The following is a 56298-nucleotide window of genomic DNA, read 5'->3' on the forward strand; positions in this document are numbered from 1 at the left end:
AGGCCTTCCTGGACGCCGACCAGCGCGGTGGCGTGGGTCAGGTTGGGGAAGTAGCCGACGCGGACGGTGTCGGCGGAGAGCTTCTTGCCGGTCGCCGCGGCGTTCGCGTTGTCGCTCTTCTCCTCCTTGGCGGCGTCCGAACCGTAGCCGCAGGCGGTCAGGAGGAGGGGGAGGGAGGCGACGACGGCGAGGGAGCGCAGGGTGCTGAGCGATCTGGCGGCAGACACGGAGGTGTCCTTTCACGGGATGGCGTACGAGGTACGGGGTTCGGGATGCGGGACGAGGGATTCGGGATATGAGATGCGGGTGGCCCGTGACGGCCGGGCCGGGGGACGGGCAGGCAGCGCTGTCCGCTTGCAGCCGCGCGGGTCGGCGGTGCGGAGCGGCGGGGTGCGGGAGCCGGTCGGCCGGAGGGTGACGGGCCGGAAGGCGGAGGGCCGGGGGCCGGCCAGCTGCGGGAGGGCGCGCGGGCGGCGCGGGCACCGGGTGCGCGGCGCGGGCTGCGCGGCGTACGGCGGTGTCTGCGGGCCGGGTGCGTCCCGGTCGGTCGCCCTGCGGCGGCCGCGTCCGTCAGGCGGGCCGACAGATGGCGCTGGAGGTGCGCAGCAGGTCGATGTGCCGACGGGAGGTCAGAGGCATGGTCCGGCCTGCGTGGTTCAGGTTCTGCACGGCCATCTCCGCCTCTCATTCCTAGTTTTCCTACCGGGCTGGTAGGCATATTGGCAGAGGGGGAGGGGCGAGCCCAAGAGGCAGACCATATGTTGGACGGATCGGTCTCAGGATCCGGGAAGTCGCAGGTGGGAGGGGTGGTGAAGGGGCGCGCGAGAGCGTGCGGAGCGGCGCAGAACGGATCGGGTCAGAACTGCCCGTACCCGTACGGAACCGGACGGATCAGGGGTTGGTCCAAGCCCCCGGGGTTTCGGCCAGTGAGGTCACGTCGGCGGGCAGGCGGGCGGACGCGACGTCGGCGAGGGTGACGCGGTCGAGGATCTCGCGCACGTTGGCCCGCAGCGCCACCCACAGGGGGAGCAGCGACTCCGCGGGGCCCGTGTACGACAGGTCGGGCGGCCGGACGCCGCGCACCGAGACGAGCGGGCCGTCCACGATGCGGATCACGTCCGCGATGCTGATGGAGTCGGCCGGCTTCGCCAGCCGGTAGCCGCCGTTGCCCCCGCGCTGGCTGAGCACCAGGCCGCCCCGGCGCATGTCGTTCAGGATGCCTTCGAGGAACTTGTGCGGGATCTCCTGGGCGTCGGCGATGGCCTCCGCCTTCACCGGTACGCCGTCATGGGAGGCGGCGAGCTGCAGTGCCGCCCGCACCGCGTAGTCCGCCCTGGCTGAAATCCGCATGGGGCCATTATCCCGTACGCCCCCGGCCCGGCCTCCCGTGCCCAGCCGTAGGATTTCATCCGCTTCGTACCGGTCTGTCCTGCGCCTCAGCCGAAGGCGGCCACCGCGCGCTGCGAGCCGTACAGGTAGTGCTCGCCGATGGAGCGCAGCCGGTGCGCGACGGGGCGGTGGGCGGTGAGGGCGCGGGCGTTGCGCCAGAAGCGGTCCAGCCCGGGGGCGTCGGCGAGTTCCAGCACCCGGGTGGTGATGTGCAGGGAGGCCTTCGAGGTCACCGCCTCGGCGGTGGCGACCAGGGCGGCGACCCCCGCGGGTTCGTCGGCGTGCAGCAGCGCGCCCGGTGCGAGGGCCTGGGCGGTCACCCCGGTGGCCCGGTCGACCACGGCGGTCGCGGTCTGCACGGCGGAGGCGAGCTCCCCGTACGTCAGCAGCAGGTCCGGGTCCTCCCCGGGCAGCCGGCGCGCGCGGGCCCCCCGGCTGAGGTCGCGGACCTCCGCGAGGGCCCCCTCCGCGTTGCCGAGGGCCACATGGCACAGCGCGAGCCGCAGCGCGGGCTCGGCGAGGGCGGTGAAGGGCGCCGTCGACTCCTCGTCGTGCGGGCGGCTGCCGAGCACCTGCCGGCGCGCCACGGCGACCTGCTCGAAGACGACCTCGCCCGCTCCGGCGACCCGCTGCCCCAGCCGGTCGCGGGCCGGCTCCACGCCCACGCCCCGCGCAGCGGGCGGGATCCGGACGACCAGCACCTCGCCGGTCGCGGTACAGACGGCGTCCACGACGATCTGGTCGGCGACGTCCACGGCCGTCTCCACGGACCGGCGCCCGTCCAGGACGTAGCCGGAGCCGCGCGGGCGGAGGGTGAGCTCCGGGGCCTCCGCGGGCTCGTGGGGCCCGGGGGTGCGGACCGTCCCGGTCCACAGCCAGTGCTCGCGCACGGACTCCTCCTCCAGGGCGGCTGCGTGCTGGTGGTGCTGGTGACCCGCGTAGAAGCGGCCGCTCCAGGCGTGCACGTAGTGGCGGGCGAGGAGGTCGCCGACGGAGCTGTCGGCGGTGGACACCTCCCGGATGACGGCGCATCCGGTACGCCAGTCCGTACCGCGCCCGGGGCCGGGAGGGGTGAGTGCCGCCAGCAGCCCCGCCTCGCGCAGCCGGGCGGCCTCGTCGGTCGGCGGCCTGCCGGCCTGGTCGCGGACGATGGCGTCCGCGGCGAGGTCGTCCGCGACGTCGCGGGCGGTACGGAGCACGGCGCGCTGCTGCTCCTCGGCGGGCGGGAGGCCGCCGGCCGGAGCCTTGACCGCGCGGCTCACCGGGAGGCCCGGGTGCAGCAGTTTCGGGGCAGACCGCGGTTCACCGGATCCCCACCTTTCCCATCGGATTGATAGGAATACTTGCCCGAACTCTCCTGCCCGGCAAGGGTGCGACCAAATGACGGACAGTCGGGTCTCAGGATGAGAGACCGCTCCGAGGGCCGGGCCCGCCGCTGACGCCTCCCCGGGGCGAACCGGCCCGCCTCCTCAGGTGAACTTGCCCGCGTCCGCCAGGAGTTCCGCCACCAGCGCGCCGACCTGCCCGGTCTCCAGCAGGAAGCCGTCGTGCCCGTACGGGGAGCGGACGGTGCGGACCCCGTCCGCGGACGGGATCCCGTCCGCCAGCTCCTCCTGCTGCGCCAGCGGGTACAGCCGGTCGGAGTCCACCCCGGCCACCACCGTCCGGGCCCGCACCCGGCCCAGGGCCCCGCGCACACCGCCCCGGCCCCGCCCGACGTCGTGCCCGTTCATGGCCTCGGCCAGGGTCACGTAGCTGCCCGCGTCGAACCGCCGGACCAGCTTGGCGGCCTGGTGGTCGAGGTACGACTCGACGCCGTACCGCCCGCCGAGCCCCGGCTCCTCCCCGTCCTGGGCCCGCTGCCCGAAGCGGGCCTGCAGCTCCCCGGCCGAGCGGTAGGTGATGTGGGCGATGCGGCGGGCGATGCCCAGCCCCGCGTGCGGGCCCTGCCCGGGAGCGGCACCGTGGTAGTCGCCGCCCCGCCAGTGCGGGTCCGCGCGGATCGCGTGCACCTGCGCCGAGGCCCACGCGATCTGCTCCGCGCTCGCCGCGGCCGGACAGGCCAGCAGCAGCAGCGAGGCCACGCGCGCCGGTTCGCCCACCGCCCACTCCAGCGCCCGCATCCCGCCCATGGACCCGCCGACCACCAGCGCCCACCGGGCGATGCCCAGCGCATCGGCCAGCCCGGTCTCGGCGCGCACCTGGTCGCGCTGGGTCAGCCGCGGGAAGGCGCCGCCCCAGGGCCGGCCGCCGGGGCCCGCGGCGGCCGGGCCCGTACTCCCCTGGCAGCCGCCGAGCACGTTCGGGGCCACCACGAACCACCGGTCGGTGTCCAGCGCCCGCCCCGGCCCCACCAGCGCGTCCCACCACCCCGCCGTCGGATGGCCGGGACCCGCGGGCCCGGCGACGTGGCTGTCGCCGGTCAGCGCGTGCAGGACGAGCACCGCGTTCGAGCGGTCCGGGGCGAGCCGCCCCCAGGTCTCGAACGCCAGCCGCACCTGCGGCAGCACGGCCCCCGACTCCAGCACCAGCGGCCCCGCCCCCCGGTACCACCGGCGGCGCCCCGCCGGATCCCCCTCCCGCCACGCACCGGTGGCGGGAGGGAGCGGCGAGGCGGGAGGCGGGGTGGCCGGGGCGGAGGCCCCGGGAGCGGGGCCGGCGGGGCCGGGGCGGTCGGGTTCGGCTGCGGCGGGGCTCAGGACGCCGCCTTCGCCGCCCGGAACCCGGCCTCCAGATCGGCCCTGAGGTCGGCCGCGTCCTCGATGCCCACCGACAGCCGGACCAGCCCCGGCGAGGTCCCCGTGGCGGCTAGCTGCGCCTCGTCGAGCTGGCTGTGGGTGGTGGAGGCCGGGTGGATGACGAGGCTGCGCACGTCCCCGATGTTCGCGAGGTGGCTGAACAGCTCAAGCCCGTCCACGAACCGCCGGCCCGCCTCGACCCCGCCCCGCAGCTCGAAGGAGAGCACGGCCCCGGCCCCGCGCGGCAGGTAGCGGCGCCCGGCCTCGTACCAGCGGTTCGACGGCAGCCCGGGGTAGTGCACGGCGGCGACCTCGTCGCGCTGTTCGAGCCACTCGGCCAGCGCCTGGGCGTTCGCCGAATGCCGCTCCAGGCGCAGGCTCAGCGTCTCCACGCCCTGGAGGAGCAGGAAGGCCGAGTGCGGGGCGATGGCGGGGCCGAGGTCGCGCAGCAGCTGCACGCGCAGCTTCGCGGCGTACGCCCCCGGGCCGAGGGCGGGCCAGTAGCGCAGCCCGTGGTAGCTCGGGTCGGGCTCGGTGAACCCGGGGAACCGCTCGCCGTGCGCCCCGAAGTCGAAGGTGCCCGCGTCGACCACCACCCCGCCGAGGGTGGTGCCGTGCCCGCCGAGGAACTTGGTGGCCGAGTGGACGACGACGTCGGCCCCGTGCTCGATGGGGCGCAGGAGGTACGGCGTGGGCACGGTGTTGTCGACGATCAGCGGGAGCCCCGCCGCGTGTGCGGTGTCGGCGACCCCGCGGACGTCGAGGACGTTGCCGCGCGGATTGCCGAGGGTCTCCGCGAACAGGGCCTTGGTGTGGGGCCGTACGGCGGCCCGCCAGGCGTCGAGGTCGTCGGGGTCCTCGACGAACGACACGTCGATGCCGAACTTCGGCAGGGTGTGCCGGAAGAGGTTGTACGTGCCCCCGTACAGGGACGCGCTGGAGACGATGTGGTCGCCCGCCGAGGCCAGGTTCAGGATCGCGAGGGTCTCCGCGGCCTGCCCGGAGGCGAGGGCGACGGCGGCCGCGCCGCCCTCCAGGGAGGCGATGCGCGCCTCGAGGGCGTCCTGGGTGGGGTTGTGGATGCGCGTGTAGATGTTGCCCGGCTCGGCGAGGGAGAACAGGTCGGAGGCGTGCGCGGTGTCGCGGAACACGAAGGACGTCGTCTGGTAGATGGGCACCGCGCGGGCGCCGGTCGCCGGGTCGGGGGCGGTGCCGGCGTGCAGCTGCCGGGTCTCGAAGGACCAGGCGGGTGCGGGGGCGCCGGCGGCAGGGGCGGGCTGGCTCATGGGTCTCCTCGGAGGTGCGGGCGGGTGGGCGGGGGCGGGGCGGGGGGTTCCGTATCTCGGCTTCGGCTTCGGCCGGGCGCTCCTCCGAACTCCCTTGTCAGCGGCGGGAGATGCGGACCACGCCGGTGTCGGTGCCCTGGTAGAGGGTGCCGTCGGGGGAGGCCGTCCCGCGCATCTGGAGCGGGTTGTAGACCAGCCCGATGCCCAGGAACGTGCTCGCGGCCTGGCGTCCGGTGGCCGGGTCGATGACGGAGTGGTGGTACTGGGCGAAGGTGTTGAGGCCCGCGCTGCCGGTCGGCCCGGTCACGGACACCGTGTAGATCTTCCCGTCGGCGAGGGAGAGCCGGGGCAGCGCGGCGGACTTCACGCCGCTGTTCCAGACCAGGTCGCAGCCCGTGCCCTCGGCGTTGACGTCGACCCGGCTGAGCCCTCCGTCGAAGTTCGCCGACGCGGGCTGGCTGGCCGGTGCCCCCTCGGGCAGGGCCGGGTACGGGTACCCGTACGTGTTCGTCACGAAGACGCTGCGTCCGGAGGCGATGACGGCGTCCTCGGTGCCGCTGCGCGCGTGCTGGGTGAGCACGGGGATCCGGCAGACCGGGTCCGCGCCGCCCGCGGTCCGGTAGACGAGCAGGTTCCCGTGCGGGGCCGCGTTGTCGACGATGGTGACGTACTCGGTGCCGGTGGCCGGGCCGAAGAAGCTCGGGGTGGTGCCCGTACCCCAGCTGAGCTGGCCGGGCTTGCGGGCCGGGCCGCGGTCGTAGGGGGCCCGCCACTCCACGACGGGGGTGCCGTCGGGGGCGGCCGACAGCAGGTACAGGGCGTGGTCGGTGGCGACGGCGGTGCGGCCGGGGACGGTGGAGATGCTGTTCTGGACGCCCTCGCCCGTGCTGATGCTGCGTACCGCGCCGGTGCCGGTGTCGACCGTGCCGATCACTCCGCCGCTGGTGGCGAACCAGACCCTGCCGTCCCAGGCGGGGGTCAGGCCGACGATGTTGTCTCCTGCGGGGACGGCGTCGCCGAGGGGGGTGGACTGGTCGATGCGCAGCGCCCAGCCGGAGGCGGTGCGGTGGTGGCCGATGCGCAGGAGGCGGTTGTCCGCGTCGACGACGACGATGCGGTCCTCGTGGTCGAGGTAGGCGTAGACGCCGCCGAAGAGGCTGCCCTTGGGGAGGGCGAGCGAGGCGAGGTCGGCCCCCGTGGCGGGGTCGAGCAGGTGGACGGTCGGGGTCCTGCCGAAGATCGTGGTGCACAGGGCGAGCACGTAGCCGTCGCTGCCCACGACCACGGTCGGGCAGGCCGAAGCCAGCGCCGTGCGGGAGTAGTTGACCGCTCCTGTGCCCGGACCCGGGTACGGCGTGGTGCCGCTGGAGGCGCTGTCGCCGTGCATGGTGGCGGCTCCGTTGGCCGCGGTCACCGGGTTCTGCGGGGGCTGCGGGCCGAACGGCGGGCCGGCGTCGGCCGCGGCGGGCGTTCCGGCGAGGCCGGCGGCGCCGAGGGCCGCGGCGAGGGAGAAGGCGAGCAGGGCGAGGCGCCCGCCCGCGGGCAGGGGGATCGGCATCGGGGGTCCTTGGGAGCGCTGCGGACACGGGGTGGGGGGTACGTCGCACGCCGTGCACGTCGTACGGCGTGCACGCCTTGCGTCGTACGGGTAGCGGGCCGCGGCCGCCCGCCGGGGCGGGGCCGGACAGCACTGCCAGGCGTGGTGCGGTGCGACGGCGCGGGATGTGGCGGGGCGGGATGTGGCGGGGCGGGGTGCGCAGTGCCGGGCCTCGTGGGCCCGGCACGCTGCGGAAGCGACGGCCTGCGGCCGAGGGTGCGACCGGGCCCGGGCTCCGCGGGCGGTCGCCCCGCGGAACCGTTCGACGCCGAAACTAGCCGCCGCCACCCGGCTCCGGATCTTCTCCGCCCACCGGGCCACGCACTGTTCACGCAGTTCACGCGCCCGCAGCACGCGGGCAACACGGGCTACACCGGACTGCACGGCAGGCGACGGCAGCTCGCGGCAGCTGAGTCGAGCCGACGGCTGCCCCCGAGCGGGCCGCCGCCCGCCGGCCGCGCGCCCGGCACCCCCGGCCGACGGTGTGAGCAGCGCCTCAGACACTCCGTACAACCCTCCCGCCCCTCCCGTGATCGAACAGGTGACCACTGCACGACTGCACCACCGCACCGCTCCATTTCACGGGGGAAGGAACCACCCGCCATGGCCGACCAGGCCCGCACGCACCACCGCGCCCAGACCCGCGGCCGCCTCGCCGCGGCCGTCACGACCGTCGCACTCGTCGTATCCGGCGGCGCCCTCGCCCCGCTGTCCACCGCCACCGCGGCCCCTGTGCCCGCCCCGGCCCCGGCCGCCGCGCCCGCGGCCGGGCCCCTGGCCCCGTGGAACACCGCCCAGCCGGTGAACAGCCCGCTCGCGCGGTACGGTGCGACGGAGCTGGCCCTCGCCTCCGACGGCACCGCCGTGGCCCTCTGGAACGAGCTGGCCGCCGACGGCAGGCGCACCCTGCACGGTTCCGTGCGCGGGGCCCGCTCCGAGGTCTGGGCCCCGGACACGCAGCTGGCCGCGACCCCGACCGGCCGCGGCGACATCACCCTCGTCACCGGTACCGACGGAGCCGTCACCGCCCTGTGGACCGAGTACCCCGAGGACGTACCCGGGAAGGACGGGTCCGCGAAGGACGTACCCGGGAAGGGGGGGCTCGCAAAGGGCGGGCCCGCCACCGCCGCCCGCCTGATGACGGCCACCGTCACCGGCGGGACCTGGTCGAAGCCGCGGCCGGTCCTCGACGCCGCCGCCGGGAAGGCCGTCACCGGCGGCCGCCTCGCCGCCGGTCCCGGCGGCACCCTCACCGCCGTCTGGGCCGCCCGGCCCGCCGGCGCGGAGACCGGCTGGACGGTGGAGACCGCCTCCCGCGCCGCCGACGGCAGCTGGTCCCGGCCGGTGACGGTGGCCACCGCCCCGGCCCCGGGCGAGCGGGTCGACGGCCCCGACGCGGCCGTCGACGCCCGCGGCACCACCGTGGTCGCCTACCGGCGCACCTCCCCGCAGGGGGTCCCCTCGATCGAGACCGCGACCCGTACGGCAACCGGCCCCTGGAGCGCCCCGGCGCAGCTGGCCGCCCCGGAGGCCGACCTCGCGGCCCCCCGCATCGGTACCGGTGCGGACGGCACCACGGCCGTCACCTGGAGCAGGACCGACGGCCACTACTTCACCGAGGTGTACGCGGCGGTCCGCCGCCCGGGGGCCGGCTGGTCGGCGCCGCAGGAGATCCCCCGGTCGTCCGCCGAGGTGTCCTTCCCCTCCCCGCAGCCGTTCGTCGCCCCGGACGGGGACGTCGCGGTCGTCTGGAGCGACGCCCTCAACCTCGGCGACGACATCTCCAGCGCCGTCTACGCCGCCGTCCTGCCGGCCGGTGCCACCGAGTGGCCCGCGACCCGGGGGCTGTCCCGGGGCGGCTGGAACGCCGCCCCGCACGCCTCCATGGCGCCCGACGGCACCCTCCGCGTGATCTGGGAGACCGAGGTGGACGGGCCGGCCGACACGTGGCGCCGGGCCGCCGCCGAGAGCGTCCGCAACCCCGTGACCGACACCTGGAGCGAACAGCGCCTCCTGCCCATCGAGGACTTCGCCAAGGGCGGCAGGATCACCACGAGGATCGCGGCCGGCCCCGACGGCACGGCTACCGCCCTCTGGCACGACTCCGTCCCGCGCGCCGGGCACGCGCCCGTACCCGGCCGCCTGTGGAGTACGCGGACCAGCACCGATCCCGCCCTCGCGGTGACCGGCTCCTCGGTCCCGGCATCCGCCGCCCTGGCGGGCAGCACGGCCGCCACCAGGGCCTGGCAGCCGCAATGGAAGCTGAACCGGCCCGTCTCCTCCTGGTCCCTGACCCTGAAGGACCCCGCAGGCCGGACCCTGCGCACCCTCAGCGGCGGACTCTCCGGATACCCCCTCACGCCGGTGTGGAACGGCCGTACGGACTCCGGGGCCGTCGCCCCGAACGGCCCGCTGACCTGGACCCTCGAGGCCACCGCCGTCACCAGCCCCGACGCGGCCGTCCTGGCCTCCGGCAGGCTGACCGTCACCGGCGGCGCCGCCGTCCACCGCGACTTCGGCGGCCGCGCCCGCATCCCCGACGGCACCGCCGACTTCCTCCAGACCACCGCCGCCGGCACCCTCCGCACCGCCTACGGCAACCCCGCCACCGGCAACTTCAGCGGCAGCAGCACCAGCACCGGCTGGCCCAAGGGCTTCCGCCCGGTCCCCTTCGGCGACACGAACGGCGACCGCTGCAACGACACCCTGGTCCGCCTCGCCACCGGTGAGATGCGCCTCTACACCCCCGCCTGCGGCGAGGCCCCCAAGCCCACCACCCAGCACAAGGTCCTCGGCAAGGGCTGGAACGCGTACGACGTCCTCACCTCCCCCGGAGACGTCACGAAGGACGGCCGCCCCGACCTGATCGCCCGCGACCCCGGGACCGGCGGCCTGTACCTCTACACCACCACCGCCTCCGGCATCCTCGCCCCGCGCGTCCTGCTGAGCACGGCCTTCAAGGGCTACAAGAAGATCGTCGGCGCGGGCGACCTCACCGGCGACGGCACCGGCGACCTCCTCCTCCAGGACAAGGCCAACGGCTTCTGGCGCATGAACGGCCTCGGCAACGGCAAGTTCGCCCCCCGCGCCCTCCTCGCCAAGGACTGGGGAGACGCGTACGACACGGTCGTCGGCGCAGGCGACCTCACCGGCGACGGCCGCTCCGACCTCCTGGCCCGCGACACCACCGGCGCCGTCTGGCGCTGGTCCGGCACCGGCAAGGGCACCTTCACCACCAAGACGAAGATCGCCACCGGCTGGCAGGTCTACAACGGGGTCCACTGACCCCGGACACCGCCCCCGGCCGGCCCGGCGACCCCGGGCCGGCCGGCCGCTCCGCAGAGCAGCACCGCCCACGGCGGCCGCAGCCCCCCGTGATGCGGTGCGGCCGGGCCGCAAGCACGATGGAAGGGTCTCTGCACGTCGTGGGGGGCCGTGGGAGTGAGTGGGCCATGTCCATCGTGAAGGCCGGATCCGACGTCACCGTGCTCGCCGATCACCTCGAGGTGCCCGGGCTGGGGTTCCTCGCCGTCAACGCCTTCGTCCTGCACGCCGCCGAGCCCGTGGTCGTGGACACCGGGCTCAGCCTGCCCGACCGGGACTTCCTGGCGCGGCTGAGCGAGGTGATCGATCCGGCGGACGTCCGGTGGATCTGGCTGACCCACCCCGACCGGGACCACACCGGCGGGCTGTTCGCGCTGATGGAGGCGGCGCCGCGGGCTCGGGTGGTCACCACGTTCATCGGCGCGGGGATCATGTCCACCGAGCGGCCGCTGCCGATGGACCGGCTGTGGTTCCTCAACCCCGGACAGTCCCTCGACGCCGGCGACCGCACCCTGCACGCCTTCCGGCCGCCGCTCTTCGACAACCCGGCCACCGTCGGCTTCTACGACGACCGCTCCGACACCTGCTTCAGCTCGGACTGCTTCGGCGGCCCGATGCCCTCCGCCGAGCTGGCCGACGGGGGCGAGGCCGGGGCCGTGGACGCGGAGCAGCTGCGCGCCGCCCAGCTGCTGTGGGCCTCGGTCGACAGCCCGTGGGTGGCGACCGCCGACCCGGACAAGTACCTCGCCACCGTACGGCCGCTGCGCGAGATGGACGCCGGGCGGGTGCTCTCCACCCACCTGCCGCCGGCCACCGGGCTCACCGCCCGCATGGTCGACACCCTGAGCAGGGCCCCGGACATCGACCCCTTCGTGGGCCCCGACCAGGCCGCCCTGGAACAGATGCTCGCGGGCTTCGAACGGGCCGCGCCGGCCGCTGCGTGAACCGCGGCCCGGTCCCCGAAGGGGGGGAAGGGGGACCGGACCGCGACGGGGCCGGGCCCCGTACCCCGTACCGAGGGCGCCCGGCGCCGGGGACCGGACGACCTCCCGCCGTCCCCGACCGCCCCGAACCTAGCCGCCCCCGCCCACCCCCGCGGGCGGGATCCCCTCCCCTTACGGCTGCGCTAAGGACCTCTTAAGGAGACCCCCTGGGAGGGGGAGGGCGCGCGGGGGCTGCGAGGAGGGTGCGTTGCGGGGGTGTTGCAGGTTCGTGGACATCGGGGGCGGGCTGTTCCCGCAGGTGGGGGCGGCACTCTACGGTCCGTCGGGAATCACGACCGAGGAGCGTGCGCCATGCCCGTCGACCCGATGGACGAGAGCCAGTACGACCGGGCGCGCCTGCGCCAGTGGGCGCGCGGTCGCGCCCGTTCCGCCGGATTGGAGCGCCGCGACCTGCTCCGGCTGTTCGCGGCCGGGGCCGCGGCCGCGGGGCCGCTGGGTCTGGGCGCCGCCGCACCGGCGGGTGCGGCCGGGGCGGCTGCTCCCGCCACCGCCGCCGCGCCCGGCATCGTGAAGGCCCTGCCGCCCGAGCTGTTCACCGTCCGCGGCACCAACGCCGAGACCAATTTCGCCGCCCTCCGGGGCACCGGCCACCTCACCCCGCTGGACCGGTTCTTCGTCCGCAACCACACCACCACCCCCCGCATCGCCCCCGCCGACTGGAAGCTGACCGTCTGGGGCGACGCCCTGGCGGGCGGCGGGCCGGTCGAGTTCTCGTACGAGCGGCTGCGGTCCCTGCCCGCCGTCGAACGGACCCTGTTCATCGAGTGCGCGGGCAACGGCCGCAGCTTCTACGCCACCCAGCAGGGCCAGGCCGTCACCGGAACCGCCTGGACCCTCGGCGCGATCGGCACGGCCCGCTGGCGCGGCGCCCGCCTCTCGGACGTGCTGCGCCGCGCCGGGATCAGCCGCCGCGCCGTGGACGTACTGCCCCGCGGCCTGGACGACGAGGTGGTCTCGGGCGGAGTGAACCTGGGGCGGGTGCGCCGCCCGCTGCCGGCCGCCAAGGCCCTGGACGACGTCATCCTCGCGTACGAGATGAACGGCGAGCCCCTGCCCGCCGACCACGGCGGCCCGGTCCGCGTCGTGGTGCCCGGCTGGATCGGCATCTCCTCCGTCAAGTGGGTCGGCGACATCGAGGTCAGCGCCCAGCCGCTCTACACCCCGTGGAACACCGACCTGTACCGGCTGTTCGGGCCCGGCCACCCGCCGGAGGGCAGCGCCCCGCTCACCCGCCAGACCCTCAAGAGCGCCTTCGAGCTCGCGTCGGGCGCGACCGTACCGGTCCACCGCCCGCACGTGCTGACCGGCCGCTCCTGGTCCGGCGCGGCGCCCGTGCGCCGGGTGGAGGTCAGCACCGACGGCGGGGTCCACTGGCAGCGGGCCCGCCTCCACGACGCCCCGCGCCGCGGCTCCTGGGTGCGCTGGTCCCTGCCGTGGACCCCGCGGGCCACGGGACCGACGGCCCTGCTGGCCCGCGCCACGGACGCCACCGGCCGCACCCAGCCCGACACGGCCGTCCACAACACCCAGGGCTACCTCTTCGACGCGGTCGTCCGGCACCCGGTCACGGTGGTCTGAGGAGGCGGCTGCCGTACCGGCGGCGTCCTGGTGCCCGTACCGGGGGCCCGCCCCGTCACCCGCGGCGCCGGTGCAGCCGCGGAGCGTGGCGGCGCAGTGCGGCGCGGGCCGCGTTGGCGCCCGGGGCGCCGTGCACGCCGCCGCCCGGGTGGGCGGACGCCGAGGCGAGGAAGAGGCCCTTCACCGGGGTGTCGGGGCGGCCCGTGCCGGGAACGGGCCGGAAGAACAGCTGCTGGTGCAGGGCGGCCGTACCGCCGTTGAGCGCCCCGCCGTGCAGGTTGGCGTCCATGGCCTCCAGGGTGGGCGGGGCCAGGACGCGCCGGCGCAGGACGTGCGACCGGAAGCCGGGCGCCCGGCGCTCGACCGCCTCCTCCATCCGGTCCGCCATCACCTCGCACTCGGCCGCGTCCCAGCGTCCCGTCAGGCCCGCGCCCCCCGCATCTCCCTTGATGCGGTGGGGGAGGTGCGTGTAAGCCCACGCCGATTCGGTGCCCGCGGGCGAGCGCCGGGCGTCGGCCGTGGTCATCTGCCCGAAGATGAGGAACGGGTCCTCCGGCACGAGCCCCGCCGCGATCCGGGCGGCGTACAGGGTCAGGCCGTCCACCCCGTCGGCCAGGTGGACCGTTCCGGCGCCGGCCGCCCCGCCGGCCGTCCACGGCACCGGTGCGTCGAGCGCCCAGTCCACCTTGAAGGTGGCCGCGTCCCACTGGAAGCGCCGCAGATCGCGCAGGAGCCGGTCCGGCAGGTGCTCCTCCGCGACGAGCGAGCCGTACAGGGCGGGGGCCGATACGTCGGCCAGGACCGCCCCGCCCGGCCGGCACCCGCTCCCCGGCGGCCGTCCGGACGCCCACGGCGCGCCCGCCGCGCACGGCCACCTCGACCACGGGAGTGCCGCACCGCACCGCCCCGCCCCTGTGCTCCAGCCGCCGCACCAGCGCGGCGGTGAGCTCACCGGCCCCGCCCGCGGGCACCGGGAAGCCGTGGTGCTGGCCGAGCATCGACATGAGCCACCCGTAGCCGCCGCTGCCGCTCGCCTCCGGCGACAGGTCGGCGTGCAGGGCGTTGCCCGCGAGGAGCACGGCACCGGCCTCGGCGCGGAACTCCTCCTCGCCGAGCCGCCGTACGGGCAGCACCAGCCGCCGTACGAGGCCGAGGCCCCCGGCCCGGCGCACGCGCCCCAGCAGCCGGGCGGCGGGCAGGACGGGCGGGAAGGGGGTGAACAGGGCGCGGACGATCTCGGGTCCGAGCCGGTCCCAGACCCCGCACAGGCCGGTCCAGGCCGCCCCGTCCCCCGCCGCGAACGCCTCCAGCGACGCGGCCGTGTCCCGGGGGAGCCGCTCCAGTACGGCGCACCGGCCGTCCGCCAGCGGATGCGCGAGCACGCGCGGCGCACGGCTCCAGACGAGCCCGTGCTGCTCCAGGCCGAGCGCGGAGATGACGGGGGAGGCCTCGGCCAGCGGGTAGAAGGCGCTGAACAGGTCGCTGACGTAGTCAGGGTGCACGCCGCGGTCGCTGCGTACGGCTCCGCCGGGTTCCGGCTGGGACTCCAGTACCTCCACGCTCCATCCGGCATCGGCCAGCAGGTTGGCGGCTACCAGGCCGTTGGGCCCGGCTCCGACGACCACCGCATCGGGCATCGCTCGCTCCTCGTGTCAGGGCCGCGGAGCCTCAGGGCCGCGGAGACCCTGGGCCGCGGAGACCCAGGGCCGTTGGACGGCGGGTCCGCAACGGGTCAGTGCAGGGGGCCGCTGCCGCCCCCGCCGGCCGCCCGCGGCGGTTCCGCGGCGCCGGGTCCACCGGGATCCGACTGCTCGACGACCTCGGCGAGCCGCCGGAGCATGGTGCGGTGGCGCAGCTGGATCAGCGCGTCCAGCGCGGCGTTGTGCAGGGCTCCGCCCATCCCGCGCAGGGGGTGCTCGACCAGACCCGTTCGGGTGCCGCCCTCACCAGGCGGTGCCGCGCAGCCATCGTTCCTCCCGGGGTCCGGAGTCGGGGATCGTGCCGTCAGGGGCGCCGTCCGGCACCGGAGGCCGGACGGCGCCGGGGTTCCGCGGCGGCGCCCCCGGGCCCGAGGAGGCCGGTGGCGGGCACGGGGGCGGCGCGGGCCGCGCGGCGTTCGATGCCGCGGGCCATCGCGTGCGCGAAGGGCGCGGTCCCGTACGTGACCGAGAGCGGCCAGGGCATGTGGGCCCGCAGCAGGGTGAAGGCCTCGGTCCCGTCGGCTGCCCGGATCATCCCGGTGTCCGCCCAGGCGAGGTAGGCGATGCCGACGTCCACGCCGCGGTGGGCCACCTCGGCGCGCAGGGCGTGCGCGAAGGACTCGGCCCCGGCCTTGGAGGCGCAGTACGCGGTGAGCAGCGGGGCGGGCGCGAAGGATGCCAGGGAGGCCACCTGGAGGTAGTACCCGCGGGTGAGCAGCAGGTCGGGCAGGAAGCAGCGGGCGGTCAGCGCGCTGCCGACCACGTTCACGTCCACGACCCGCCGCCAGTCCTCCGCCGTGCAGAGGGCGAGGGGGCCGCCGATGGCCACTCCGGCATTGGCCACGACCACCGAGGGCGGGCCGAGGGCGCAGCGGACGGAGCGGGCGGCCGCGGCGAGGGCGGCGGCGTCGGTGACGTCCACGGCCCAGTGGTCCGCCCGGCCGGGCAGCCGGGCGGCGACCCGGGCCAGCCGGTCGCGCTCCAGCCCGAGCAGTGCCACCCGGGCGCCGCGCAGGGAGAGGGCGTAGGCCAGTTCCTCCCCGAGGCCGCGGGCCGCGCCGGTGACCACGGCGACCCGTCCGTGGAGGGGGCCGGTGGGGCCCGCACCTCCCGGAGGGTGCCATCGGTGCCGTCGGCCGGTGGTCAGCATGACGCGCGTCTTCCCGCGGTGCCGGTGCTTACACGGCGGGCGGCGGGCGGCCGTGGGCGGTACGGGGCGGGGCCCGTGCGCGTACGGAAAAGGGGCGGCCCCGGCCCGGTGTGCAGGCCGGGGCAGCCCCCTGGGGTGTGGTGCTCCGCTCGGGTCGGGCGGGTCGGGCAGGTCAGACGGGTGGGGCGGGTCAGGCGTGCTTCCAGACCGGGGCGGTCTGGCGGGCGACGCCGTGGACGAAGTTGGAGAGGGTGCCGTTCGCGTTCAGGACGACGACGGTGTTGTCGCTCTGGAGGATCACGGACTTGCCCTGGGCGAAGTACGTCCAGTTGCTCCAGGCGCCGCGCGAGGTCATCTGGACTCCGTACAGGCCGTTCTTCTTCACGAGCCGGACCTTCGTGCCGCCCGCGACCTTGTACACGCCGAGCTTCGCGGACGCGGTGGTGGCGCCGGTCCAGCTGTGGACCTCGCCGTCGACGGTCAGGCGGACGTACCGCTGGCCGACCTTGCGGACGTCCTGGTAGGCCTGGGGCGCCGGGTGCAGGAAGCCGAGGCGCTTGCCGTTCTGGACGAGGTGCGAGCTGAAGAGCTGCGGGCCGGCCTTGTACGTCTTGACGGTCAGGCTGCCGTGCTTCGTCGTGGAGTGCAGGCGGCCGGCGGGGTTGCAGTCCTTCGGCAGCTTCGGGAACGCCGCGGCGGTCCACGGCGCGTCCCCGCCCTGCGAGCGCTGCTTGAACACGGGGGCGGTGGACAGGACCCCGTCGATCCGCAGCCCGGCGGCCGGGTCCTCCGGCTTGGTCTGGTCGACCACGGCCACGACCCTGCCGTCCCCGTCGCGCAGCTGGGCCCTGGCGCCGGTGTGCGCGCTGCTGGTCAGCTTGACCGTCAGGCCGCTGAACACGGACGGGATGACCCTGCTCTTGACGCAGTTCTCGGCGACCACCAGGGTGCGCGGGGGCGAGGCCTGCGGGGCTGCGGGAGCGGGGGAAGAGGCCGCGAACGCCGCGCTCGGAGCGGCGGCCACCGCTGCTCCGAGGAGGGCGAGGGCGGCGGTGGTGGCGCGGAGGGTGGTGCGCATGACGACTCCTTGGTGCATGGGTGGTGTTGAAGGAGAGCCGTATGCCGTGGTCTCTTCCGGTGGAGGCCGTCGAGCTCGGGCTGCTGGCTGCAGGAACGAAGTTAGTGATCTTGTGGGTTGGAATGGTCCGGTCCGCGTCACAGCCCTGTGACAGCCCGCTGCCCCGACGCGCCTCCGCCTCAGGACAGGCAGTCGGCGACCAGTCCGGCGAAGGACTCCGGGGTGTGGACCTCCACGCCGAGTCCGGCCGCCTTCACCGCCTTCGCGCCCGGCCTGCCGCCGGCCCGCCCCCCCGGCCTGACCGCGGCCCGACGGCCGCCCGGTGACGGGTCAGCCCGTGCCCGGGGACCCCGCCGCCCTCACGGCGAGACCCGGTCCCGCAGTGCCGTCTGCCAGGCCGGGGCCGGGGTGGTCGGGGCCGGTTCGGGGCGGCGGCCGCCCTGGGCGAAGAAGTCGACCAGGGGCAGCAGTCCGGCGCCGATGGTGACCGCCTCCGGCCCGAGCGTGCCCAGCGCGATCCGGGTCCGGCTGCCGGGGTGGCGCAGGGCGTACGCGCGGGCGTAGTCGGCGACCGAGGCGAGGAAGCGCTCGCCGAGCTGGAGTCCGGCCCAGCCGCCGACGAGGATCCGCTCGGGCCGGAAGAGGTTGATCAGGTCGGCCATGCCGGCGCCGAGGTACTCGGCGGTCTCGTCGAGGACCGCGAGCGCCGTGGGGTCGGGCTCCCGGCCCGGTTCGGCGGGCTGGGCGGCGGCGAGCATCGCCGTCAGGGCCGTCTCCTCGTCCGCCCCCGGGGGCGGTTCGCCGCCCGCCTCGCGCCACCGCTCCAGCAGGGCCTCCGCGCCCGCGTACGCCTCCAGGCAGCCCTGGGCCCCGCAGCGGCAGCGCCGCCCCCGGACCCGTACCGTCAGGTGGCCCCATTCCAGCGCCTGCCCGGGTCCGAGCGGGTCGGCGACCACGCACGCGCCCACGCCGGAGCCGAACAGCACCGCCACCGCGCTGCCCGCGCCGCGCCCCGCGCCGAACCACATCTCGGCCTGGCCGAGGGTCTTGGCGCCGTTCTCGATCCGGTACGGGACCTCCGCGGGGAGGTCGACGCTCTCGCGCAGCAGCCGCTCCAGGGGGACGGCGTCCCAGCCGATCGTCTGCCCGTGCACCACCGCGCCCGCCTCCGCGGAGAGCTCCACGATGCCGGGTACGCCGATCCCGACCCCGAGCAGCCGCTGCGCGGGCACCCCGGCCCCGCGCAGCACCTCCGCGATGCCGTCCCGCAGGTGCTCCACGACCACCGCCACCTCGTACCGGGCGGTCCGCGGCCCGGAGGGTGCCAACGGGCGCTCCGTACGCGCGAGTTCGGTGAGGGCGAGGTCGAAGAGCTCGATCCGGACCCGGGTCTCGCCGACGTCCACGCCGATCATGCAGCCGCTGCCCGGCGCGATCCGCAGCAGGGTGCGCGGGCGGCCGCCGGCGGAGTCCACGCTGCCGGCCTCCTCGACCAGGTGCTCGGCGACCAGCTCCGCGACCACGTTGCTGATCGAGCCCGAGCTGAGCCCCGTCGCGGGGCCGAGCATGAGCCGGCTCATGGGGCCGTCGAAGTACAGCTTCCGCAGCACCGCGGTCCGGTTCTCGCGCCGCAGGTCGCGCACCGTGCGGCCACTTTTCGCGTGCACTGTCGTCCCCGTCCGTCGTAGTCGTCCCCTGAAACATACCCGTACGCCAACCCTTGACGCACCCTTCTCGTGGGGTTTAACTCACATCCTAAATTAAGCCGACGCGGTGCGGGTGGTCCGGGAACTCCCCCTGTCGGCGACCCTGCCATCCCCCTGAAAGGGCCCAGGAGCCATGCGCAGAATCAGAGCCGCCGCCACGGGTGCCGCCACCCTCTCCCTCCTCCTCACCGCGACCGCGTGCAGCGGCGGCGCGGAGGGCGGCGCCGGCGGACCCAGGACCCTCACCTACTGGGCCTCCAACCAGGGCTCCAGCCTGGAGGTCGACAAGAAGGTCCTCCAGCCCGAGCTCGACGCCTTCGAGAAGCAGACCGGCATCAAGGTCAAGCTGGAGGTGATCCCGTGGTCCGACCTCCTCAACCGGATCCTCACCGCCACCACCTCCGGCCAGGGCCCCGACATCCTCAACATCGGCAACACCTGGAGCGCCTCCCTCCAGGCCACCGGCGCCCTGCTGCCCTGGGACGCGAAGAACCTCGACGCCATCGGCGGCAAGGGCCGGTTCGTCGACTCGGCCCTGGGCTCCACCGGCGCCCCCGGCCAGGACCCCGCCGCCGTACCGCTCTACTCGATGGCCTACGCCCTCTACTACAACAAGAAGATGTTCGAGGAGGCAGGCATCGCCCAGCCCCCGCGGACCTGGGACGAGGTCGTCGCCGCCGGCAAGAAGCTCAGCAGGGACGGCAAGTGGGGGCTCGGGGTCGAGGGCTCCAACCTCTCCAACAACATCCACCAGGTCTTCGTCCTCGCCAAGCAGCACGGGGCCGACTTCGTCACCCCCGACGGCGAGCCCGCCTTCACCTCCGACGGGGCCGTCGCCGCCGTCAAGCAGTACGTCGACCTCATGGCCACCCACAAGATCGTCGCCCCCGGCAACGCCGAGTACGCCCAGAACCAGTCCCTCAGCGACTTCGCCAAGAACCGGACCGGCATGGTGCTCTGGCAGACCCCCGCCCAGACCTTCGCCGCCCAGGGCATGGCCGAGGACGCGTGGGGAGTCGTCCCCGCGCCCGTCGCCTCCGGCGCCCCCGGCAGCGGTACGGCCGTCAACTCCATGGTCGCCGGCATCAACATGGCCGTCTTCAAGAACACGAAGAACCTCGACGGCGCCCTCAAGTTCGTCAAGTTCATGACCAGCAAGGAGGAGCAGACCGTCCTCAACAAGGCCTACGGCTCCGTCCCCCCGGTCAAGGACGCCCAGCAGGACCCCGCCTTCTCCGGCCCGTCCCTCGCCGTCATCCGCGACACCCTCGCCACCAGCGCCGCCGCCCTCCCGCAGGTGCCCGAGGAGTCCCAGTTCGAGACGGTCGTCGGCACCGCCGTCAAGGAGCTCTTCGCGGACGCCGCCGCCGGCCGCCCCGTCACCACCGAGTCCGTCCGGGCCGAGCTCGACAAGGCCCAGCAGCAGATGCCGAAGAAGTAGGCCCGCCCATGAGCCAGGCCGCCGCCACCCCCGTACGGGAACCCGCCGCGGGCAGGGCACCGGCACCGCGGACGGCACCCGGAGGGGCGCGCACGCCCCGCCGCTCCGGGCGCCGCCGGACCGTACTGCCGTACCTCTTCCTGCTGCCCGCCCTGCTCCTCGAACTCCTCGTGCACCTCGTGCCGATGCTCATGGGCATCGCCATGAGCTTCAAGGAGCTCACGCAGTTCCACATCCGCAACTGGGCCGCCGCCCCCTGGGCCGCGCTCGACAACTACGCCGTGTCCGTGGACTTCGACGCCGCCGTCGGCCGGTCCCTCCTGAAGTCCTTCCTGACCACCTGCCAGTTCACCGTGCTGTCCGTCGCCCTGTGCTGGCTGCTCGGCACGGCCGCCGCCGTCCTCCTCCAGGAGCAGTTCCGCGGCCGGGGCCTGCTGCGGACCCTCTTCCTCGTCCCCTACGCCCTGCCCGTCTACGCGGCCGTGATCACGTGGGCGTTCATGTTCCAGCGCGACAACGGGGTCGTCAACCACGTCCTGCACGACCAGCTCGGCATCGGCGACGCCCCCGCCTTCTGGCTCATCGGCGACAACAGCTTCTGGGCCCTGCTCGCCGTCTCCGTCTGGAAGGGCTGGCCCTTCGCCTTCCTCACCGTCATGGCCGGACTCCAGAACATCCCCCGCGACATGTACGAGGCCGCCGCCCTCGACGGGGCCGGCGTCTGGCAGCAGATCCGGCACATTACCCTGCCCTCGCTGCGCCCCGTCAACCAGGTCCTCGTCCTGGTCCTCTTCCTGTGGACCTTCAACGACTTCAACACGCCGTTCGTGCTCTTCGGCAAGGCGGCACCCGAAGCCGCCGACCTGATCTCCCTCCACATCTACCAGTCGTCCTTCCAGACCTGGAACTTCGGCACCGGCTCCGCGATGTCGGTCCTCCTCCTGCTCTTCCTCCTCGCCGCCACCGGCGGCTACCTCCTGCTCACCAGCCGCGGAAGGAAGGCCCCGGATGCCTGACACCGCCACCGCGAAGACCGCCGCCCCCGCGAAGGCCGCCCCGCGGGGTCCGGCTGGCCCCCGCTCCCCGATGGCCCCGCCCCCCTCCTTCCTGTGGACCCGGCGCGTGGTCCTCACCCTGCTCACCGCCTTCGTCCTGCTGCCCGTCTACGTGATGGTCTCCAGCTCCCTCAAGCCGCTCGCGGACGTCTCCGGCAGCTTCGAGTGGATCCCCTCCACGCTCACCCTGCGCCCGTACGCCGACATCTGGGAGACCGTCCCGCTCGCCGACTACTTCGTGAACTCGATCGTCGTCGCCGGCGCCGCCACCGTCTTCTCCGTCGCCGTCGCGATCCTCGCCGCGTACGCCGTCTCGCGCCACGAGTTCCGCGGCAAGCGGGTCTTCACCCTCACCGTCCTGTCCACGCAGATGTTCCCCGGCATCCTCTTCCTGCTGCCGCTCTTCCTCATCTACGTCAACATCGGCAACGCCACCGGCATCGCCCTCTTCGGCTCCCGCGAGGGCCTGGTCCTCACCTACCTGACCTTCTCGCTGCCCTTCTCCATCTGGATGCTCACCGGGTACTTCGACTCGATCCCGCGCGAGCTCGACGAGGCCGCCAAGGTCGACGGCTGCGGACCGCTGCGCGCCCTCCTGCGCGTCATCGTGCCCGCCGCCCGCCCCGGCATCGTCGCGGTCGCCGTGTACGCCTTCATGACCGCCTGGGGCGAGGTGCTCTTCGCCTCCGTCATGACCGACGACACCACCCGCACCCTCGCCGTCGGCCTCCAGGGCTACGCCACCCAGAACGACGTCTACTGGAACCAGGTGATGGCCGCCTCCCTCGTGGTGAGCGTGCCCGTCGTCGCCGGGTTCCTGCTGCTCCAGCGCTACCTCGTCGCCGGGCTCACCGCGGGCGCCGTCAAATGACGGCCCCGCCCGCGCCGGCTCCCCCCGCGCCCGCCCTGCCCGCGCCCCCGCCCGCCCGACTGCCGACCCCACCGACCACGAAGAGGTCCCCCGTGTCCGAACCCACCTTCCCCCAGCTCGACTTGGAGGCCTTCCCGCCGTCCTTCGCCTGGGGCACCGCGACCTCCGCCTACCAGATCGAGGGCGCCGTCGCCGAGGACGGCCGCGGCCCCTCCATCTGGGACACCTTCTCCCGCGTCCCCGGCGCCGTCGACAACGGCGACACCGGCGACACGGCCTGCGACCACTACCACCGCTGGCGCGAGGACATCGCCCTCGTCAAGGAGCTCGGCGCCGACACCTACCGGCTGTCCGTCGCCTGGCCCCGCGTCCTGCCCGGCGGCGACGGCCCCCTCAACCCCGCCGGACTCGGCTTCTACGACCGCCTCGTCGACGGGCTCCTCGGCGCCGGGATCACCCCCTGCGTCACCCTCTACCACTGGGACCTCCCGCAGGCCCTCCAGGACCGCGGCGGCTGGACCTCCCGCGACACCGCAGGGCACTTCGCGGACTACGCCGCCGCCGTCGCCGGACGCCTCGGCGACCGCGTCACCCGCTGGACCACCCTCAACGAACCCCTCTGCTCCGCCTGGATCGGCCACCACCAGGGCCTGATGGCCCCCGGCCTGACCGACCTGACCGCCGCCGTCCGCGCCTCCTACCACCTGCTCCTCGCCCACGGCCTCGGCACCGCCGCCATCCGCGCGGCCGCCCCCGGCGCCCGCGTCGGCCTCGTCACCAACCACTCCACCGTCGAACCCGCCTCCACCCGCCCCGAGGACACCGCCGCCGCCGTCCGCGCCGACGGGCACAGCAACCGGTGGTTCCTCGACCCGGTCTACGGGCGCGGCTTCCCCGCCGACATGCGCGAGCTGTACGGAGTCGAACTCCCGGAAAAGGAAGGCGACTTGACGGCAATCGCCGCGCCGCTCGACTGGCACGGGCTCAACTACTACTTCCCGGTCACCGTCGCCGACGACCCCGCCGGCCCCGTCCCCCACGCCCGCGAGGTCCGCCTGCCCGGCGTACCCCGCACGGCCATGGACTGGCCCGTCGAGGCGGCCGGCCTGGAGAGCCTGCTGCTGCGCCTCACCGAGGAGTACGGCGTGCGCGAGCTCTTCGTCACCGAGAACGGCTCGGCCTACCCCGACGCCGCCGGACCCGACGGCTCCGTCCACGACCCGGACCGCGCCCGCTACCTCGAACAGCACCTCGCCGCCTGCGCGCGCGCCCTGCGCAAGGGGGTCCCGCTCGCCGGGTACTACGCCTGGTCGCTCCTGGACAACTTCGAATGGGCCTACGGCTACGACAAGCGCTTCGGGCTCGTCCACGTCGACTACGCCACCCAGAAGCGCACGGTGAAGACCAGCGGCAGGCGCTACGCCGAGATCGTCCGCGCCCACCGGGCACTCGCCCGCGGGGCGCACGGGGCCTGAACCCCCGCCGGCCCGACGCCGGCCGCGCCCACCGGCCTCAGAGCGGCTTGCGCCACACGGAGACGTGCTTCGCGGAGTCCTGGGTGAACGGCGTCCCGTCCCAGTCCGCGAGGCGCAGCTCCGGCTCCAGCCCGGCGATCCGGGCCATCAGGTCCAGCTCGGCGGGCCAGGCGTACCGGTGCCGCGAACTCTCGCGGCGGTAGGGCCCGTCCCCGCCCTCGCGGGTGAAGTGGTGCGATACCAGGAGCTGTTCGACCAGGTCGAAGGTGTCGAAGCCGACGTGCGGCCCGGACACGTCGAACGGGACCGCCAGCTGCCCGGGCGGCAGGAACCGCAGCGGCGGCACGGTCAGTTCGACGAGGAAGCGGCCGCCGGGCTCCAGATGGCGGGCGGCGTTGCGGAAGCACTCGACCTGCTCGTCCTGCGTGAGCAGGTTCGAGATCGTGTTGTAGACCAGGTAGACGAGCGAGAACGCGCCCGGGACCACGGTGGTCGCCATGTCCCCGACCGTCACGGGCAGCACGTCCTCGGCGACCTTGCGCCGCAGTACCGCGGTCATGTGCGGGGACAGCTCGATGCCCGCGACCGGTACGCCGCGCTCCCGCAGCGGGACGCCCACGCGCCCGGTCCCGATGGCGAACTCCAGGGCCCTGCCGTCCCCGGCGAGTGCGGCCAGGAAGTCCAGGGCCGGGCCGAGGGCGGCGGCCGTGGAGGATTCGGCCTCCTCGGCGTCGTAGCGCTCGGCGGTCTCGCGGTCCCACAGCTCACTGCTCGTCACGGGCGGCCACTCTGCCGGGCGCCGCGCTGTCCTGTCGACCCGATTTCCGCGGACCGGCGGCCCGTTCCGTCCTGCCGCGCATCGGATCGATGCTTAATGCAAGACAAAAGAAAAGGCGTGTCGCACGTCTTGACCGTCCTCCCCGAACGCTTGCAAGGTTTCGGGGAGCGCTCTCCCCCGTGTCCGCCACACCCCACCGAGGAGACCCATGTCCTCCCTTGGGAACCCGCCGCCCCGTCGGCGCCCCCGCCCCACCCCCCGCCGCACCACGGCCGGCGCCCTCGCCGCCGCCCTGGCCGCCACCCTCCTCGCGGCCCTCCCCGCCACCACCGCCCAGGCCGCCGAAACCCTGCTCTCCCAAGGCCGCCCGGCCACCGCCTCCTCCCTCGAAGGCGCGGTCTTCCCCGCCTCCGCCGCCGTGGACGGCAACCCCGGCACCCGCTGGTCCAGCCAGTGGCAGGACCCCCAGTGGCTCCAGGTCGACCTCGGCGCCAGCCGGCAGCTCAGCCGGGCCGTCCTCACCTGGGAGGCCGCCTACGGCCGCAGCTACGAGATCCAGGCCTCCGACGACGGCACCTCCTGGCGCACCGTCACCGCCGTGCCCACCGGCGACGGCGGCACCGACGAGGTCGCCCTCACCGGCTCCGGCCGCTACGTCAGGATGAGCGGCCTCACCCGCGCCACCGGATACGGCTACTCCCTCTGGGAGTTCCAGGTGTACGGGTCCACCGACGGCACCGGCCCCCAGCTGCCCGGCGGCGGCGACCTCGGCCCCAACGTGCACGTCTTCGACCCCGCCACCCCCGGCCTCCAGGCCAAGCTGGACGCCGTCTTCCAGGAGCAGGAGTCCGCCCAGTTCGGCCCCGGCCGCCACGCCTTCCTCCTCAAGCCCGGCACGTACAGCGGCCTCAACGCCCAGCTCGGCTTCTACACCCAGATCGCCGGCCTCGGCGTCCGCCCCGGCGACACCACCGTCAACGGGGACGTCACCGTCGACGCGGGCTGGTTCGGCGGCAACGCCACCCAGAACTTCTGGCGCGGAGCCGAGGGGCTCACCCTCAACCCCGTCAGCGGCACCGACCGCTGGGCCGTCTCCCAGGCCTCCTCCTTCCGCCGGATGCATGTCAAGGGCGGGCTCAACCTCGCCCCCAACGGCTACGGCTGGGCCTCCGGCGGCTACATCGCCGACTCGAAGATCGACGGCCAGGTCGGCAACTACTCGCAGCAGCAGTGGTACACCCGCGACAGCTCCATCGGCGGCTGGTCCAACAGCGTCTGGAACCAGGTCTTCTCCGGCACCGAGGGCGCACCCGCCAACACCTTCCCCGAACCCCGCTACACCACCCTCGACACCACCCCGGTCTCCCGCGAGAAGCCGTACCTCATCTGGGAGGACAACCAGTACAAGGTGTTCGCCCCCGCCAAGCGGACCAACGCCCGCGGCACCACCTGGGCGAACGGCACCCCCCAGGGCGAGAAGATCCCCCTCGACCGCTTCTACGTCGTCAAGCCCGGCACCACCGCCGCCACCATGAACCAGGCCGTCCAGCAGGGCCTGCACCTGCTGTTCACCCCCGGCGTCTACCACGTCGACCGGCCCGTCGAGATCACCCGCGCGGGCACGATCGTCCTCGGCCTCGGACTCGCCACCCTCATCCCCGACAACGGCGCCGCCGCCGTGAAGGTCGCCGACGTCGACGGGGTCCGCCTCGCCGGATTCCTCATCGACGCCGGACCCGTCAACTCCCCGGTCCTGCTCGAACTCGGCCCGCAGAACTCCGCCGCCGACCACGCGGCCAACCCGACCACCGTCCAGGACGTCTACATCCGCATCGGCGGCGCCGGCCCCGGCAAGGCCACCACCAGCATGGTCGTCAACAGCGACGACGTCATCGTCGACCACACCTGGGTCTGGCGCGCCGACCACGGCGAGGGAGTCGGCTGGGAGACCAACCGCGCCGACTACGGCGTCCGCGTCAACGGCGACGACGTCCTCGCCACCGGCCTCTTCGTCGAGCACTTCAACAAGTACGACGTCGAGTGGTACGGCGAGCGCGGCCGCACCATCTTCTTCCAGAACGAGAAGGCCTACGACGCCCCCAACCAGGCCGCCATCCAGAACGGCACCGGCAGGGGCTACGCCGCCTACCGCGTCGACGACTCCGTCACCACCCACGAGGGCTGGGGCATGGGCAGCTACTGCTACTACAACGTCGACCCCACCATCCGGCAGGACCACGGCTTCAAGGCCCCCGTCACACCCGGCGTGAAGTTCCACAGCCTGCTCACCGTCTCCCTCGGCGGCAACGGCCACTTCGACCACGTCATCAACAGCACCGGCGCTCCCACCCAGGGCACCTCGACCGTCCCGTCCACGGTCGTCAGCTTCCCGTGACCCCCCGGCCGGGGCGCGGCCCCCGCCGGACCGCGCCCCGGCCCACCACCCCCTCCGCCTTCCGGGCGGCGACCGCTGCGCCGCCCGGAAGGCCCACACCGCCCGCTTCCAAGAGCCGCTCGGAAGGTCCCCCCATGACCGTGCAACCCAGCGCCCCCTTAGCCGCCCCCGGCCCCTGGGGCCGCCCCCGCTCCCGTACCGCGGCCTGCGCCGTCTCCCTCGGCGCCCTGTTCGCGGCCTCCCTCACCACCCTCGCCGGCGCCCCCGCCGCCTCCGCCGCCGAAACCCTGCTCTCCCAGGGCAGGCCCGCCACCGCCTCCTCCACCGAGGGCCCCGCCTTCCCCGCCTCCGCAGCCGTCGACGGCGACCCCGGCACCCGCTGGGCCAGCCAGTGGGCCGACGGCCAGTGGCTCCAGGTCGACCTGGGCGCCGCCGCCACCGTCAGCCGGGTCGTCCTCAGCTGGGAGGCGGCCCACGCCACCGCCTACGAGGTCCAGCTCTCCGACAACGGCACCGACTGGCGCACCGTCAAGTCCGTGACCGGCTCCGACGGCGGTACCGACGAGCTCCCCGTCTCCGGCACCGGCCGCCACGTCCGCCTCCTCGGCATCACCCGCTCCGGCGGATACGGCCTCTCCCTCTGGGAGTTCAAGGTCTACGGGGAACCGGGCACCACCCCGCCCCAGCCGGGCGGCGCCGTCCGCGTCACCGGCAGCCGGGGCAACTGGCAGCTCACCGCGGGCGGCCAGCCGTACACCGTCAAGGGGGTCACCTGGGGCCCCTCCGCCGCCGACGCCGCCCGCCACATGCCCGACGTCAAGGCCATGGGCGCCAACACCGTCCGCACCTGGGGCACCGACGCGTCCACGAAACCCCTCCTCGACGCGGCCGCCGCCCACGGCGTCCGCGTCATGAACGGCTTCTGGCTCCAGCCCGGCGGCGGCCCCGGCTCCGGCGGCTGCGTCAACTACGCGACGGACACGGCGTACAAGGCGAACGTGCTCGCCGAGGCCGCCCGCTGGGTCGAGGCCTACAAGTCCCATCCGGCCACCCTCATGTGGAACGTCGGCAACGAGTCCGTACTCGGCCTCCAGAACTGCTACGGAGGCGCCGAACTGGAGACCCAGCGCAACGCCTACACCTCCTTCGTCAACGAGGTCGCCCGGAAGATCCACTCCGTCGACCCCGACCACCCCGTCACCTCCACCGACGCCTGGACCGGCGCCTGGCCCTACTACCAGCGCAACGCCCCCGACCTCGACCTGTACGCGATGAACGCCTACGGGGACATGTGCGGGGTCCGCGAGGACTGGGAGCAGGGCGGCTACACCAAGCCGTACGTCATCACCGAGACCGGCCCGGCGGGGGAGTGGGAGGTCCCGAAGGACGCCAACGGGGTGGCCGAGGAGCCCACCGACGTCCAGAAGGCCGAGGGCTACACCCGCGCCTGGGACTGCGTCACCGGCCACCGCGGGGTCGCCCTCGGCGCCACCGTCTTCCACTACGGCACGGAGCACGACTTCGGAGGGGTCTGGTTCAACCTGGTGCCCGACGGCCTCAAGCGGCTCTCCTACTACGCCGTCAAGAAGGCGTACACGGGCAGCACGGCGGGGGACAACACCCCGCCCGTCATCACGGGCATGAGCGTCACCCCCGCCGGATCGGCCCCGGCCGGAGGCGAGTTCACCGTCCGCGCCGCCGTCCGGGACCCCGACGGGGACCCCGTCACCACGAAGGTCTTCCTCAGCGGGAACTACGCCAACGGCGACAAGCGCCTGATCGAAGCCGCGCACCGGCGCAACGCCGACGGCTCCCTGACCGTCACCGCCCCCGAGAAGCTCGGCGTCTGGAAGGTCTACGTCCAGGCCGAGGACGGGCGCGGCAACGCGGGCATCGAGACGGAGTCCGTCCGGGTCGTCGCCCCGGCCGTCCCCGGCACCAACCTCGCCCAGGGCCGCCCCACCACCGCCTCCTCCTTCCAGGCCTCGTACGGGGACTGCCCCTGCCCGCCCGGCCAGGCCACCGACGGCAACCAGGGCACCCGCTGGGCCAGCGACTGGAGCGACCCGCAGTGGATCCGGGTCGACCTCGGCGCGGTCCGCTCCTTCACCCGCCTCCAGCTCGTCTGGGACCCGGCCTACGCCCGCGCGTACGAGGTCCAGGTCTCCGACGACGGCCAGAACTGGCGCACCGTACACACCCAGACCGCCGGGAACGGCGACGTGGACACCGTCGAGGCCGCCGCCACCGCCCGCTACGTCCGCCTGCACCTGACCGCACGCGGCACGGGCTGGGGCTACTCGCTCCACGAGTTCGGCGTCTACGGCAACGGCTGACGGCCGACCGGACCGGACGGGACGGGACGGGACCGGACCGGACCGGACCGGACCCCTGAGGAGGAACCCATGAGGAGGAACCCGTGAGAACCCGCAGCAGCAGCAGCCGCACCCTGCCCGCCTTACTGATCGCCCTCGCCCTCGGCGCCTCGGCGCTCACCGCCGGGACCATCGCCTCCGCGGCCGACGGGCAGGCCCCGGACACCGCCGCCGGGCACGCGCTCTCCGCGCCCGCCGCCACCGGGCACGCCGGCCACACCGCGGCCGGCCCCGCCGGCCCCTCCGGCGACGACCCCGACGGCGACGGCTACATCCCGGCGAACCCCCCGGTCACCGGGGTGACCCCGTCCCACGCCGTCCCGCCGCCCGCCTACTTCCACGAGTTCCAGGCCAACTGCGCCGTCACCCACACCGCGCCGGACGACCCGATCGTCTACCCCGGCCGCCCCGGCGCCTCCCACGACCACACCTTCATGGGCAACACCGGCACCAACGCCCACTCCACCACCGCCTCCCTGCTGGGCGGCCCCACCACCTGCAACGCCCCGGCGGACGCCTCCGCCTACTGGATGCCCTCGCTCTACAAGGGCGACCGCAAGATCCTCCCGACCGGCCCGCAGGTCATCTACTACAAGTCGGGCGTCACCGACTACCGCAGCGTCCGCCCCTTCCCCAAGGGCCTGCGCTTCGTGGTCGGCAGCCCCACCCAGACCGCCGAGGAGTTCCGCAACCACGACGGCTGGGTCGAGGGCTGGGAGTGCGGCGACAGCTACCGGAACCCGGACTTCCCCGCCCACTGCCCGGCCGGCACCCAGCTCAACATCCGCATGCAGGCCCCCAGCTGCTGGAACGGCCTGCACCTGGACACCCCCGACCACAAGGCCCACATGGCCTACCCGGTGGTCAAACCCGGCACCAACGACGACGTCTGCCCGCCCTCCCACCCGGTGGCCGTGCCGATGGTCGAGTTCAAGATGGCCTTCCCTGCCGACGGGGACATGTCGCAGGTCAGGCTCTCCTCAGGCCGCGGCCACTCCTTCCACTACGACTTCTTCAACGCCTGGGAGGACCGCACCCTCGCGGCGCTCGTCAGCCACTGCGTGGTCGGCGGACTCCAGTGCAACACCCGCGGCTACGACGAGAACCGCCCCGAGCGCGGCGCCGTCCTGAACGCCGAGCACCGCCTGCCCTGACCGTCCACGGGCGCTACGGCCTCCCCGCACCCCGGTACGGGGAGGCCGTACCCCCGCCCGCCCCCGTACCCACCCCCAGGAGCCCGGCCCATGGCAGTCGCCCCGTACCGCTTCCCCGCCGACGACGCCCTGATCGCCCGCCTCCCGCCCGGCTTCCGGATCGGCGCGGCCACCTCCGCCTACCAGATCGAGGGGGCCGCCGCCGAGGACGGCCGGACCGCCTCGATCTGGGACACCTTCAGCCGCGTCCCCGGTGCGGTCCGCGGCGGCGACACCGGGGACACCGCCTGCGACCACTACCACCGGATGCCCGGGGACGTGGCCCTCCTCGCGGACCTCGGCCTCGACACCTACCGCTTCTCGATCGCCTGGCCGCGGGTCCAGCCCGGCGGGCGCGGCCCCGCCAACCCGGCCGGACTCGCCTTCTACGACCGGCTCGTGGACGCCCTCCTCGCCCGCGGGATCACCCCCGCGCCGACCCTCTACCACTGGGACCTGCCCCAGGAGCTCCAGGACGCCGGGGGCTGGCCCGCCCGCGACACGGCGTACCGCTTCGCCGACTACGCGGCCCTCGTCCACGACCGCCTCGGCGACCGCACCAGCCACTGGACCACCCTCAACGAGCCCTTCTGCACGGCCGTCCTCGGCCATGTCGAAGGGGTCCACGCACCCGGCGGACGCTCCCTCGCCGACGGCGTGGCCGCCGTCCACCACCTGCACCTCGCCCACGGGCTCGCCGTCCGCCGGCTGCGCGCCGACGCCCGCCAGCCGCTCGACCTGTCCGTCAGCCACCTGCTGGGCACCAGCACCCCCGCCACCGACACCCCCGCCGACCGCGAAGCGGCCCGACGCGCCGACGCCTTCGGATTCCGCTTCTACCTCGACCCGGTCCTGCGCGGCAGCTACCCGCAGGACCTGCTCGCCGACCTGGCCGCCCGCAACGTCGAGATCCCCCTGCGCGAGGGCGACCTCGCGACCATCGCGGCCCCGATCGACACCCTGGGCGTCAACTACTACCGCTCGATGAAGTCCGCCGCCGCAGGCCCCGGCGGCACCCGGGCCCTCCCGCACGGCGGACTGCCCGTCACCGCCCTCGGCTGGGAGGTCATGCCGCACGACCTCACCGCGCTCCTCCTGCGCATCGCCCGCGACTACCCGGGCACCCCCGTGGTCGTCACCGAGAACGGCGCCGCGTACGAGGACCACCCGGACCCGGCCGGATACGTGGACGACCGCGAGCGCACGGCCTACCTCTCCGCCCACCTGGCCGCGGTCGCCCGCGCCCGCGAGGCCGGCGCCGACGTCCGCGGCTACCTCGCCTGGTCCCTGCTGGACAACTTCGAGTGGGCGGAGGGCTACGCGGCCCGCTTCGGCCTGGTCCGCGTCGACTACCCCACCCAGACCCGCACCCCCAAACACAGCGCCCACTGGCTCCGCGACACGGCCCGCCTGGTCCGCGGCGGGTAGCGGAACCCGGGCGGACGGTTCGCGGCGGAGCCCTGAGAGGGCGGCGGCGCTGCGGCCGCTGCCGGTCCGCGGGCCCCTGCCGGGGTGCGGGTCACTGCCGGGGTGCGAGCGGAGCCTTCAGCCTCTCCCACAGCTGTGCCAGTTCGCGCTTCTTCTCCTCCGGGTCGGCGGACCGGGGGCCTCCCCCGGAATTGGGGGCCACTCCCTCGGGGCGGAGGCTGATCATGCGGAACAGGACGGTCGGGTCGGATCCCGGCCCCTCGTCGTGGGTCCAGTTGACGGCCGGTCCCCGGTGGGATCCGGTGTTGTTCCGGATGAGGCACAGCACGCTGCCCCCCGCACCGTCCGCGGACCAGTCACCCGAGCCGGTCCGGGTGACCGGGCAGTCGGACCATTGCTGGAGGCGCGGGACGCTGCCGGTGAAGTAGTCGTCCGGGGTCTCGGTGCCGTCCGCGTGCTTGACCGGCGGCCGGTTCCAGTTGGCCAGTGCGATGTCCCGGTCCGGCCTGTTGCGGTACCGGGCTGCCTCGATGCGGACGGCCGTGCCCGGAACCCTGCACAGCAGGCCGGCGGTCGCGCCGGGGATCAGCTTCTTGTCCTCGTCCTCGTCGGGCTTCTCGACACCGGGGTTGGGTGCGCAGTGCGCCACCGGGAAGTCCCGGTCCCGGAGGTCGTCCAGGAGGTCCTCCTGCCCCGGGGAGAAGGGACTCCCGGAGGAGGAGTGCTGCCCGGCGCCGGGGGCGTCCGGCTTCCGCAGGAGGTAGTACGTCGCCGTGCCGCCGACGGCCAGTGCGGCGAGTACGGCCAGGGCGACCGCCACGACATGGGCGGGGGAGTTCTTCAACGTCCTCTGGGAGCTCACCCCGCCCTCCACGCGGCCCTGGACGACGACTCCGTGGTTCGTCCCGTCGTACGCCGTCGAACCGGCCGTCGGCGCACCGCGCTCCGGTGCGGGCGGCTCCCCCTGCTGAGATGACACGTTCCTGCCTTCTGGTCGGGCGGCTCGGACGGGGCTTCCCGGACGGTCAGTCGGACCGGCCGGCCGTGAACGTGATCCCGCCGTGCACGTCCCCCTGGGCGACGACCCCGTGGTTCGTCCCGCGGAACACGGGGGAGTTGCCGCCGGGCGCCCGCAGTACGGCGAGCAGTTCCCGTACCTCGTCGGCGAGATCGGGGTGCAGGGCCGCACGCGCGGCGATGACGGTCCCGAGCCGGGCGGCCAGGGCTCCGTTCTGCGGATCGCGCACCAGGCCCTCCAGTTCGCGGACCCCCGGGATGGCATCGGGATCCGCGGCGTCGTCTCCGGCGCGCGGGCGGCGGAGGACTTCCCACAGGCGGTTGCAGGCGAACTCGGTGCCCGCCGTCACCGCCCCGGTGAGTACTGCGATCTCTGCGGCATCCATGCCCGGTCCGCCTTCCTGTCCCGACAAGGGTGCCCCGAGGAGTGCGGGGACGGGAGGGGAACGGTTGCCTTCGCTTCCGTTCGGCTGCCTTTCGCCCGTCCACCGGCCCCCGGAGCGGTCGAGCCGCCGCCGGCGCGGCCGCCGCCGGTGACCGGCCTCACGGCTGCGCGTGGGGCTGCGGGCCGGCCGTGAAGTCGGGTGCGTGGTCCGCGGCCCACTGGCGGAAGGTGCGCGCGGGGGTCCCGAGGAGGTCGGCCACCGAGCTGGTGACGTACGCGGGCTGCCCGACCGCCGCGCGCCACGCGCCGAGCAGCATGTCGACCACCGGCTCGGGAGCCCGGCCCGCGGACAGGGCCCGGAACTCCTCGGGGGTCATCTCCTCGAAGGCGATCCGGCGGCCCAGCGCGGCCCCGACGGCCTCGACCTGGTCCGCGTGGGTCAGGGATTCGGGGCCCGTGAGGACGTAGTCGCCGCCGGCGCGGCCGTCCCGCGTGAGCACCCGGGCGGCCACGGCCGCGATATCGCGGTCGTCGACCGGCGCCGCGGCGGAGGCGGCGTAGGGCCAGCGGACGGTCCCGCCCGCCCGGATCGCGGGCGCCCACCAGGCCAGGGCGTTCGACGCGAACATCCCGGGCCGGAGCACCGTCGTGTCGAGGCCGGAGGCGGCGAGGAGGTCCTCGATGCCGGCGTGCAGGGCGGCCACGGGGTTGGGCTGCTGGAAGAGGGGGTGCGGGGTGCGGTGCGGGGAGGAGAGGAGCACGACCCGCCGGGCGTGCGCCGCCAGCCGTTCGACCACCGCCCCGGCGGTCTGCGGCGGGGCCGTCCAGAGGAGGAACACCGCGCCGGCGCCGCGCAGGGCCGGTTCGAGGGACTCGGGTGTGCGGAGGTCGCCGGTGAAGACCTCGGCGCCCGGTGGGAGCCCGGCCGCCGCCGCGGGCCGCCGGGTGAGGGCGCGGACGGGCACGCCGGCCGCGAGGAGGTCCGCCACGACGAGGCGCCCGATCCGTCCGGTCGCCCCGGTCACGAGTACGGGTGTGGGTGCGGGTGGGGGTGCGGTGCCGGTCTGGTTCGTATCGGTCATGGCCGCCATAAAAACGTTACTCGGTTAAAAAGGCAACCAGGTTGCAAATGTTAGGGTGGCCGGATGAGCGAGCCGACGGGGCTGCGGGCCCGCAAGAAGGAGCGGACGCGCGACGCGATCGGCGCCGCGGCCGTCTCGCTGTTCCTCGCGCACGGCTTCGACAGCGTCTCGGTCAACGACGTCGCCGCGGCCGCGGAGGTCTCCAAGCCGACCCTCTTCCGCTACTTCCCCACCAAGGAGGACCTGGTGCTGCACCGCTTCGCGGACCACCAGGGCGAGGCGGCGCGCGTCGTACGGGACCGGGACCCCGGCACCGCCCCGCTGGCCGCGCTCCACCGGCACTTCCGGGCGGGCCTCGACCGGTACGACCCCGTGACCGGACTCAACGACCACCCCGAAGTGGTGGCCTTCCACCGCCTGGTGTTCGGTACGCCGAGCCTGGCCGGACGGCTCGCGCAGTACCGCATGGACGACGAGGAGGCGCTCGCGCAGGCCCTCGGCCCGGACCTCGCCGCCCGGCTCCGGGCCGCGCAGGTGCTGGCGGTCCAGCGGGTCCTCGCCCGCGCCAACTGGCAGAAGATCGCGGACGGCAGGACCGCCGTGTCCGTCCACCCCGAGGCCGCCGCCGACGCCGACGAGGCCTTCGCCCTCCTCCGCTGACCCGGCCCGGGCGCATGGGTGTCAGCACCTATGGACGGCTGAAATCCGACCCCGGCGGACTGGTCTCTGATCATTTCGGGGGTCGAAGGGGGACCGGCGGAATTGTCCGCCGCGCCGTCAGGACCGGCTTTCCGGAGCCGGATCAACACTGCGGGGACCGCGACCGCAGCGCCGGCCGGCCCGGCAGCAGACCGCGAACGACAAGCGGCAGACCTGGCAGCTCGACGCCGAACTGCGCTTCCGCTCCAGGAAGACCGAGACCGGCAACGGCACCGCCTGGACCCGGACCGGCGCCGCGACCAACCACTACGACAGCGACGGCGACAACCCGCGCTGACCCTGTTCTTCGTGGTATTCGTCCCCTTGGTGTCGGCCAGCGCGATCGGGCGCACCGGTGAGAGCGGCTGGTCCGGGATCTGGGGCCTGGCCCGGGCCGTCCTGGCCCCCGCCATCACCGCGGGCGCCGTCAAGGAGCTCAGGGAGGGCTGACGGGAAAACCGGGGGCGGTCCGCAGCGGGGCGGGCTACGATCCCGGCATGTCTTCCGTCATCCACAACTGGCAGTCCGTCCGGACCCGTTCGGCGCGCTGACCCGGTGCCGGCCTCCGGGCCGGCCCCGCCGGACCCCTCCGGCACCGGGTCCCGCGTCCACCCGTTCGGCTTCGCCCCAGGATGACGAGGATCTCCCCCATGCGCACAGACCTGCGCCCAGACCTGCGCCACACCCCTTACGCCACCGCGCGCCCCGTGTTCGTGTTCGTGCACGGCGGTTCCAGCAACGCACGGGCCTGGGGGCCCCTGCAGAACGAGCTGGCCCTGTCCGGGCACCGCTCGTACGCCGTCGACCTGCCCGGCCACGGCGACCTCGCCGCCGGCCCCGCCGCCTACTACCGGCAGCCGCAGGACCCCGCCGCACTGGCCGCCGCCCCCTCGCCGATGCACGGGGTCACCCTCCAGGACAACGTCCGCCGCGTCCTGGCCGCCGTCCGGCGGCTGGCCGCCGAGGGGCCCGTGGTCCTGGTCGGCAACAGCCTGGGCGGACTCACCATCAGCGCCGCCGCCAACGCCGCCCCCGAACTGCTGCACCGCGTGGTCTACCTGTCGGCCGTCTGCCTCAGCGACCCCGCGATGCTCACCGCGGCCTGGGAGGTCGAGGACGACAACCTCCTCGACGCCCTGGCCGCGCGGATCACCGTGCCGGGCCCGGGCGGCGCGGACCGCGAGGGGGGCGTCGTACGGCTCAACTGGCGGCGGGCGCACACCGATCCGCAGCTGTTCGCGGAACTGAAGGAGGCCGTCATGGCGGATGCGACGGACCATCAGTTCCGGCTGCTGCTCGACTCCTTGGACCCGGACGAGAACTACGGGGTGCTGGAGCCCGGCGCCCTGGTGCGGGCCGACGCCTGGGGGCGCGTCCCGCACACCTTCGTCCGGCTGGCCGCGGACCGCAGCATGCCGCCCGCCGTACAGGACTACATGATCCGCAAGGCGGACCTGCTGACCCCCGACAACCCCTTCGAGGTGCACACCCTGGACGCCTCGCACGTCGGCTACTTCAGCCGTCCGGGACCGTTCGCGGAACTCCTCGCCGCCTGCTGCCCGGCGGTCTGACGCCGACGCCCCCGTGCCCCCGGGTCCTCCCCGGGGGCACGGGCGCGTGCAGTGCGCCGCGCGGCCGCTCAGTCCGTGACGGTGATCTTTCCGTTCACGGCAGCGGGAACGGGCGCGGGAGCCGGCTCGCGGTCCGTACCAGCGGCCGGTGCCGCGGCGCCGGCCGGCGCCGTGAGCCCTTTGAGGAGCCGTACGAAGTCCACGCCGGTGGTGGAGCCGAGCAGCTCCACGCCCTGGGCCACGTTGTCCGCGACCGTACGGGACAGCCTGCTCGCCCCGTCGGTGGAGATGACCGTCATCTTGTCGATGGCGCCCAGCGGTTCGGCGGCCTTCGCGACCACCTGCGGGAGCACCTCCACCAGCATCTGCACCATCGCCGCGTCGCCGTAGCTCTCGAAGGCGTCCGCCTTCTTCTGCATGGCCTCGGCCTCCGCCGCGCCCCTGGCCGCGATGGCCGCGGCCTCGGCCTCGCCCTCCAGCCGCACGGCCTCCGCGATGGCGGCCCGGCGGGCCCGCTCGGCCTCGCCGCGCTTGGCGCCCTCGACGGCCTCGGCCTCCGCGAGCGCGGACCGGCGCTGCTTCTCGCCCTCACCGGTCAGCCGGGCCCGCTCGGCCTCCGCCTCGGCGGCGGCGATCGCGGCCAGCCGCTCCGCCTCGGCCTGCTTGACGCGGGCGACCCGCTTGGCCTCCGCCTCCTGCTCGGCCTGGTAGCGGCGGGCGTCGGCGGGCTTGCGGACCTCGGTGTCGAGTTGACGGTCCGTCAGAGCGGCCTGCCGCTCGGCGACCTTCTCCTGCTCGGTGAGGATCTGCTGGCGGCGGTCGGCCTCGGCCAGCGGTCCGGCGGCGTTCGCCTGGGCCGCGGCCGCGTCCGTCTCGGCCTTGATCTCGGCCTGGCGCAGGTAGAGGGTGCGCTGCGCGACCGCGATCTCCTCCTCGGCCTTCAGCCGGGCCTGCTCGGCGGCCTGCCGGGCGTTGGCCTCCGCGATGTCGGCCTCCTGCTTGGCGCGGGCGGCCTCGGGGCGGCCGAGGTCCTCGAGGTAGGAGCCCTCGGTGGTGATGTCCTGGATCTGGAAGGCGTCCAGGACCAGGCCCTGCCCGGACAGGCTGGCCTCCGCCTCCTCGGCGACCTGCCCGGCGAACGCGGCCCGGTCGCGGATGATGTCCTCGACCGACATCCGGCCGACGATGGCCCGCAGCGCGCCGGACAGCACCTCCTGGGTGAAGCCGACGATGCCGTCCTGCTGCTGGAGGAAGCGCTGGGCGGCGGCGCGGATGGCGTCCTCGTTGCCGCCGACCTTGACGATCGCGACCCCTTCGAGGTTGGCCTTGATACCGCGCAGGGTGACCGCGCCGCGCACGGCGATGGGAATGTGGCGGCTGGACAGGCTGAGCGAGTAGCGCTGCTGGACGAACGGGACCACGAAGACCCCGCCGCCGACCACGACCTTCTGGCCGCTGTTGTCGGTGAAGACCTGACCGGTCGCCGGGTCGGTGGACTTCTTGCCGCGCCGGCCGGTGATGATGAACGCCTCGCTGGGGCCGGCGACCTTGTAGCGGGTGACGACGACCAGGGCGAGCAGGACGAACAGGACGACCGTCCCCACGACCGCGGTGACGACTGGACTCATGATGGATCCCCCCTGCCCCTCAGGGGCACGTCGGTGGTGGTGAACACGGTGGTGAAGTGGTGGAGGTGCGCGTGGCGGGGGAGGCGTAGGGCCGCAGAAGGCGGCGGTACGCGGAACTCCCGGGCGCGGGACGGCGGTCGCGCGGCGGCCGGAGGGCTGCGTCAGCGCTCCACGGCGCGGACCGTGACCGAGCTGGCCGAGGGGGTGGCCGTCACCCAGACCTCGGCGCCGCGTTCCAGCGGGCCCTCGGCGACCGCCGCGTACTTGACCGGCTGTCCGCCCAGCCGCAGCAGGACCTCGCCGTAGCCGCCGCCCGCCGGGATCGCGGTGACCACGGACCCGGTGGTGCCGACGAGTTCGTCGGGGCGCGGGGCGCGCCCGCTGCCGTCGCGGGCCAGCGCCCGGCTCGTCCGGTACGCCAGCCAGCCCGTGCCCGCTCCGGCCAGGACCCCCGCGGCGGCCGCCGCGCCCGCCCCGAGCCCCGTGGTCCCGAGGACGAGGGCGCCGGTGAAGCCGAGCATCGAGACGAAGCCGGCCGCCACGGGCAGCGAGAGCCAGCCGTCGAGCAGCCCGCCCAGTCCGCCCAACGGGCCTTCCAAGAGGCCTTCGAGGACGCCGTCGAACACCAGCGAGAGCGCCAGCAGGGCGGTCCCTCCGATGCCGAGACCCAGAAACAACCCCATGAGCACCTCCCCCGTCCCGCCGGTGTTCTCCCCGGACAGGGGCATGTTCTCAGCAGGGGCGTACCCGGCACATTGCCAGCGGTCGGCAATCTTTACGCCGTTTTGATGCCCGGTCGAACCGGACGCGGCGGCGGGGCGCGGCCGGGGGGACCCGCGGCCGGGTGCGGCGGCCCGGGGCTCAGTCCTGCGACTCGGGCCAGCCCAGCAGCCGCGCGCCGATCACCGCGGTCTGGAGGGTGTACCGGCTCTGCGGATCGGCCGGGTCGGCGCCGCTCAGCTTCCGGATGCGCTCCATCCGGTACGTCAGGGCCCGCACGCTCAGCGACAGCCGGCGGCTCGCCTCCGTGGCCACGCACCCGCTGTCGAAGTACGCGGTCAGGGTGTCCAGCAGCGGACGCGCCCCGCCGCGCGCCGTGCGCAGCGGCCCCAGGACGCTCTCCACCAGGTCCGCCATGGCCTGCCGGTCGCGGGTCAGGACCGGGTAGACCAGCAGGTCGGAGGCGTGCAGCACCGGTCCGGGCAGGCCCATCCGGCTGGCCAGGTCGAGGGCGCCCAGCGCCTCCTCGTACGAGTGGACGACTCCGCCGGGGCCGGGGTGCGTGCGCCCGACCGCGGCCAGCCCGCCCGCCCCGGTGGCAGCGAGCGCCTGCTCCGTGAAGTGGGCGAGGACGTCGGGCTGGTCGCCCGGGGCCACGCAGACGAGCCGGTCGTCCTTGGTGGTGAGCAGGATGTGCCGGTTGCCGAAGCGGCCCAGGACCGCCGATTCCACGCGCCGGGCCACGGGGTGGCCGTCGCCGTAGGGTTCGCTCCCGGCGGCCACCGCCACCGTGTGCGCCTGGGTGAGCCGCAGCCCGAAGCGGGCGGCCCGCTCCGCCAGCCGGCCGAGCCCGCCGCGCCCGTACAGCAGGTCGTCGACGAACTCCCGGCGGACGGCCTCCTCCTGGCGCACGGCCTGCCGCTGCGCCAGCTCGTACCCCTCGATGAAGGCGTCCACCGCCTGCTCCACGACCGCCAGCAGCTCCCCGGACGGCACGCCCGGCCCGACCTCGCGGGCCGCGGTCAGGTGACCCCGTATCAGGCCGCGCAGTCCCAGGCCCGCCTCCGCCGCCCGCTCGCCCTCGGCCCGGCGGGCCGCCAGCTCGTCCCGGGTGAGCCGGCGCCCGGTGGCGCCCGCCTCGCGCAGGATGCCCGCGTACCCGGCGAGGTGGTCCTGCGGTACCGCCCCGTCCGTCACGCCGTACCCGCCGTGCGGGGGAGCGGTGCGGGCGCGGATGCAGGGGCCCGCAGGTGCTGCTGCGGGGCGGGGCCGGGCGGCCGGGGGTGCGATATCGGCATGGTCGAGTGTCCCACGGGCCCCTGGCGGCGACGGGGGCGGGAGCGGCTGCCGGACAGGCCCGCGGACAGGTTCCCGGCAGGTCCCCCGGCCGGGTCCGGGCAGGTCGGGGCCGGTGGCGGCCGTACGCGTGTCGCCGGGGCGGCGGGCGGCGGCGTGGCAAGCTGTCCGGACCATGAGCCGCGCCGCCGCCGTACGCCCCGCCGATCCGACGCCCGCGCAGCGGCTCGTGCGCGAGGCCGTGCTGCCCGTGCTGGTGATGGCCGTGGTCGCCGCCGTGGACCTGGTCACGGGGCGCGGTGTGTACTTCTACCCGTTCCTGGTGCTCGCCCCGGCGCTCGCGGCCACCGTGGCCCGGCCCGCCGTGGTCTTCGCCGCGGGTGCGTGCGCGGTGCCGCTGCGGTACTTCCTGGCCTCCCGGGACCACCCGCCGGGCGAGACGTACCTCGACCTGCCGTTCCTGTACAACACCCTCGGGCTGGTGGCGGCGACGCTGGCCGGTGCGTTCGTGGCCGCGCTGCGGCTGCGCAGGGAGCGGCGGCTGGCCGCCGTGTCCGCGGTGGCCATCGCGGCGCAGCGCGCCATCCTGATGCGTCCCCCCGACAGCGTCGCGGGCATCGGCCTCGCCGTGCGCTACTACCCGCTCGCCGCGCACGCCGAGCTGGGCGGCGACCTCTACGAGGTGCAGGACACCCCCTACGGCGTGCGGGTCCTCATCGGGGACGTGGCGGGCAAGGGGCTGGAGGCGGTGCGCACGGCGGCGGCGGTGCTGGGATCCTTCCGGGAGGCCTGCCACGACGAGGCCGCGCTCGCGGGGGTCGTGGCGCGGGCGGAGCGCACGCTCTACCGGGACGTGCACTCCGCGCCGTTCGTCACCGCGCTGTTCCTGGAGTTCGGCGCCGGGGCGGTGGAGCTGGTCCACCGGGGCCACGAACCGCCGTTCCTGGTGACCGCGGAGGGTGCCGTACGGGAGCTCCCGCCGCCGGATCCGGGGCTGCCGCTGGGCCTGGGCGCCCTCGCGCCGGACGAACCCCCGGCCACCCCGTGGCTGCTGCCGTTCCGTCAGGGAGACCTGCTGCTGCTCGTCACCGACGGGGTGGCCGACGCACGGGACCGCCACGGCCGCGCCTACCCCCTGTCGGAGCGGGCCCCCGTCGTCCTGGGCCGGGCGCCCGTACCGGTCGGCGACCCTGCCGAGGCGGCCGGACGGCTCGGCGCCGACGTGCTGCGGCACGCGGGCGCGACCCCGCTGGGCGACGACACGCTGATCGTGGCCCTGGCGCGGACCGGGCCGGAGCCCGGAACCGGGGCCGGACAACCGGGCGGGGCCGCGGGCGGGGGACCGGACAGGGGTGCGGGCGGGCCGTCGGATTGAGGGTGCGGCTCGGCCGTGTCAGTGATTCTGTGCGCCGTCCCGTCCCGTCGCGGTTCCGCGGCCCGGCAGGTTCGTTGAGATCAGGAGCCTCGTACGCATCGCTGGAGGAGACGACGTGGGCAAGCGCAAGAAGGGCCGCAAGCACCGCCGGGTGAACCGGACGCCGCGGCCGGTGGGCCGGGCGGGTCTGCACCGGTCCGCCGGTACGCCGGTGGGTCCGGTGCGGTCGGAGCAGCCGGTGGAGGCAGTGGAGGCGGTGGCGGCGGTGGCTGAGGTCGCCGCACCGGCGGCCCCGGTCCGGGCGGAGGCGGAGGGCACGGCCGTCCGCGCGGAACTCCCCGGCCCGGCCGTGCCGGGGACCGCGGCCGCGCCGGTGCCCGGGCAGGTGGCGTCGGCGTTCGCGAGCAAGGCGGAGGGGGGCCTCGGCCAGCCCGCGCAGCGCACCTGGAACGCCCTGCGGGCGGCCGCGGGGCCGGCGAGCCGGGCCGAAGACCTCTGCGAGGCCGTCGGCTTCACCCGCCGCACCGTGGTCAAACACCTGGAGGGGCTCGCCGCCCGGGGCCTGGCCCGGCAGCTGGCGGAGGACTCCTGGACCGCCACCGCCACCGCCACCGCCACGGGAACCGTCGACGCCGGCCCGGCCCCCGCTGCCGACCGGATTCCCGTCCCCGGCCAGGCCCGCGAGCAGCGGGAGGCCGCCGGGGCCTGAGCAGGCCGGTGGGTGCCGGGGAGCCCGGGTGCGTCGTCCACGGCGCGTACCCGGGCCCTCCGCTGAGCTGCGGCTCAAGGGGACGGTCGGGGTCCGGTGGAGTGCCGGGGACGCGCGAGGGGGTGGCGTTCCCTTCCCGGCTCACCGCAGGTAAGGTTAGGCATGCCTAAGTTGATCTACTCGACGGAGGGTAGTCAGCCCGCCGACCCCGGAGCACCCATGCGCCTGCGCCCCGCCCCCGCCACGCGGCCGACCGCCGCCGAGCGGATCCACACCATCGTCGCCACGGCCCACTCCACGACCGTCGTGGCCGACGGCCGGTACCACGAGGTCCACCGCCTCGACGCCTCCCCGGCCATGGGCCGGCTCCACCTCCACGACCCGGACCACGCCGCGGGCCCCTGCCCCGCCCCGGAGGCGGAAGCGGCTGCGGAAGCGGAGGGGGCCGCAGCCGCGGCCCCCGTCCCCGTCCGCGTGGAGTTCACCGACGTCGCCCCCACCCCCGTCCGCGACCGGGTCCGCGCCCGGGTGACCCTCACCGGCCGGGTGGCGGCCCCGTACGACCCCCACGGCGCCGGCAGCACCTGCCTGGAGCTGGAGGAGGCCGTCCTCGAGGACGGCGGGGTCCGCACCCGCGTCACCCTGGACGAACTCGCCGGGGCCGGGCCTGATCCGCTGGCCGGCTCCGAGGCGGCCATGCTCCAGCACCTGGCCGCCGACCACCCCGACCTGGTCACGCTCCTCCTGCGGCTGGTCTCCCCCCGGCTCAAGGACGGGCTGGTCCGCGCCCTCCCGCTCGCCGTCGACCGCTACGGGATCACCCTGCGCCTGGAGCGCCCCGCGACCCACCACACCGCCCGGCTCCCCTTCCCCAAGCCCCTCACGCACCCGGACCAGGCGGCCCCCCGCATCCACGCCCTCCTCAGCGCGGCCCGGCGCGCCTCCCACACCCGCCTGGGCGTCTGACCGTCCTGCCTGCCTGCCTGCCTGCCCGCCCGCCTGGCTGTCTGCCCGCCCGCCTGCCCGCCCGGCCTCAGCCGTACGGCGAGGGCGTCCCGCCCTGCCCCGCGCCCTCCTCGCACAGGTCGAGGATCTTGTAGAACGGCCTGCGCAGCGCCACCGCCACCGCCTGCGGATCGTCCGCGCGGTACGCGTCGAGCAGCCGCCGCGCGGCTGCGGCGTCACCGGCCGGGTCCCCGCCCGCCAGGAGGGTCCCGAGGGCCCGGTGGGTGGCCGCGGCGACGGCGGGGAGCTCCGCCGCCGCCCGGCGCAGGGCCGGTCCCGCGTCCCCGCGCCCGCTCAGCGCGTCCGCCTCCACCGCGAGGAGGTCCGCGTACGGCGCGGCGCGCGCCGCCGTCTCCAGCCGGGCGGCCAGGTCCGCCACGCGGCGGCGGTCCCCGCGGCGCAGCGGGTTGAAGCGCATGGCCTGGCGGGCGGCCCGGGCCCGCTCCGCGTACGCGTCCACGAGCCGCGTCTCCTGCACGGTGAAGGCCCGGTGCGCGCGGGCCGCCGCCGGGTCGCCCACCGCGGCGGCCCCCTGCGCGAGGAGCACGCCCAGCCGGTCGGTGGCGTCCCGGGCCAGGTCCCGCAGTTCGCGGTAGGGGTGCGGCGGCCACAGGAGCGGGGCCAGCACGATGGTGACCAGCCCGCCCAGCGCGGTCTCCCACAGCCGGGCGAAGCCGTAGGCGTCCGGCGCCGGGTTGGAGAGCACCAGCAGGGAGGACAGGGCGACCTGCGGGTTGAGCGCCGTACCGGGGCCCACGAAGAGGCCCACCAGCAGCGCCAGGCCCAGGACGACCACCAGGGCCGGCAGCGAGGGGGTGAGCAGGTCGACGAGCGACAGCCCCACGGCCACGCCCGCCAGCACCCCGGCGATCCGGGCGGCCACCGCGGCCATCGAGGAGAACGGGTCGCCGCGCAGGGCCATCAGCGGGGCGAACACGGCGTAGACGGGCGGGTGCCGGGCCCCCGCCCATACGGTCACCTGCCAGGCGACGGCCGCGACGACCAGGATGCGGCAGGCCGCGGGTCCCTGCTCGCGGAGCTGCCGGACGGTCCGCGACCGGAGCGCGGCGAGTGCGGTGCCCACCCCGCCACGGTACGGCGCCGCGGCGGGGGCCGCCTGTGCGGGCGGGGGCCTGAGGGGTCCGGGAGCACCCGGAGCAGGATCCGCCCGCACGGCTGCCGCCGCGGGCCGGGATCAGAACTTGACGATGTAGTAGCGGGTTCCGGTGACGCAGCTGCTGTTGTTCGCCGAGCTGGAGATGCCCCAGCCGGACGGAATGGGCGAGTTGGAGCACACATACAGCGCGGTCTCGCCGGTGACCTTCAGGATGTGGTTCCTGATGCCGGTGATGCAGCTGCTGTTGTGCGCGGAGCTGGTGATGACCCAGCCGGAGGGGATGGCCGAGTTGGAGCACACGTACAGCGTGCTCTCGCCGGACAGCTTGACGATGTAGTTGCGGGCGCCCGTGACGCAGCTGCTGTTGTTGGCCGAGCTGGTGATCACCCAGCCGGAGGGGATCGGGGAGTCGGTGCACACGTAGAGCGCGGACTCGTAGGTCGCATCGGTGATGTAGTTGCGGATGCCGGTGACGCAGCTGCCGTTGTGGGCGGAGCTCAAGATCACCCACCCGGGCGGTATGGGCGAGTTCGAGCAGACGTACACGGCGGTGGCGCCCGACGGTCCGGGTGCTGCCGCCTGGGTGGGCGCGGCCGTGGCGGCCATGGCCGCCAGGAGCATCAGGACGACTGCCGCCAGGCGCGCGAACAGGCGGGTGGTGCGGGTGCGGGTGAGCGGGTTGCTGGTTTCCACGTGCCGGCCTCCCTCTGCGGCAGCACGGTGTGACGGCGTGCCGGCCGCGAGCCATCGGACGGGACGGACGTATGGCCCCCGTTCGCCCGCCCCGCCGCACAGGCTGTCAGAACGGACGTGCCCGGATCCATTGCCCGGGGCGGTTCCCCGCGGCACGGGCACGTCCCCGCGACGACTCCGCCAGTTCGGCGGCGGAGCGGACGGCCCTTCAGACCGTCCACAGGCGGTCAGGTGGTGCAGGGCGGCCTCCACGTCCCCGGCGATGCCCTGCGGTCGCGGTCCGGCTTCAGTGCGGTGCGACGAGTTTGATGCCCACGCCGCGGACCGTGCGCAAGTAGCGCGGTGCGGAGGCGCGTTCGCCGAGTTTGCGGCGGAGGGCCGAGACGTGGACGTCGATGGTCTGGTCCTCGATGTACGCCTCCCGCCAGACGTCCGCGAGCAGGCGGCGCCGGGAGACCACCGTGCCGGCGTGCCGGGCCAGGAAGGCCAGGAGGTCGAACTCCCGGCGGGTGAGGGACAGTTCGCGGCCCGCCAGATGGGCCGAGCGGGCCAGCGGGTCCACGGTCAGCTCGCCCACCGTCACCGGGGCCGTCGCCTCCGCTGCCGCGGCCTGCCCGGGGGCGCTGCCGCCCGGCCCGGGGGCCGCGGTGCGCCGCAGCACCGCCGTCAGCCGGGCCGCGAGCTGCGCCCCGGAGAACGGCTTGACGAGGTAGTCGTCCGCGCCCGCGTTGAGCAGCTTGACGATCTCCGCCTCGTCGTCCCGCGCGGTGGCCACCACCACGGGTACGTTCGAGATGCCGCGGATCATCCGCAGCGCGTCCCCGCCGTCCAGGTCCGGCAGCCCGAGGTCCAGCACGACCGCGTCCAGCGCCCCCTGCGTGACCTCCCGCAGCGCACCGAAACCGTCGCCCGTACTGCGCACCGTATGACCGTGCCCGGAGAGGATCTCGATCAGCGAGGCGCGGATGCTGGGGTCGTCTTCGACCACGAGTACGGACGGCATGGCGGACACCCTACAACCGGCCCGCGGCGGGCCGGGAGGGCCCGACCTCGCAGGTGCGGGGGCGTTCGTGGTCCTCACGCCTCCGGGCCGGGACGCGCGCCACCGACCGCGGCGTCCCAGGCGCCGTACTACGGGCCCCCGCCTGCTCCGTGGCCATGCCCGCGCCGGGCGGAGGGCCGCTGCCGTCCGGGCTCCCGCGCTCAGAGCGCGATCGGCCGGTACTTCAGTGCCTCGTCGACGATCTGCTCTGCAGAAGCCTCAGCGAGGGCTTCCGGAGGGTGGAAGATCAGGCTGTCCACCCCGGGGTGCAGCACGTTGGTCCCCAGGAGCAGCAGGTAGTGGTCGATCTCCGGGTCGGCTGCCATGACCCTGCGAACCACCTCGACGAGCTCGTCCCGGGTGATGTCCGCGACCACGGGCCGTGCTGGCCGGGCCGCCTCCCTCGCGAACTCCTCCACGCCGCGGGCACCCCAGTACTCGGCGAAGTCGAGGACCCCGTAGTCGTGTCCCGTCGCCTCGTTGAACACCCGGACCGCCTCGGCGGCCTCCTCAGGACATTCGGCTACGAGGTCAGCGATCCGATCGATCTCCAGGCCCAGCTCCTCCAGCCGCTCCGGGCTCACAGGAGGGGGCAACAGCTCCGGTCTCAAGTCCACATCCGAAGCATGCCCGCCGCCTCTGACACATCGGGGGGTTCGCCCCCCTGAGGCGAGGGCGTACCGGCCGGCGCTCGTACCGGCTGCTGTACCGGGGCGTGCAGCGCCGTCCCCAGCCGTTGCGCCGACCCGGCTCCTGGTGTGGACTCGGAAGGTCGGAAAACCGAGGGGGTGAGGGGGGTACCGAGAGGATCGTGCCGATGTCCCCGACGAGCAAGCCGAGCATCGTCTTCGCCCACGGCCTGTGGGCCGACGGCTCCTGTTACAGCAAGCTGATCCCCGTCCTCCAGGCCGAGGGGCACGAGGTGGTGTCCGCGCAGAACTCGCTGGACACCCTCGACGGCGATGTGGACGCCGTACGCCGCGCCCTCGCCCGCGTCACGGCCCCGGCCGTCCTCGTCGGCCACTCGTGGGGCGGGTTCGTGATCACGGCTGCCGGTACGGACGACCGCGTCGCCGGGCTCGTCTACATCGCTGCCCTGGCCCCCGACGCGGGGGAGACCCCGCAGGACCTGATCGGCAAGTTCGACCCGCCGCCGCTGTTCGGGCACCTGGATGCCGAGGACGGGCGGCTGTGGATCGCCCGCGACGGCATCTCCGACTTCTGCGGCGACCTCCCCGAGGCCGAGCAGCAGCTCGTCTGGGCCACCCAGGGCTCGGCGGCGGAGGGCCTGCTCGGCGCCACGACCGCCGATCCCGCCTGGCGGACCAAGCCGAGCTGGTTCTGCGTCACCCGGCAGGACCGCGCGGTCGTCCCCGACCTCCAGCGCTTCGAGGTCGAGCGCATGGGCGCGACGGCCGTCGAGGTCGACACCTCGCACGTGCCGATGCTCTCGCAGCCCGAGGCCGTGCTCGACCTCATCCGCAGCGCGGCGGCCGGGGCGTCGGCGTAGGGCAGGCGCGGGGGCTCAGGCCGGGGTGCCGAAGTTCTGGGTCCACCACGGGCCGCCGTCCGTGCTGACGCCTACGCCGATCTCGGTGAAACCGCAGTTGAGGATGTTGGCGCGGTGGCCCGGGCTCTTCATCCACGCGTCGACTACGGCGGCCGCGTCGGCCTGCCCCTTCGCTATGTTCTCGCCCGACCGGGACCAGTCGTACCCGGCCGCCTCGATACGGTCCTGCGGCTGCGAGCCGTCGGTGCCGGTGTGGGAGAAGTTGCCGGTGGCGGCCATGGTGTCGCTGTAGCCCTGGGCTGCCCTGGTCAGCGCGGAGTCCACGGCCAGCGCCCTGCACCCGGCCGACGCCCGCTCGGCGTTCACCAGCCGTACGACCTCCTGGGCCTGCCCCGACGGCGGCGCCTGGTCGCCGCCGCCTCCCGTCGACCCGCCCCCGGACCCGGACCCGCCGGTTGATCCGCCCGTGGATCCGCCCGTGGACCCTCCGCCGGAGCCGGGCTTCGGCTTGGCGGCGGGCGGCTTGGCCGCGGGCTTCCCGGTGGGCTTCCCGGCGGGGCCGGGTTCGGCTGCCGACCCGGTACGGGACGGAGCCGGGGTGGTGGCGGAAGGGGCCGGTGCGGCGGTAGTGGCGGGGGCCGCGGGCACCGTGGTGGTGGACCCGGTCGGGCTGCCCGGGGAGCCGGCGGATGCGCCCGCTGCGGTGCCCGTACCGCCCGCACTGCCCGTACCGCTGTCGAGGGCCACGGAACCGACCGTGCCGCCCGCCGTACCGGACGTACCGCCGATCAGCCCGGCCCCGGCCGCACAGGCCGCCGCGAGAGCCAGACCTCCCAGGCCCGCCACGGCGGCTCTGACGTGCAGGGGCCGACGGGCGCGGTGCCCGCGGGGGCTGCGGGCGGCAGCACGGCGACGACTCATCTGGGGACCTCCGGGGGTCGGGGAGCGGGGTGGGAGGGAGCGGGGGTGGGTGCGGGCGGATCGCCTGCCGCGGATCGGACCGCGGTGCCCGGCGCGCAGCGCAGCTGCGGGATGCGGTGCGGCGCCTGCCGCTCGACGTGACGGGATCGTAGGCGGCGCAGGACGCCCGGAAGCCGTTCCGAGGGATCCCCTCAGGAGGGCGTAAGGATCCCCTCAGGTTCGCCGGGGGCGACGGCGCTGGGGTGCCGGGCAGGAGCCGCAGCAGCGACCCGGGTCCACAGACCGGTGCCCCACCGGGCAGCGCTCGTCCCGTGATCGCCGCCGTACGGCGCACGCCGTAGGGCGGCGGTCATGCCGCGCCCGCCCGGCGGCGGCCCCGGGACAGGGGGCCGTGCAGCCGCCCGGACGTACCCTCCGCCACCCCCCACCCGGGCCCGCCTGCGGCGGCGGAACGGGGTCGTCCACACTAGGGCCGTGCCACGCCTCACGCGCTACCTCCTCATATGGCTGTCGTGCACCGCAGCCAGCGTCACCGCGGTCATGCTGACCGTGCACTTCGTCATCGGTCTGACCAGGCCCACCCCGCCCACCGCGCGCTCGGTCCAGGCCGTGTACCCCTCGCCCTCCCTGCTGCTGGGCGCCCCCGCCTCCGCCGAGGCCAGCCCGCCGCCCCCCTCCGCATCGCCCTCCGCATCCCCGTCCCGCCGCACGGCACCGGCCCCGCCCCCGCCCCGCACCCCGGCGCCCGCCCCCACCCGTACCGCGGCCGCGCCCACGGCCCGGCCCTCCGCCCAGTGCACCGGCGGGCCCGGGCTGCACACGGTGCCTTCGCAGGGCGGCAAGGTCACCGTCCGCTACGGCCGCGACCGCGTGTGCCTCGTATCGGCGGTGCCCGACCCCGGCTTCCGGACGAGTACGGAGCAGACCGCGCCGCACACCCTCGTGGTCGTGTTCACCAGCGACGGCCACCGCTCGCAGATCACCGCGACCGTGGTCCCGAGCGCACGGGCGAGCGTCCGCGAGAGCGGTCTCTGAGCCGGCCCCACACGTCCGGGCGCCCGGTGCGCGTGGTTGCCGTCCGGTACGCCCCGGTCGGTCCGGGCGCCCGCCACCTGCACGGATGCCCCGGCGGGCGCGAACCTGTGCAGTTCCTTAAGGCTCCCTGAGGGGACCCGTCAGGACGGCTCCGGACGGCCCGTCAGCCCCTAGGCTCACGCTCGGTCGGAACGGAACTCCACGGCGGACACGGCGCCGGGACCCCTCCGGCCCCGCTCCTCCGCACGGCCGCCACCAGGCCGCGGGGATCCCGCCTACACCCAGGGGTTGATTCGCCATGGCCGCACACCGGCGCCGCACCCGCACCTCCCGCATACCGGGCCTCGTCCGGCTCTCCGCCGTCTCCCTTTCCGTCGCCACGGCCGCCCTCGCGACCGCCTACGCCACCACCGGCCTCGGCGGCGGCGACGACGCACAGCGCGTATCGGCGGCCTCGGCCCCCGAGGACCCGGCCGCACTGGAGGCGGCCGGAACAGGATCGGGAGCAGGCGGCGGATCCGGATCCGCCGCCGATCCGGCCGGGGCCGTCGGAGCCGCTGCCTCCGCGGCCGCCTCCGCCAGCTCCGCCCCCTCCGCTTCGGCTTCCGTTTCCGCCACCCCGTCGGCCGGAACCGCCGATCCCGCAGCGCCGGCGCGCCCCGCCGCGCCCGCGACGAAGGCGCCCGCCAAGCCCGCCGCCAAGCCCGCCCCGGCCCCCGGGCCCACGAAGGGCGGCGGCGCCCCCGCCTCCGGCGACTCCGGCTTCGTCCCCGGCTACCCGTCAGGCTCCGACGCCCGCCAGGCCGTCAAGGCGGCCGTCGCCGCGGCCGAGGCCGACGGCAAGAAGGTCCTGGTCGACTTCGGCGCCAACTGGTGCGGCAACTGCAAGGCCGCCGACGAGGTGTTCGGCACCAGCGCCGTCGGCAAGCTGCTCGACGCCTCGTACCACGTGGTCAAGGTGGACATCGGCAGCCAGGGCGGCAGCTCCGCCGGCTTCGACCTGCTGCGCACCTACTGCTCGGGCGAGGGCGCGTACAAGATGCCCGTACTCGTCGTCCTCGACGGCAGCGGCCGCGTCGTCACCGAGACCCACTCCACCGGCAACCCGAGCCTGACCGCCGACGGCCTGAGCGCCTTCCTGCGGCAGTGGGCCTGATGGCGGGCCCGGAGGAAGGGCGCCGTGCGCGCCCGCGCCGCGTCCCGGCGGCCGTCGCCGCCCTGCTCCTCCTCGCCGCGGCGGCCGCCGGCTGCGCCGGATCCACCGCCCCCGCGTCCACCGCCCCCGCAGCAGGTGCCCCCGCGCCCGACGCCCCCGCCGGGGCCGGAACCGCCGCGACCGCCGCCGTCATCCCCGCCGCCGTACGGCAACCCGCCCCCGACACCGCAGGGCAGGACCTCACCGGCCGCGACCGGGCCCTGCGCTCGTACCGCGGCGAGGTCGTCGTCCTGAACGTATGGGGCTCCTGGTGCGCCCCCTGCCGGGCCGAGGCCGCCGAACTGGAGGAGCTGCGCGCCGCGCTGGCCCCGGACGGCGTACGGCTCCTCGGCATCAACGTCCGCGACCGCTCGACCGGCCCCGCCCGGCGCTTCGAGAAGACGTACGGCCTGCGCTTCCCGAGCATCCACGACCCCGCCGGCACACTGCTGCTCGCCTTCCCGCCCGCCCTGCTCAACCCGCAGACCGTCCCGTCCACCCTGGTCGTCGACCGTACGGGCCGGATCGCCGCCTCCGTCTCCGGACCGGTCACCCGCGCGCAGCTCGAACCGCTCGTCGCCCGCATCGCGCAGGAGCAGCAGCCGTGACCGCCCCGCCCTCCCGGGCCGCCGTCCCCTCCCTCCCCTCCCTCCCCTCCCTCCCCGAGTGGACCGTCATCGCCGCGGACCTCGATCCGGGCGCCGTGTCCGGCACCCTGCTGCTGGCCGTCCCCGTGGCCGTGGCCGCCGGCCTGATCTCCTTCCTCTCCCCGTGCGTCCTGCCGCTCGTACCCGGTTACCTCAGCTACGTCACCAGCCTGTCCGTCGCCGACCTCGCCGCGGCGGAAGGCGGGCGGCGCGGCCGGATGGCCGCCGGGGCCGCGCTGTTCGTCCTCGGCTTCAGCGCCGTCCTGGTCTCGGGCGGCGCCCTGTTCGGCTACGCCGGACGCAACCTCATCGCCCACCAGGACACCATCTCCCTCGTCCTTGGCCTGTTCACCATCGCCATGGGGCTCGCCTTCGCCGGCTGGCTGCCCGGCTTCACCCAGCGCGAGCTGCGCAGCCGGCACCGGCCCGCCCTCGGACTCCTCGGCGCACCCCTGCTGGGCGTGGTCTTCGGCGTGGGCTGGACCCCCTGCATCGGACCCACCCTGGCCGCCGTACAGGCACTGGCCTGGAACGAGGCCAGTGCCGGCCGCGGCGCCCTGCTGATGGTCTGCTACTGCACCGGGCTCGGCGCCCCCTTCCTGCTCACCGCCCTCGCCTTCCGGCGGGCGCTGGGCGCCTTCCAGTGGGTCAGGAGCCACCACCGCACGGTGATGCGGGCCGGCGGGGCGATGCTCGTCCTGGTCGGCGTACTCCTGGCCACCGGCATCTGGTCCGACCTGGTGTACGCCCTCCAACTGCGCCTCGCCGGCACGACCGCCCCCCTCTAGACAGCTGCACCCCCGCCCCACCCCCCTTTGACAGATCAGGACGAAACGAACGCCATGAGAAGACGACGCACCGCACAGACCGCCGTCACCGCCCTCGCCGCCCTCGCCGCCGTCACCGCGCTGACCGGCTGCGCGGGTTCGCCCGACCCGGTCCCGGGCGCGGTTGCCGCCCCCGCCGCGGCCACGGAGCCGAAGCCCGCCGCCGCGGTCACCGAGTTCAACGAGAACGGGGTGACGGTCCGGCTCAGCGTCTCCGACTGGAAGGGGTCCGCGGGCACGGTGGTCGCCACCTTCACCCCCGACGAACCGGGCTTCCACCTCTACAGCAAGGGCCTGCCCGCCGAGGGCGTGGACGGGGTGGGCCGCCCCACCCAGGTCAGGGCGGCGGGAGCGGTGGCCGCCGAGGGCTCCCTCACCGTGGACCAGCCCCTCACCACGGTCGAGGTGCCCGGCGTGACCGGAGCCGTCCCCGTCTACCCGGACGGCCCGGTGACCGCCCGGCTGCCGATCCGGGCGACCGCTCCCGGCGAGGCGAAACTGCTGATCGGGTACGCGAGCTGCAGTTCTACGGAGGGGTGTACGATCCCCGTGGCCGACCGGGCAGTGACCCTGCGCACCACCCCCGACCGGCTGTCGTTCACAATCGGCTGACGCCCCGCGCCCGTGGCGCCCCGCTCCTCTTCCGCACCCTCCGCCCACCCCCGTAGGAGCGCCGTACCGTGATCCGACGAGCGGCGCCCCACCTCCCCGGCGGCAGCCGCGGGGTGCGCGACCACGGGACGACCCGCCACAGGCCGCACCGGTGAGGCGGTCCCTCGCGGGGGTCGCCCTGGCCGTCACCTCGATGGTCGCGCTCTCCTTCCTCATCCCCCTCGGCCTGCTGGTGATGTCCCTGGCCCGCGAGCAGAGCGTCACCGCGGCCGAGCAGAGCGCCGCGGCGATGGCGCCGATCCTCGCGCTCACCACCGACCCGGCCCAGCTGCGCGAGGCCGCCGCGGGCCTGCGGGCCGCCGACCACCTGGTCATCCACCTGCCCGACCGGCGTACGGTCGGCAGCCCGGGCCACGCACCCGCCGACCTCCTGCGCCGGGCCGTGACGGAACGCGAGTCGATCTCGCGGGACGTCCCGGACGGCGGCTGGATCTACCTCCAGCCGGTGATCCTCCCGCAGGACGAGGTGGCTGTCGTCGAGAACTACGTGCCCGAGGACGAGCTGACGCGCGGCGTCACCCTCTCCTGGAGCGTGATGGCCGGCCTGGCCGTCGTACTCCTCGGCGGATCCGTGCTGGTGGCGGACCGGCTGGGCTCGGCCGTGGTCACGGCGGCCAAGCGGCTGGCCGAGGCCTCCCGCCGGCTCGGCGCGGGCAGCCTCGACTCCCGCGTGCAGCCGAAGGGACCGCCGGAACTCAGGGAGGCCGGTACGGCGTTCAACTCGATGGCCGACCGCATGACCGACCTCCTCGCGGTCGAACGCGAACTCGTCGCCGACCTCTCCCACCGCCTACGCACCCCGCTCACCGCCCTGCACCTCGCCGTGGAACGGATCGCACCGGGCGCCGAGACCGGCCGCATCCAGGCCGCCGTCGCCGAACTCGAACGGGAACTGGGCGCGATCATCGCCGAGGCCCGCACCCCGCTGGCCGTCGGCCCGCTGGGCCGGGTGCTGCGCGGGGACGGCGCCCCCGAGACCCCGCCCGCGGACGGGGGCCGATGCGAGGCGGCCGAGGTGGTCGCCCGCCGCGCCGCCTTCTGGGCCGTCCTCGCCGAGCAGCAGGCGCGCCCCTGCCGGGTCTCCGTCACCGACGAGCCCACCCCCGTCGGCCTGCCGGAATCCGACATCACGGCCGTCGTGGACGCCCTGGTCGGCAACGTCTTCCGCTACACCGCCCCCGGCACCGCCCTGGAGGTCACGGTCAGCCGCACCGCCCACACCGTCGAACTGACCGTCGAAGACGCGGGCCCCGGTATCGCCGACCCCGACGGCGCCCTCGCCCGCGGCAGCAGCACGGGCTCGACCGGCCTGGGCCTGGACATCGCCCGCCGCGCCGCCCTCGCCACCCACGGCACGGTCCGCATCACCCGCGGCCCCCTGCGCGGCGCCCGCATCACGGTCACCCTCACCCTCTGCCTGGAGCCCGCCCCCCACCCGCCCTCCCGCCGCCGCGCCCGGCGCCCGGGCAGGCGGGCCGCATGACCGGGCCGGCGCCCGGCCGACCGCAGCCGACCGCCCTCGACACCCCGCGCGCACTGGCGGCAGCAGCCGGACCGCTCGAGGACCTGCTCGACGACTGCAACCACGTGGTGACCGTCTCCCTGTACCCGGTGGTTCCCGCGCTCCCGGCCGCAGGAGCCGCCGGGCCGCCCGAGGACATGCTGCGGGCCCTGGCCCGGGCGGTGTACGCGCAGGGCGCCGGCCCCCGTCCGCCCGCCGTCTCCACCACCCCGGTCCCCTCCCCGCGGGCCTGGAGGGAGATCCTCCGCCACGAGGCGACGGCAGGCTTCCTGCACCCCGCCGTGCGGTTCGCGGACCCCGGGCTGCGCACCCCCGCCGAGACCCGCCGCGCCGCCGAACTGGCCGAGGGCCTCGCCGACCTCGTCGAAGCCCGCCTCGGCCCCGTCCGGACCGCGGCCGAGGTCCGCACCGGGGGCCACAGCCCGCCGACGGGCGCCCTCCGGCACCGCGACCTGCTCCTGGTCACCGTCGCCTGGGCCACCGTCCTGCACCTGGGGATCAGCGACTGAACCGCCGGACCGACGGGTCGCCCGGCTGCACCCGTACCACCCTCCGGGTGCCATGGCCTGGGGTCCGGCGTTCCGGCGCTCCGGGGCTCCTCACGGGCCCGCAGGCAGGGGCACCTCCTGGATCACCCCGTCGATCCCCGCCCGGTACAGCCTGCCCGCCGCGAATCCCCGGTCGCCCTGCCCGTACGCGACCTGCGTGGACAGCGGCAGGCCGTCGGCCACGGCGCACAGCGCCCCGTGTTCGGCGCGCCAGATCCGGCCCGCCGCGTGGGTGGTGACCAGGGGGCGGCCGCGGGGGTCGAGGGCGAGGCCGTCGGGGAGGGCGAGGGTGTCGGCGCCGGTGGTGGGGATCCAGCGCTCGGGGCGCCCCGGGTCGGCGACGGGGACGCGGTACAGGGCCGGGGCGAGGGTGGTCTGGACGACGTAGAGCGTGCTGCCGTCGGGGGAGACCGCGATGCCGTTCGGCTGCGCGATCCGGGCCCAGGCGGGGTCGACCCGCCCGTCCGGGGTGACCCGGCCGATGGTGCCCCCGCCGAGGGTGCTGGTGTACACCGTGCCGTCGGCGGCGAGTGCGACCCCGTCGATCCCGCCGAGCCCCGACGCGTACGTGCTCACCGCACCGGAGTCGGGGTCCACGAGCAGCAGCCGGGAGCGGGGGAACATGGCGCCGGTCAGCGAGTGCACGAGGTCGTTGCCCGTACCGACGAGCAGCCGGCCGTCCCCGCGGACCACGATCCCGCCGTTGGCCCCGATCCCGCCGGTCAGCGGCACCGGGGTGCTGCCGGGGGCGTCGATGCGGTACACCCGGCCCGAGGAGTACGCCGTGGCGAACATCCGGCCCCGCCGGTCCACGGCGATGGACTCCACCCAGTCCGGTATCCGCGCCGCCTCCGCCGGGCGGCCCGCGGCGGGTGCACCCGGGCAGGGCGGCGCCGCGTACGCCGCCCCCGCGGCCGGTATCCCTGCCGCGAGCACGGCGAGGACGGCCGCGGCCCGGGCGGCGAGCCGGAGCGCGCGGCGCCGGGCCCGCCGGGGCGGCCGCCCGGGGCCGTGACGGCCGCCGCCCGCCACCCCGCCGCGGGTGGTCCTGTCCGCCGCCCTCCGCATCCCGCCCCGCCGTCCTCGCACGCATCCCCCCGGACCTCTACGGGCCCGCTTCCGGGTCCGTCGTGCGACCTACCCGCCGGACGGGCTGAACAGACCCTTCCGGAACATCCGTTCGTGTCGGCGACTGTGAAGGGAGGGGCGGGAGGCGGGACGGGGGGTGGCGGGGCGGCCGGGCGGGCCGGGCGGGTCTGCCGAGGGCGACTCCGCCCAGGACCAGCGCCAGCCCGCCCAGCTGCTGCGCGGTCAGCGCCTCGGCGGCGAGCGCCGTGCCGAGGAGGACTCCGGTGACGGGGTTGAGCAGGCCGATCAGGCCCACGGTCCCCGCGGGCAGATGGCGCAGCCCCGTGAACCAGACGGCGAAGGCGAGGGCGGTGGCGACGAGCCCCAGGTAGCCGAACGCGAGCAGGGCGGAGCCGGAGAGCGCGGGAGGCGCCCCCTCCACGACCGCGGCGG

At 75.2% G+C, this 56298-nt stretch carries 48 protein-coding genes and 3 pseudogenes (1 of these 51 only partly in view); 25 read left to right on the plus strand and 26 right to left on the minus strand.

The features are described from left to right. The 7 genes and pseudogenes from ACZ7JZ_RS26935 to ACZ7JZ_RS26965 form a co-directional block, all read right to left on the minus strand. Positions 1–227, minus strand: a pseudogene (locus ACZ7JZ_RS26935) (sulfate ABC transporter substrate-binding protein); the annotation flags it as partial. A gap of 343 nt (positions 228–570) precedes the next feature. Next, positions 571–675: a putative leader peptide gene (locus tag ACZ7JZ_RS26940; RefSeq protein WP_470943569.1), complete on the minus strand. Its 105-nt coding sequence runs from the start codon at positions 673–675 to the stop codon at positions 571–573. Between the two features lie 216 nt (positions 676–891). Further along, on the minus strand, positions 892–1350 hold the full coding sequence (locus ACZ7JZ_RS26945) for an RrF2 family transcriptional regulator (protein ID WP_470943571.1): 459 nt from the start codon (positions 1348–1350) through the stop codon (positions 892–894). An 86-nt stretch (positions 1351–1436) separates the two neighbouring features. Next, positions 1437–2651: an acyl-CoA dehydrogenase family protein gene (locus ACZ7JZ_RS26950; protein ID WP_470943573.1), complete on the minus strand. Its 1215-nt coding sequence runs from the start codon at positions 2649–2651 to the stop codon at positions 1437–1439. Positions 2652–2858: 207 nt separating this feature from the next. Next, a pseudogene (gene metX, locus ACZ7JZ_RS26955) lies at positions 2859–4004 on the minus strand (homoserine O-acetyltransferase MetX); the annotation flags it as partial. An 80-nt stretch (positions 4005–4084) separates the two neighbouring features. Continuing rightward, on the minus strand, positions 4085–5413 hold the full coding sequence (locus ACZ7JZ_RS26960; protein WP_470943574.1) for a bifunctional o-acetylhomoserine/o-acetylserine sulfhydrylase: 1329 nt from the start codon (positions 5411–5413) through the stop codon (positions 4085–4087). Between the two features lie 97 nt (positions 5414–5510). Beyond that, positions 5511–6971 (minus strand): hypothetical protein, encoded by a 1461-nt coding sequence (locus tag ACZ7JZ_RS26965; RefSeq protein ID WP_470943576.1) that lies wholly within the window; start codon positions 6969–6971, stop codon positions 5511–5513. 642 nt (positions 6972–7613) lie between these two features. Between ACZ7JZ_RS26965 and ACZ7JZ_RS26970 the strand changes: the two genes are divergently transcribed. From ACZ7JZ_RS26970 to ACZ7JZ_RS26980, 3 genes are all read left to right on the plus strand, one after another. Beyond that, complete coding sequence (locus ACZ7JZ_RS26970) at positions 7614–10295, plus strand: FG-GAP repeat domain-containing protein (protein ID WP_470943577.1); 2682 nt, start codon at positions 7614–7616, stop codon at positions 10293–10295. 167 nt (positions 10296–10462) lie between these two features. Beyond that, entirely contained in the window at positions 10463–11278 is an 816-nt protein-coding gene (locus ACZ7JZ_RS26975; protein WP_470943578.1) for an MBL fold metallo-hydrolase, read from the plus strand. Between the two features lie 351 nt (positions 11279–11629). Continuing rightward, the gene (locus ACZ7JZ_RS26980; RefSeq protein WP_470943579.1) at positions 11630–12916 is read left to right on the plus strand and encodes a sulfite oxidase; all 1287 of its coding nucleotides are present in this window, start codon (positions 11630–11632) and stop codon (positions 12914–12916) included. Positions 12917–12971: 55 nt separating this feature from the next. Here ACZ7JZ_RS26980 and ACZ7JZ_RS26985 read toward each other — a convergent pair. The 5 genes and pseudogenes from ACZ7JZ_RS26985 to ACZ7JZ_RS27005 form a co-directional block, all read right to left on the minus strand. After that, positions 12972–14553, minus strand: a pseudogene (locus ACZ7JZ_RS26985) (phytoene desaturase family protein). Positions 14554–14648: 95 nt separating this feature from the next. Next, on the minus strand, positions 14649–14816 hold the full coding sequence (locus ACZ7JZ_RS26990) for a hypothetical protein (RefSeq protein ID WP_470943580.1): 168 nt from the start codon (positions 14814–14816) through the stop codon (positions 14649–14651). 104 nt (positions 14817–14920) lie between these two features. After that, on the minus strand, positions 14921–15685 hold the full coding sequence (locus ACZ7JZ_RS26995; RefSeq protein WP_470943581.1) for a short-chain dehydrogenase/reductase: 765 nt from the start codon (positions 15683–15685) through the stop codon (positions 14921–14923). Positions 15686–15956: 271 nt separating this feature from the next. Beyond that, positions 15957–16844, minus strand: a complete 888-nt coding sequence (locus ACZ7JZ_RS27000; RefSeq protein WP_470943583.1) for a hypothetical protein — start codon at positions 16842–16844, stop codon at positions 15957–15959. 359 nt (positions 16845–17203) lie between these two features. Continuing rightward, the gene (locus tag ACZ7JZ_RS27005; protein WP_470943585.1) at positions 17204–18511 is read right to left on the minus strand and encodes an ROK family protein; all 1308 of its coding nucleotides are present in this window, start codon (positions 18509–18511) and stop codon (positions 17204–17206) included. Positions 18512–18683: 172 nt separating this feature from the next. Here ACZ7JZ_RS27005 and ACZ7JZ_RS27010 point away from each other — a divergent pair, with 172 nt between their 5' ends. From ACZ7JZ_RS27010 to ACZ7JZ_RS27025, 4 genes are all read left to right on the plus strand, one after another. Continuing rightward, positions 18684–19991 (plus strand): ABC transporter substrate-binding protein, encoded by a 1308-nt coding sequence (locus ACZ7JZ_RS27010; protein ID WP_470943587.1) that lies wholly within the window; start codon positions 18684–18686, stop codon positions 19989–19991. Between the two features lie 8 nt (positions 19992–19999). Beyond that, positions 20000–21007, plus strand: a complete 1008-nt coding sequence (locus tag ACZ7JZ_RS27015; RefSeq protein ID WP_470943589.1) for a carbohydrate ABC transporter permease — start codon at positions 20000–20002, stop codon at positions 21005–21007. Further along, positions 21000–21917: a carbohydrate ABC transporter permease gene (locus tag ACZ7JZ_RS27020; protein WP_470943591.1), complete on the plus strand. Its 918-nt coding sequence runs from the start codon at positions 21000–21002 to the stop codon at positions 21915–21917. The genes ACZ7JZ_RS27015 and ACZ7JZ_RS27020 overlap by 8 nt, the downstream gene beginning before the upstream one ends. Positions 21918–22009: 92 nt before the next feature. Beyond that, positions 22010–23392 carry a GH1 family beta-glucosidase gene (locus ACZ7JZ_RS27025; RefSeq protein ID WP_470943592.1) on the plus strand — a complete coding sequence of 461 codons (1383 nt, stop codon included), beginning with the start codon at positions 22010–22012 and terminating at the stop codon, positions 23390–23392. 37 nt (positions 23393–23429) lie between these two features. Here ACZ7JZ_RS27025 and ACZ7JZ_RS27030 read toward each other — a convergent pair whose 3' ends face one another. Next, a complete protein-coding gene (locus ACZ7JZ_RS27030; protein ID WP_470943594.1) occupies positions 23430–24170 on the minus strand; it encodes a class I SAM-dependent DNA methyltransferase in 741 nt (246 codons plus the stop codon). Positions 24171–24378: 208 nt separating this feature from the next. Here ACZ7JZ_RS27030 and ACZ7JZ_RS27035 point away from each other — a divergent pair, with 208 nt between their 5' ends. From ACZ7JZ_RS27035 to ACZ7JZ_RS27050, 4 genes are all read left to right on the plus strand, one after another. Continuing rightward, on the plus strand, positions 24379–26565 hold the full coding sequence (locus ACZ7JZ_RS27035; protein WP_470943596.1) for a discoidin domain-containing protein: 2187 nt from the start codon (positions 24379–24381) through the stop codon (positions 26563–26565). Between the two features lie 134 nt (positions 26566–26699). Continuing rightward, on the plus strand, positions 26700–28901 hold the full coding sequence (locus ACZ7JZ_RS27040) for a discoidin domain-containing protein (RefSeq protein ID WP_470943598.1): 2202 nt from the start codon (positions 26700–26702) through the stop codon (positions 28899–28901). A gap of 83 nt (positions 28902–28984) precedes the next feature. Beyond that, on the plus strand, positions 28985–30094 hold the full coding sequence (locus tag ACZ7JZ_RS27045; RefSeq protein ID WP_470943599.1) for a DUF1996 domain-containing protein: 1110 nt from the start codon (positions 28985–28987) through the stop codon (positions 30092–30094). A 90-nt stretch (positions 30095–30184) separates the two neighbouring features. After that, positions 30185–31561, plus strand: coding sequence for a GH1 family beta-glucosidase (locus ACZ7JZ_RS27050; protein ID WP_470943601.1), 1377 nt, complete (start codon positions 30185–30187; stop codon positions 31559–31561). A 91-nt stretch (positions 31562–31652) separates the two neighbouring features. On the opposite strand, the gene ACZ7JZ_RS27055 is transcribed toward ACZ7JZ_RS27050, so the two are convergent. The 3 genes from ACZ7JZ_RS27055 to ACZ7JZ_RS27065 form a co-directional block, all read right to left on the minus strand. Continuing rightward, positions 31653–32540 carry a hypothetical protein gene (locus tag ACZ7JZ_RS27055; protein ID WP_470943603.1) on the minus strand — a complete coding sequence of 296 codons (888 nt, stop codon included), beginning with the start codon at positions 32538–32540 and terminating at the stop codon, positions 31653–31655. A gap of 46 nt (positions 32541–32586) precedes the next feature. Then, positions 32587–32964, minus strand: coding sequence for a hypothetical protein (locus ACZ7JZ_RS27060; protein ID WP_470943605.1), 378 nt, complete (start codon positions 32962–32964; stop codon positions 32587–32589). Between the two features lie 157 nt (positions 32965–33121). Next, positions 33122–34045 (minus strand): NAD(P)H-binding protein, encoded by a 924-nt coding sequence (locus tag ACZ7JZ_RS27065; RefSeq protein WP_470943607.1) that lies wholly within the window; start codon positions 34043–34045, stop codon positions 33122–33124. Positions 34046–34108: 63 nt separating this feature from the next. Between ACZ7JZ_RS27065 and ACZ7JZ_RS27070 the strand changes: the two genes are divergently transcribed. The 3 genes from ACZ7JZ_RS27070 (at position 34109) to ACZ7JZ_RS27080 (ending at position 36315) form a co-directional block, all read left to right on the plus strand. Next, complete coding sequence (locus ACZ7JZ_RS27070) at positions 34109–34705, plus strand: TetR/AcrR family transcriptional regulator (protein WP_470943608.1); 597 nt, start codon at positions 34109–34111, stop codon at positions 34703–34705. Between the two features lie 348 nt (positions 34706–35053). Beyond that, the gene (locus tag ACZ7JZ_RS27075) at positions 35054–35194 is read left to right on the plus strand and encodes a hypothetical protein (RefSeq protein WP_470943610.1); all 141 of its coding nucleotides are present in this window, start codon (positions 35054–35056) and stop codon (positions 35192–35194) included. Between the two features lie 200 nt (positions 35195–35394). Continuing rightward, a complete protein-coding gene (locus ACZ7JZ_RS27080; RefSeq protein ID WP_470943612.1) occupies positions 35395–36315 on the plus strand; it encodes an alpha/beta hydrolase in 921 nt (306 codons plus the stop codon). 68 nt (positions 36316–36383) lie between these two features. Here ACZ7JZ_RS27080 and ACZ7JZ_RS27085 read toward each other — a convergent pair whose 3' ends face one another. The 3 genes from ACZ7JZ_RS27085 to ACZ7JZ_RS27095 form a co-directional block, all read right to left on the minus strand. After that, positions 36384–37943, minus strand: a complete 1560-nt coding sequence (locus ACZ7JZ_RS27085) for a flotillin family protein (RefSeq protein ID WP_470943614.1) — start codon at positions 37941–37943, stop codon at positions 36384–36386. Between the two features lie 161 nt (positions 37944–38104). Next, positions 38105–38626, minus strand: a complete 522-nt coding sequence (locus ACZ7JZ_RS27090; protein ID WP_470943616.1) for a hypothetical protein — start codon at positions 38624–38626, stop codon at positions 38105–38107. A 178-nt stretch (positions 38627–38804) separates the two neighbouring features. Next, on the minus strand, positions 38805–39860 hold the full coding sequence (locus ACZ7JZ_RS27095; protein WP_470943618.1) for a PucR family transcriptional regulator: 1056 nt from the start codon (positions 39858–39860) through the stop codon (positions 38805–38807). Between the two features lie 274 nt (positions 39861–40134). Here ACZ7JZ_RS27095 and ACZ7JZ_RS27100 point away from each other — a divergent pair, with 274 nt between their 5' ends. The 3 genes from ACZ7JZ_RS27100 to ACZ7JZ_RS27110 all read left to right on the plus strand — a co-directional run bounded on the left by ACZ7JZ_RS27100 (position 40135) and on the right by ACZ7JZ_RS27110 (position 43009). Further along, positions 40135–41334: a PP2C family protein-serine/threonine phosphatase gene (locus tag ACZ7JZ_RS27100; RefSeq protein ID WP_470943619.1), complete on the plus strand. Its 1200-nt coding sequence runs from the start codon at positions 40135–40137 to the stop codon at positions 41332–41334. Between the two features lie 115 nt (positions 41335–41449). Continuing rightward, positions 41450–42043, plus strand: a complete 594-nt coding sequence (locus ACZ7JZ_RS27105) for a hypothetical protein (RefSeq protein WP_470943621.1) — start codon at positions 41450–41452, stop codon at positions 42041–42043. Between the two features lie 219 nt (positions 42044–42262). Then, on the plus strand, positions 42263–43009 hold the full coding sequence (locus ACZ7JZ_RS27110; protein ID WP_470943623.1) for a DUF2470 domain-containing protein: 747 nt from the start codon (positions 42263–42265) through the stop codon (positions 43007–43009). A 67-nt stretch (positions 43010–43076) separates the two neighbouring features. On the opposite strand, the gene ACZ7JZ_RS27115 is transcribed toward ACZ7JZ_RS27110, so the two are convergent. From ACZ7JZ_RS27115 to ACZ7JZ_RS27130, 4 genes are all read right to left on the minus strand, one after another. Beyond that, positions 43077–44132, minus strand: a complete 1056-nt coding sequence (locus ACZ7JZ_RS27115; protein WP_470943624.1) for an FUSC family protein — start codon at positions 44130–44132, stop codon at positions 43077–43079. 111 nt (positions 44133–44243) lie between these two features. Continuing rightward, positions 44244–44858: a hypothetical protein gene (locus ACZ7JZ_RS27120; protein WP_470943625.1), complete on the minus strand. Its 615-nt coding sequence runs from the start codon at positions 44856–44858 to the stop codon at positions 44244–44246. Positions 44859–45144: 286 nt separating this feature from the next. Continuing rightward, positions 45145–45861, minus strand: coding sequence for a response regulator transcription factor (locus ACZ7JZ_RS27125; RefSeq protein ID WP_470943626.1), 717 nt, complete (start codon positions 45859–45861; stop codon positions 45145–45147). A 200-nt stretch (positions 45862–46061) separates the two neighbouring features. Then, positions 46062–46517, minus strand: a complete 456-nt coding sequence (locus ACZ7JZ_RS27130) for a hypothetical protein (protein ID WP_470943628.1) — start codon at positions 46515–46517, stop codon at positions 46062–46064. A 200-nt stretch (positions 46518–46717) separates the two neighbouring features. Between ACZ7JZ_RS27130 and ACZ7JZ_RS27135 the strand changes: the two genes are divergently transcribed. Beyond that, positions 46718–47410: an alpha/beta fold hydrolase gene (locus ACZ7JZ_RS27135; protein ID WP_470943630.1), complete on the plus strand. Its 693-nt coding sequence runs from the start codon at positions 46718–46720 to the stop codon at positions 47408–47410. Positions 47411–47425: 15 nt separating this feature from the next. Here ACZ7JZ_RS27135 and ACZ7JZ_RS27140 read toward each other — a convergent pair whose 3' ends face one another. Beyond that, entirely contained in the window at positions 47426–48331 is a 906-nt protein-coding gene (locus ACZ7JZ_RS27140) for a CAP domain-containing protein (protein WP_470943631.1), read from the minus strand. Between the two features lie 474 nt (positions 48332–48805). On the opposite strand from ACZ7JZ_RS27140, the gene ACZ7JZ_RS27145 reads away from it, so the two are divergent. From ACZ7JZ_RS27145 to ACZ7JZ_RS27175, 7 genes are all read left to right on the plus strand, one after another. Continuing rightward, entirely contained in the window at positions 48806–49366 is a 561-nt protein-coding gene (locus ACZ7JZ_RS27145; protein WP_470943632.1) for a hypothetical protein, read from the plus strand. 298 nt (positions 49367–49664) lie between these two features. Beyond that, a complete protein-coding gene (locus tag ACZ7JZ_RS27150; RefSeq protein ID WP_470943633.1) occupies positions 49665–50522 on the plus strand; it encodes a thioredoxin family protein in 858 nt (285 codons plus the stop codon). Further along, complete coding sequence (locus tag ACZ7JZ_RS27155; RefSeq protein WP_470943635.1) at positions 50522–51169, plus strand: TlpA family protein disulfide reductase; 648 nt, start codon at positions 50522–50524, stop codon at positions 51167–51169. Before ACZ7JZ_RS27150 ends, ACZ7JZ_RS27155 begins: the two co-directional genes overlap by 1 nt. A 68-nt stretch (positions 51170–51237) precedes the next feature. Continuing rightward, on the plus strand, positions 51238–51996 hold the full coding sequence (locus tag ACZ7JZ_RS27160; RefSeq protein WP_470943735.1) for a cytochrome c biogenesis CcdA family protein: 759 nt from the start codon (positions 51238–51240) through the stop codon (positions 51994–51996). Between the two features lie 54 nt (positions 51997–52050). Beyond that, positions 52051–52647 carry a hypothetical protein gene (locus ACZ7JZ_RS27165; RefSeq protein WP_470943636.1) on the plus strand — a complete coding sequence of 199 codons (597 nt, stop codon included), beginning with the start codon at positions 52051–52053 and terminating at the stop codon, positions 52645–52647. Positions 52648–52798: 151 nt separating this feature from the next. After that, positions 52799–54190 carry a HAMP domain-containing sensor histidine kinase gene (locus ACZ7JZ_RS27170; RefSeq protein ID WP_470943638.1) on the plus strand — a complete coding sequence of 464 codons (1392 nt, stop codon included), beginning with the start codon at positions 52799–52801 and terminating at the stop codon, positions 54188–54190. Further along, complete coding sequence (locus tag ACZ7JZ_RS27175; RefSeq protein ID WP_470943640.1) at positions 54187–54738, plus strand: hypothetical protein; 552 nt, start codon at positions 54187–54189, stop codon at positions 54736–54738. The genes ACZ7JZ_RS27170 and ACZ7JZ_RS27175 overlap by 4 nt, the downstream gene beginning before the upstream one ends. A 90-nt stretch (positions 54739–54828) precedes the next feature. Here the strand turns inward: ACZ7JZ_RS27175 and ACZ7JZ_RS27180 are convergent, their stop codons facing one another. Both ACZ7JZ_RS27180 and ACZ7JZ_RS27185 read right to left on the minus strand, forming a co-directional pair. Then, entirely contained in the window at positions 54829–55845 is a 1017-nt protein-coding gene (locus ACZ7JZ_RS27180) for an SMP-30/gluconolactonase/LRE family protein (protein ID WP_470943641.1), read from the minus strand. A gap of 37 nt (positions 55846–55882) precedes the next feature. After that, a protein-coding gene (locus ACZ7JZ_RS27185; RefSeq protein WP_470943642.1) for an EamA family transporter crosses the window boundary here: on the minus strand, positions 55883–56298 show its final stretch. Its footprint extends 640 nt past the window's final position; 416 of the gene's 1056 nt are visible here — the last part of the coding sequence; the start codon falls outside the window, past its right edge; its stop codon occupies positions 55883–55885.

This window comes from Streptomyces sp. NPDC038213 (assembly GCF_055600495.1).

Excerpts from the sequence above, each read along its gene's own strand:
- ACZ7JZ_RS26940 (WP_470943569.1), bottom strand. The coding sequence starts at position 675 with ATGGCCGTGCAGAACCTGAACCACGCAGGCCGGACCATGCCTCTGACC.
- ACZ7JZ_RS26945 (WP_470943571.1), bottom strand. The coding sequence starts at position 1,350 with ATGCGGATTTCAGCCAGGGCGGACTACGCGGTGCGGGCGGCACTGCAG.
- ACZ7JZ_RS26960 (WP_470943574.1), bottom strand. The coding sequence starts at position 5,413 with ATGAGCCAGCCCGCCCCTGCCGCCGGCGCCCCCGCACCCGCCTGGTCC.
- ACZ7JZ_RS26965 (WP_470943576.1), bottom strand. The coding sequence starts at position 6,971 with ATGCCGATCCCCCTGCCCGCGGGCGGGCGCCTCGCCCTGCTCGCCTTC.
- ACZ7JZ_RS26970 (WP_470943577.1), top strand. The coding sequence starts at position 7,614 with ATGGCCGACCAGGCCCGCACGCACCACCGCGCCCAGACCCGCGGCCGC.
- ACZ7JZ_RS26975 (WP_470943578.1), top strand. The coding sequence starts at position 10,463 with ATGTCCATCGTGAAGGCCGGATCCGACGTCACCGTGCTCGCCGATCAC.
- ACZ7JZ_RS26980 (WP_470943579.1), top strand. The coding sequence starts at position 11,630 with ATGCCCGTCGACCCGATGGACGAGAGCCAGTACGACCGGGCGCGCCTG.
- ACZ7JZ_RS26990 (WP_470943580.1), bottom strand. The coding sequence starts at position 14,816 with ATGGGCGGAGCCCTGCACAACGCCGCGCTGGACGCGCTGATCCAGCTG.
- ACZ7JZ_RS27000 (WP_470943583.1), bottom strand. The coding sequence starts at position 16,844 with ATGCGCACCACCCTCCGCGCCACCACCGCCGCCCTCGCCCTCCTCGGA.
- ACZ7JZ_RS27010 (WP_470943587.1), top strand. The coding sequence starts at position 18,684 with ATGCGCAGAATCAGAGCCGCCGCCACGGGTGCCGCCACCCTCTCCCTC.
- ACZ7JZ_RS27015 (WP_470943589.1), top strand. The coding sequence starts at position 20,000 with ATGAGCCAGGCCGCCGCCACCCCCGTACGGGAACCCGCCGCGGGCAGG.
- ACZ7JZ_RS27020 (WP_470943591.1), top strand. The coding sequence starts at position 21,000 with ATGCCTGACACCGCCACCGCGAAGACCGCCGCCCCCGCGAAGGCCGCC.
- ACZ7JZ_RS27035 (WP_470943596.1), top strand. The coding sequence starts at position 24,379 with ATGTCCTCCCTTGGGAACCCGCCGCCCCGTCGGCGCCCCCGCCCCACC.
- ACZ7JZ_RS27040 (WP_470943598.1), top strand. The coding sequence starts at position 26,700 with ATGACCGTGCAACCCAGCGCCCCCTTAGCCGCCCCCGGCCCCTGGGGC.
- ACZ7JZ_RS27050 (WP_470943601.1), top strand. The coding sequence starts at position 30,185 with ATGGCAGTCGCCCCGTACCGCTTCCCCGCCGACGACGCCCTGATCGCC.
- ACZ7JZ_RS27060 (WP_470943605.1), bottom strand. The coding sequence starts at position 32,964 with ATGGATGCCGCAGAGATCGCAGTACTCACCGGGGCGGTGACGGCGGGC.
- ACZ7JZ_RS27065 (WP_470943607.1), bottom strand. The coding sequence starts at position 34,045 with ATGACCGATACGAACCAGACCGGCACCGCACCCCCACCCGCACCCACA.
- ACZ7JZ_RS27070 (WP_470943608.1), top strand. The coding sequence starts at position 34,109 with ATGAGCGAGCCGACGGGGCTGCGGGCCCGCAAGAAGGAGCGGACGCGC.
- ACZ7JZ_RS27080 (WP_470943612.1), top strand. The coding sequence starts at position 35,395 with ATGCGCACAGACCTGCGCCCAGACCTGCGCCACACCCCTTACGCCACC.
- ACZ7JZ_RS27085 (WP_470943614.1), bottom strand. The coding sequence starts at position 37,943 with ATGAGTCCAGTCGTCACCGCGGTCGTGGGGACGGTCGTCCTGTTCGTC.
- ACZ7JZ_RS27090 (WP_470943616.1), bottom strand. The coding sequence starts at position 38,626 with ATGGGGTTGTTTCTGGGTCTCGGCATCGGAGGGACCGCCCTGCTGGCG.
- ACZ7JZ_RS27100 (WP_470943619.1), top strand. The coding sequence starts at position 40,135 with ATGAGCCGCGCCGCCGCCGTACGCCCCGCCGATCCGACGCCCGCGCAG.
- ACZ7JZ_RS27110 (WP_470943623.1), top strand. The coding sequence starts at position 42,263 with ATGCGCCTGCGCCCCGCCCCCGCCACGCGGCCGACCGCCGCCGAGCGG.
- ACZ7JZ_RS27125 (WP_470943626.1), bottom strand. The coding sequence starts at position 45,861 with ATGCCGTCCGTACTCGTGGTCGAAGACGACCCCAGCATCCGCGCCTCG.
- ACZ7JZ_RS27135 (WP_470943630.1), top strand. The coding sequence starts at position 46,718 with ATGTCCCCGACGAGCAAGCCGAGCATCGTCTTCGCCCACGGCCTGTGG.
- ACZ7JZ_RS27140 (WP_470943631.1), bottom strand. The coding sequence starts at position 48,331 with ATGAGTCGTCGCCGTGCTGCCGCCCGCAGCCCCCGCGGGCACCGCGCC.
- ACZ7JZ_RS27150 (WP_470943633.1), top strand. The coding sequence starts at position 49,665 with ATGGCCGCACACCGGCGCCGCACCCGCACCTCCCGCATACCGGGCCTC.
- ACZ7JZ_RS27155 (WP_470943635.1), top strand. The coding sequence starts at position 50,522 with ATGGCGGGCCCGGAGGAAGGGCGCCGTGCGCGCCCGCGCCGCGTCCCG.
- ACZ7JZ_RS27165 (WP_470943636.1), top strand. The coding sequence starts at position 52,051 with ATGAGAAGACGACGCACCGCACAGACCGCCGTCACCGCCCTCGCCGCC.
- ACZ7JZ_RS27175 (WP_470943640.1), top strand. The coding sequence starts at position 54,187 with ATGACCGGGCCGGCGCCCGGCCGACCGCAGCCGACCGCCCTCGACACC.
- ACZ7JZ_RS27180 (WP_470943641.1), bottom strand. The coding sequence starts at position 55,845 with ATGCGGAGGGCGGCGGACAGGACCACCCGCGGCGGGGTGGCGGGCGGC.